The organism is Microlunatus ginsengisoli, from assembly GCF_039537205.1.
In the GTDB taxonomy this organism is placed as follows: Bacteria; Actinomycetota; Actinomycetes; order Propionibacteriales; family Propionibacteriaceae; genus Microlunatus; species Microlunatus ginsengisoli.
In genome coordinates, this window is record NZ_BAABAB010000029.1 from 1 (window position 1) to 54,693 (window position 54,693).

At 71.0% G+C, this 54,693-nt stretch carries 50 protein-coding genes, 1 tRNA gene, 1 other RNA gene and 1 pseudogene; 32 read left to right on the forward strand and 21 right to left on the reverse strand.

Annotated elements, in window-relative coordinates:
- Positions 1 to 381: 381 nt before the first annotated feature.
- Entirely contained in the window at positions 382 to 969 is a 588-nt protein-coding gene (locus ABD747_RS19015) for a DUF6197 family protein (protein ID WP_344807523.1), read from the reverse strand.
- Positions 970 to 1,074: 105 nt separating this feature from the next.
- Here ABD747_RS19015 and ppk2 point away from each other — a divergent pair, with 105 nt between their 5' ends.
- From ppk2 to ABD747_RS19035, 4 genes are all read left to right on the forward strand, one after another.
- Positions 1,075 to 1,914 (forward strand): polyphosphate kinase 2, encoded by an 840-nt coding sequence (ppk2, locus tag ABD747_RS19020; protein ID WP_344807525.1) that lies wholly within the window; start codon positions 1,075 to 1,077, stop codon positions 1,912 to 1,914.
- A 158-nt stretch (positions 1,915 to 2,072) separates the two neighbouring features.
- Complete coding sequence (locus ABD747_RS19025) at positions 2,073 to 4,454, forward strand: phosphoketolase family protein (protein ID WP_344807527.1); 2,382 nt, start codon at positions 2,073 to 2,075, stop codon at positions 4,452 to 4,454.
- 52 nt (positions 4,455 to 4,506) lie between these two features.
- Entirely contained in the window at positions 4,507 to 4,926 is a 420-nt protein-coding gene (locus tag ABD747_RS19030) for a pyridoxamine 5'-phosphate oxidase family protein (protein WP_344807529.1), read from the forward strand.
- A gap of 13 nt (positions 4,927 to 4,939) precedes the next feature.
- The gene (locus ABD747_RS19035; protein WP_344807681.1) at positions 4,940 to 5,608 is read left to right on the forward strand and encodes a response regulator transcription factor; all 669 of its coding nucleotides are present in this window, start codon (positions 4,940 to 4,942) and stop codon (positions 5,606 to 5,608) included.
- 9 nt (positions 5,609 to 5,617) lie between these two features.
- Here the strand turns inward: ABD747_RS19035 and ABD747_RS19040 are convergent, their stop codons facing one another.
- Complete coding sequence (locus ABD747_RS19040; RefSeq protein WP_344807531.1) at positions 5,618 to 6,613, reverse strand: DUF2510 domain-containing protein; 996 nt, start codon at positions 6,611 to 6,613, stop codon at positions 5,618 to 5,620.
- A gap of 244 nt (positions 6,614 to 6,857) precedes the next feature.
- On the opposite strand from ABD747_RS19040, the gene ABD747_RS19045 reads away from it, so the two are divergent.
- The 5 genes from ABD747_RS19045 (at position 6,858) to ABD747_RS19065 (ending at position 11,468) form a co-directional block, all read left to right on the forward strand.
- Positions 6,858 to 7,406 carry a hypothetical protein gene (locus ABD747_RS19045; protein WP_344807533.1) on the forward strand — a complete coding sequence of 183 codons (549 nt, stop codon included), beginning with the start codon at positions 6,858 to 6,860 and terminating at the stop codon, positions 7,404 to 7,406.
- Between the two features lie 5 nt (positions 7,407 to 7,411).
- Positions 7,412 to 8,359 (forward strand): universal stress protein, encoded by a 948-nt coding sequence (locus ABD747_RS19050; RefSeq protein ID WP_344807683.1) that lies wholly within the window; start codon positions 7,412 to 7,414, stop codon positions 8,357 to 8,359.
- A gap of 25 nt (positions 8,360 to 8,384) precedes the next feature.
- Complete coding sequence (locus tag ABD747_RS19055; protein WP_344807535.1) at positions 8,385 to 10,046, forward strand: GAF domain-containing protein; 1,662 nt, start codon at positions 8,385 to 8,387, stop codon at positions 10,044 to 10,046.
- Positions 10,047 to 10,476: 430 nt separating this feature from the next.
- Positions 10,477 to 10,923, forward strand: a complete 447-nt coding sequence (locus ABD747_RS19060; RefSeq protein WP_344807537.1) for a pyridoxamine 5'-phosphate oxidase family protein — start codon at positions 10,477 to 10,479, stop codon at positions 10,921 to 10,923.
- A gap of 14 nt (positions 10,924 to 10,937) precedes the next feature.
- The gene (locus ABD747_RS19065) at positions 10,938 to 11,468 is read left to right on the forward strand and encodes a flavodoxin domain-containing protein (protein WP_344807539.1); all 531 of its coding nucleotides are present in this window, start codon (positions 10,938 to 10,940) and stop codon (positions 11,466 to 11,468) included.
- A gap of 6 nt (positions 11,469 to 11,474) precedes the next feature.
- Here the strand turns inward: ABD747_RS19065 and ABD747_RS19070 are convergent, their stop codons facing one another.
- Positions 11,475 to 11,651: a YegP family protein gene (locus tag ABD747_RS19070; protein ID WP_344807541.1), complete on the reverse strand. Its 177-nt coding sequence runs from the start codon at positions 11,649 to 11,651 to the stop codon at positions 11,475 to 11,477.
- A gap of 102 nt (positions 11,652 to 11,753) precedes the next feature.
- On the reverse strand, positions 11,754 to 13,034 hold the full coding sequence (locus tag ABD747_RS19075; RefSeq protein WP_344807685.1) for an aspartate kinase: 1,281 nt from the start codon (positions 13,032 to 13,034) through the stop codon (positions 11,754 to 11,756).
- Between the two features lie 192 nt (positions 13,035 to 13,226).
- On the opposite strand from ABD747_RS19075, the gene ABD747_RS19080 reads away from it, so the two are divergent.
- The gene (locus tag ABD747_RS19080; protein WP_344807543.1) at positions 13,227 to 13,733 is read left to right on the forward strand and encodes a DUF1707 SHOCT-like domain-containing protein; all 507 of its coding nucleotides are present in this window, start codon (positions 13,227 to 13,229) and stop codon (positions 13,731 to 13,733) included.
- 36 nt (positions 13,734 to 13,769) lie between these two features.
- A complete protein-coding gene (locus ABD747_RS19085; protein WP_344807545.1) occupies positions 13,770 to 14,771 on the forward strand; it encodes a Gfo/Idh/MocA family protein in 1,002 nt (333 codons plus the stop codon).
- A 179-nt stretch (positions 14,772 to 14,950) separates the two neighbouring features.
- Here ABD747_RS19085 and recR read toward each other — a convergent pair whose 3' ends face one another.
- The 3 genes and pseudogenes from recR to ABD747_RS19100 all read right to left on the reverse strand — a co-directional run bounded on the left by recR (position 14,951) and on the right by ABD747_RS19100 (position 18,595).
- Positions 14,951 to 15,550: a recombination mediator RecR gene (gene recR, locus ABD747_RS19090; protein WP_344807547.1), complete on the reverse strand. Its 600-nt coding sequence runs from the start codon at positions 15,548 to 15,550 to the stop codon at positions 14,951 to 14,953.
- A 16-nt stretch (positions 15,551 to 15,566) separates the two neighbouring features.
- Positions 15,567 to 15,902: a YbaB/EbfC family nucleoid-associated protein gene (locus tag ABD747_RS19095; RefSeq protein WP_344807550.1), complete on the reverse strand. Its 336-nt coding sequence runs from the start codon at positions 15,900 to 15,902 to the stop codon at positions 15,567 to 15,569.
- Positions 15,903 to 15,971: 69 nt separating this feature from the next.
- Positions 15,972 to 18,595: pseudogene (locus ABD747_RS19100) on the reverse strand (DNA polymerase III subunit gamma and tau).
- On the opposite strand from ABD747_RS19100, the gene ABD747_RS19105 reads away from it, so the two are divergent.
- Positions 18,503 to 19,357 carry a DUF72 domain-containing protein gene (locus ABD747_RS19105; protein WP_344807554.1) on the forward strand — a complete coding sequence of 285 codons (855 nt, stop codon included), beginning with the start codon at positions 18,503 to 18,505 and terminating at the stop codon, positions 19,355 to 19,357. The pseudogene ABD747_RS19100 and the gene ABD747_RS19105 sit on opposite strands and share 93 nt — an antisense overlap.
- Here ABD747_RS19105 and ffs read toward each other — a convergent pair.
- Positions 19,355 to 19,451, reverse strand: an RNA gene (gene ffs, locus ABD747_RS19110) — signal recognition particle sRNA small type. The genes ABD747_RS19105 and ffs overlap by 3 nt on opposite strands.
- A 115-nt stretch (positions 19,452 to 19,566) precedes the next feature.
- Positions 19,567 to 19,845, reverse strand: a complete 279-nt coding sequence (locus tag ABD747_RS19115; RefSeq protein ID WP_344807556.1) for an isoamylase early set domain-containing protein — start codon at positions 19,843 to 19,845, stop codon at positions 19,567 to 19,569.
- A gap of 648 nt (positions 19,846 to 20,493) precedes the next feature.
- Between ABD747_RS19115 and ABD747_RS19120 the strand changes: the two genes are divergently transcribed.
- Positions 20,494 to 20,581: transfer RNA gene (locus tag ABD747_RS19120), tRNA-Ser, on the forward strand.
- A gap of 43 nt (positions 20,582 to 20,624) precedes the next feature.
- On the opposite strand, the gene ABD747_RS19125 is transcribed toward ABD747_RS19120, so the two are convergent.
- The 3 genes from ABD747_RS19125 to ABD747_RS19135 are packed head-to-tail and all read right to left on the reverse strand — an operon-like array spanning position 20,625 to position 23,411.
- Positions 20,625 to 21,326: a response regulator transcription factor gene (locus ABD747_RS19125; protein WP_344807558.1), complete on the reverse strand. Its 702-nt coding sequence runs from the start codon at positions 21,324 to 21,326 to the stop codon at positions 20,625 to 20,627.
- Complete coding sequence (locus ABD747_RS19130; RefSeq protein WP_344807560.1) at positions 21,289 to 22,413, reverse strand: sensor histidine kinase; 1,125 nt, start codon at positions 22,411 to 22,413, stop codon at positions 21,289 to 21,291. The genes ABD747_RS19125 and ABD747_RS19130 overlap by 38 nt, the downstream gene beginning before the upstream one ends.
- Positions 22,414 to 22,424: 11 nt before the next feature.
- Positions 22,425 to 23,411 (reverse strand): UbiA family prenyltransferase, encoded by a 987-nt coding sequence (locus tag ABD747_RS19135; RefSeq protein WP_344807562.1) that lies wholly within the window; start codon positions 23,409 to 23,411, stop codon positions 22,425 to 22,427.
- Between the two features lie 231 nt (positions 23,412 to 23,642).
- On the opposite strand from ABD747_RS19135, the gene ABD747_RS19140 reads away from it, so the two are divergent.
- The 9 genes from ABD747_RS19140 (at position 23,643) to ABD747_RS19180 (ending at position 30,983) form a co-directional block, all read left to right on the forward strand.
- Positions 23,643 to 23,873, forward strand: a complete 231-nt coding sequence (locus ABD747_RS19140; RefSeq protein WP_344807564.1) for a DUF5988 family protein — start codon at positions 23,643 to 23,645, stop codon at positions 23,871 to 23,873.
- Positions 23,874 to 23,898: 25 nt separating this feature from the next.
- Entirely contained in the window at positions 23,899 to 24,624 is a 726-nt protein-coding gene (locus ABD747_RS19145) for a 4'-phosphopantetheinyl transferase family protein (RefSeq protein ID WP_344807566.1), read from the forward strand.
- Between the two features lie 133 nt (positions 24,625 to 24,757).
- Entirely contained in the window at positions 24,758 to 25,525 is a 768-nt protein-coding gene (locus ABD747_RS19150; protein ID WP_344807569.1) for an AfsR/SARP family transcriptional regulator, read from the forward strand.
- 46 nt (positions 25,526 to 25,571) lie between these two features.
- Positions 25,572 to 26,228, forward strand: a complete 657-nt coding sequence (locus tag ABD747_RS19155) for a TcmI family type II polyketide cyclase (RefSeq protein ID WP_344807571.1) — start codon at positions 25,572 to 25,574, stop codon at positions 26,226 to 26,228.
- Between the two features lie 45 nt (positions 26,229 to 26,273).
- Complete coding sequence (locus tag ABD747_RS19160; RefSeq protein ID WP_344807573.1) at positions 26,274 to 27,089, forward strand: class I SAM-dependent methyltransferase; 816 nt, start codon at positions 26,274 to 26,276, stop codon at positions 27,087 to 27,089.
- Complete coding sequence (locus ABD747_RS19165; protein WP_344807575.1) at positions 27,086 to 28,309, forward strand: cytochrome P450; 1,224 nt, start codon at positions 27,086 to 27,088, stop codon at positions 28,307 to 28,309. Before ABD747_RS19160 ends, ABD747_RS19165 begins: the two co-directional genes overlap by 4 nt.
- A 123-nt stretch (positions 28,310 to 28,432) precedes the next feature.
- Positions 28,433 to 29,734, forward strand: coding sequence for a beta-ketoacyl-[acyl-carrier-protein] synthase family protein (locus ABD747_RS19170; RefSeq protein ID WP_344807577.1), 1,302 nt, complete (start codon positions 28,433 to 28,435; stop codon positions 29,732 to 29,734).
- A complete protein-coding gene (locus ABD747_RS19175) occupies positions 29,731 to 30,534 on the forward strand; it encodes a beta-ketoacyl synthase N-terminal-like domain-containing protein (RefSeq protein WP_344807579.1) in 804 nt (267 codons plus the stop codon). Before ABD747_RS19170 ends, ABD747_RS19175 begins: the two co-directional genes overlap by 4 nt.
- The gene (locus ABD747_RS19180; protein WP_344807581.1) at positions 30,483 to 30,983 is read left to right on the forward strand and encodes a beta-ketoacyl-[acyl-carrier-protein] synthase family protein; all 501 of its coding nucleotides are present in this window, start codon (positions 30,483 to 30,485) and stop codon (positions 30,981 to 30,983) included. Before ABD747_RS19175 ends, ABD747_RS19180 begins: the two co-directional genes overlap by 52 nt.
- Positions 30,984 to 31,037: 54 nt before the next feature.
- Here ABD747_RS19180 and ABD747_RS19185 read toward each other — a convergent pair whose 3' ends face one another.
- A complete protein-coding gene (locus ABD747_RS19185; RefSeq protein WP_344807583.1) occupies positions 31,038 to 32,156 on the reverse strand; it encodes a nucleotide disphospho-sugar-binding domain-containing protein in 1,119 nt (372 codons plus the stop codon).
- Between the two features lie 89 nt (positions 32,157 to 32,245).
- On the opposite strand from ABD747_RS19185, the gene ABD747_RS19190 reads away from it, so the two are divergent.
- A complete protein-coding gene (locus tag ABD747_RS19190; RefSeq protein WP_344807586.1) occupies positions 32,246 to 32,986 on the forward strand; it encodes a TetR/AcrR family transcriptional regulator in 741 nt (246 codons plus the stop codon).
- 9 nt (positions 32,987 to 32,995) lie between these two features.
- On the opposite strand, the gene ABD747_RS19195 is transcribed toward ABD747_RS19190, so the two are convergent.
- Positions 32,996 to 33,943, reverse strand: a complete 948-nt coding sequence (locus ABD747_RS19195) for an aromatase/cyclase (protein WP_344807588.1) — start codon at positions 33,941 to 33,943, stop codon at positions 32,996 to 32,998.
- A gap of 180 nt (positions 33,944 to 34,123) precedes the next feature.
- Between ABD747_RS19195 and fabG the strand changes: the two genes are divergently transcribed.
- A complete protein-coding gene (fabG, locus tag ABD747_RS19200) occupies positions 34,124 to 34,900 on the forward strand; it encodes a 3-oxoacyl-ACP reductase FabG (RefSeq protein ID WP_344807590.1) in 777 nt (258 codons plus the stop codon).
- Between the two features lie 126 nt (positions 34,901 to 35,026).
- Here fabG and ABD747_RS19205 read toward each other — a convergent pair whose 3' ends face one another.
- Positions 35,027 to 36,031 carry a ketoacyl-ACP synthase III family protein gene (locus ABD747_RS19205; RefSeq protein ID WP_344807592.1) on the reverse strand — a complete coding sequence of 335 codons (1,005 nt, stop codon included), beginning with the start codon at positions 36,029 to 36,031 and terminating at the stop codon, positions 35,027 to 35,029.
- Positions 36,032 to 36,223: 192 nt separating this feature from the next.
- Between ABD747_RS19205 and ABD747_RS19210 the strand changes: the two genes are divergently transcribed.
- The 3 genes from ABD747_RS19210 (at position 36,224) to ABD747_RS19220 (ending at position 42,757) form a co-directional block, all read left to right on the forward strand.
- Positions 36,224 to 37,222: an acyltransferase domain-containing protein gene (locus ABD747_RS19210; RefSeq protein ID WP_344807594.1), complete on the forward strand. Its 999-nt coding sequence runs from the start codon at positions 36,224 to 36,226 to the stop codon at positions 37,220 to 37,222.
- Between the two features lie 19 nt (positions 37,223 to 37,241).
- Positions 37,242 to 42,395, forward strand: a complete 5,154-nt coding sequence (locus tag ABD747_RS19215; RefSeq protein ID WP_344807596.1) for an acyltransferase domain-containing protein — start codon at positions 37,242 to 37,244, stop codon at positions 42,393 to 42,395.
- 104 nt (positions 42,396 to 42,499) lie between these two features.
- Entirely contained in the window at positions 42,500 to 42,757 is a 258-nt protein-coding gene (locus tag ABD747_RS19220; RefSeq protein WP_344807598.1) for an acyl carrier protein, read from the forward strand.
- A gap of 48 nt (positions 42,758 to 42,805) precedes the next feature.
- On the opposite strand, the gene ABD747_RS19225 is transcribed toward ABD747_RS19220, so the two are convergent.
- Positions 42,806 to 43,408 carry a MerR family transcriptional regulator gene (locus tag ABD747_RS19225; RefSeq protein WP_344807601.1) on the reverse strand — a complete coding sequence of 201 codons (603 nt, stop codon included), beginning with the start codon at positions 43,406 to 43,408 and terminating at the stop codon, positions 42,806 to 42,808.
- 125 nt (positions 43,409 to 43,533) lie between these two features.
- Positions 43,534 to 44,226, reverse strand: a complete 693-nt coding sequence (locus ABD747_RS19230) for a TetR/AcrR family transcriptional regulator (RefSeq protein ID WP_344807603.1) — start codon at positions 44,224 to 44,226, stop codon at positions 43,534 to 43,536.
- Positions 44,227 to 44,328: 102 nt separating this feature from the next.
- Between ABD747_RS19230 and ABD747_RS19235 the strand changes: the two genes are divergently transcribed.
- Positions 44,329 to 45,873 carry an MFS transporter gene (locus ABD747_RS19235; protein ID WP_344807605.1) on the forward strand — a complete coding sequence of 515 codons (1,545 nt, stop codon included), beginning with the start codon at positions 44,329 to 44,331 and terminating at the stop codon, positions 45,871 to 45,873.
- A 13-nt stretch (positions 45,874 to 45,886) separates the two neighbouring features.
- Here ABD747_RS19235 and ABD747_RS19240 read toward each other — a convergent pair whose 3' ends face one another.
- Both ABD747_RS19240 and ABD747_RS19245 read right to left on the reverse strand, forming a co-directional pair.
- Positions 45,887 to 46,681: an Fpg/Nei family DNA glycosylase gene (locus tag ABD747_RS19240; protein WP_344807607.1), complete on the reverse strand. Its 795-nt coding sequence runs from the start codon at positions 46,679 to 46,681 to the stop codon at positions 45,887 to 45,889.
- A gap of 50 nt (positions 46,682 to 46,731) precedes the next feature.
- Positions 46,732 to 47,664, reverse strand: a complete 933-nt coding sequence (locus ABD747_RS19245; protein ID WP_344807610.1) for a DNA-3-methyladenine glycosylase family protein — start codon at positions 47,662 to 47,664, stop codon at positions 46,732 to 46,734.
- Positions 47,665 to 47,737: 73 nt separating this feature from the next.
- Between ABD747_RS19245 and ABD747_RS19250 the strand changes: the two genes are divergently transcribed.
- The 3 genes from ABD747_RS19250 (at position 47,738) to ABD747_RS19260 (ending at position 49,495) form a co-directional block, all read left to right on the forward strand.
- On the forward strand, positions 47,738 to 48,364 hold the full coding sequence (locus ABD747_RS19250; RefSeq protein ID WP_344807612.1) for a SanA/YdcF family protein: 627 nt from the start codon (positions 47,738 to 47,740) through the stop codon (positions 48,362 to 48,364).
- A 157-nt stretch (positions 48,365 to 48,521) separates the two neighbouring features.
- Positions 48,522 to 49,106, forward strand: a complete 585-nt coding sequence (locus ABD747_RS19255) for a hypothetical protein (protein ID WP_344807614.1) — start codon at positions 48,522 to 48,524, stop codon at positions 49,104 to 49,106.
- A 92-nt stretch (positions 49,107 to 49,198) separates the two neighbouring features.
- Positions 49,199 to 49,495, forward strand: coding sequence for a putative quinol monooxygenase (locus tag ABD747_RS19260; protein ID WP_344807616.1), 297 nt, complete (start codon positions 49,199 to 49,201; stop codon positions 49,493 to 49,495).
- 98 nt (positions 49,496 to 49,593) lie between these two features.
- Here ABD747_RS19260 and pgi read toward each other — a convergent pair whose 3' ends face one another.
- Both pgi and ABD747_RS19270 read right to left on the reverse strand, forming a co-directional pair.
- Positions 49,594 to 51,270 carry a glucose-6-phosphate isomerase gene (gene pgi, locus ABD747_RS19265; RefSeq protein WP_344807618.1) on the reverse strand — a complete coding sequence of 559 codons (1,677 nt, stop codon included), beginning with the start codon at positions 51,268 to 51,270 and terminating at the stop codon, positions 49,594 to 49,596.
- Between the two features lie 89 nt (positions 51,271 to 51,359).
- A complete protein-coding gene (locus ABD747_RS19270; protein ID WP_344807620.1) occupies positions 51,360 to 52,685 on the reverse strand; it encodes an LssY C-terminal domain-containing protein in 1,326 nt (441 codons plus the stop codon).
- Between the two features lie 143 nt (positions 52,686 to 52,828).
- Between ABD747_RS19270 and ABD747_RS19275 the strand changes: the two genes are divergently transcribed.
- The gene (locus ABD747_RS19275) at positions 52,829 to 54,349 is read left to right on the forward strand and encodes a deoxyguanosinetriphosphate triphosphohydrolase family protein (RefSeq protein ID WP_344807622.1); all 1,521 of its coding nucleotides are present in this window, start codon (positions 52,829 to 52,831) and stop codon (positions 54,347 to 54,349) included.
- The last annotated feature ends 344 nt before the right edge of the window (positions 54,350 to 54,693 follow it).

A 54,693-nucleotide genomic window follows, 5' to 3' on the forward strand; every position in this document is an offset into this window, starting at 1 on the left:
GGGCGGGGTGCGGAGTGCCGCCTCGCCGGGTGGGCGGGGTGCGGAGTGCCGCGTCGCCGGGTGGGCGGGGTGCGGAGTGCCGCGCCGACAGCTGGGCGGGGTGCGGAGTGGGTCTCGGGCGGAAGGGCGAGGCCCACGGAGCGGGCACACTCCAATCCTCACTCGCGAAATGCGTCGTTGCGGCGGGACCCAGCCGGCCGGCAATCACGATCTCCCGCGGGTCGCCGGGGTCCCACGCGCCGACGCCTTGGCCGCGCTGACGGACGAAGGGCGCGCCTCCGTGTGACGAGGGCGCGCCCCCGTACGACAAGGGTGTGCCGACGTACGGAAGGGTGACGGTACGAAAGGCGTGCCGACGTACGAAGCGTGCGCTGAGGCGGATCAGCTGCAGGCGGCGATCATCGTGCGGGCGATGGCCCGGTCGACCACGTCGATGACGTCCTCCACGCGGCGTCCGGGCTCGTCGTTCCACCCGGTGACCACCCGCAGATGGTCTCGCCGCTGCTCGTGCGGATAGATCCGTCCCGGCGGGAACGACCCGTGGCCCAGCCGCTCGTGCACCGCCTCGTGCAGCTCGTCGACGCAGTGCCAGGCGTCCTCGATCGAGGCCGCCGTGTCGGGGTTCTCGGCCAGCCGCAGAATCGCGCCGACCACACAGGTGGCGCCCACCTGCGCGCCGGAGGAGACCAGGTCGAACGCCTCCGCGGTGCTCACCGGCCGGGTCCGCCCGCCGCCCGCATCGACGGCGAACCAGGCCCCACCCGTCCAGCCGCCCCCGATCAGCGCCGCCCGGGTCTGCTCCAACAGATCGCGGGTCCGATCCAGTCGGCGCAGCCGGTCCTGCTCGGGCGTGAGCCCGGGCGAGGGGATGTGGTCGGGTGCGTGCGGCGGCCACAGCGTGGTACGGGCACGATCGAGCAGGACCCGCCACGCGGGACCGGCCTGGCGCTGCGACGTCGAGTCGGCCATCGACAACTCCCGGGGAGTGCGGCGTTCACCGCCAGCATGCGTCGCCGAAACGTCCGGCGCAAGAGGCCCCTCCCACCGGCCGCCCGGGTCCGGTAGCGTCTCGACATGAGCAAGCACTCCGGTCATCACAAGCCGCACAAGATCGCCAACGATGTCTACGAGGCCGAGCTGTTCCGGATGCAGGCGGAGCTGGTGAAGGTCCAGGAGTGGACCCGGACCACCGGCGCCCGGATCGTGGTCGTCTTCGAGGGCCGGGATGCCGCCGGCAAGGGCGGCACGATCAAGCGGATCAGCGAGTACCTGAGCCCGCGCGTCGCCCGGATCGCCGCGCTCCCCGTGCCCACCGAGCGGGAGAAGGGCGAGTGGTACTACCAGCGCTACATCGCTCACCTGCCGGCCAAGGGCGAGATGGTGCTCTTCGACCGATCGTGGTACAACCGCGCCGGGGTGGAGAAGGTGATGGGTTATTGCACCCCGGTCGAATACACCCGCTTCCTGCGGCAGACGCCCATCTTCGAGCAGATGCTGATCGACGACGGGATCCTGCTCCGGAAGTACTGGTTCTCGGTCTCCGACAACGAGCAGCTGAAGCGTTTCCGATCCCGGCTGAGCGACCCGGTCCGGCGCTGGAAGCTCAGCCCGACCGACCTGGAGTCGATCCACCGCTGGGAGGACTACTCCCGGGCCAAGGACGAGATGATGGTGCACACCGACACCCCCGCCAGTCCGTGGTTCGTGGTCGAGTCCGACGTGAAGAAGCACGCCAGGCTGAACATGATCGCCCACCTGCTGTCGACGATCCCCTACACCGACGTCCCGATGGCCGAGGTCAAGCTGCCCAAGCGGCTGGAGTCCACCACCAACTACCGCCGCCCGCCGCGGGAGCTGACGACCTACGTACCCGACCATGTGGCGGAGCTGATGGGCGACGCCGAGGGCAACTGATCTTGGGGTAGTTCGGGTCGCCCGCGGCGGGACGTTCGACCCTACGGCGGCGGGCCGCGCCACGGAAGGCTGAGTTGGCGAGGCCGCCCACCGACGTTGCGGGGGGCTTTGCAAGACTGAATCAACGCCTACAGGTCCACGACCAGAAGAGGGTTTCCATGACGCTGACCGCCCCGACCAGCGCGCCCGCCATCACCGACGACGAAGTCGCTGCCATCGACGCATGGTGGCGTGCGAACAACTACCTCACCATCGGCCAGATCTATCTGCAGGACAATCCCCTGCTCCGCCGCGAGCTGACCTCCGACGACATCAAGCCGCGGCTGCTCGGCCACTGGGGCACCAGCCCGGGTCTGTCGTTCATCTACGCCCACGTGTCCCGGCTGATCCAGCACACCGGCCAGGAGACCATCTATCTGACCGGCCCCGGTCACGGTGGGCCGGCCCTGGTTGCCGCGGGCTACCTCGAGGGCACCTATACCGAGGTCTACCCGAACATCACCCAGGACGAGGCGGGCATCAAGAAGCTGTTCCGCCAGTTCTCGGCACCGGGCGGCATCCCCAGCCACGTGTCGGTCACCACGCCCGGATCGATCCACGAGGGCGGCGAGCTCGGCTACGTGCTGGTGCACGCCTTCGGCACCGTGATGGACAACCCGGACCTGCTGACGATCGCCGTGGTCGGCGACGGTGAGGCCGAGACCGGCCCGCTGGAGGGATCGTGGAAGGGCGTCTCGTTCATCAACGCCGCCCGGGACGGCGCGGTGCTGCCGATCCTGCACCTGAACGGCTACAAGATCGCCGGCCCGACCGTGCTCGGCCGCAAGGACCCGGCGCTGACCCGGTCCCTGCTGGAGGGCCACGGCTACGACGTGATCGAGGTCGAGGGTGACGACGTGCCCGGCATGCATCATCGCTTCTCCGAGGCGCTGCTGGAGGCATACGGCAAGATCAAGGAGATCCAGCGCGCGGCCCGCGGCGACGGCGGCGGAGGCGACGAGCCGAAGTGGCCGATGATCATCCTCCGCACGCCGAAGGGCTGGACCGGACCCGAGGAGATCGACGGGGTCAAGGTCACCGGGAGCTGGCACTCCCACCAGGTCCCGCTGTCGGGAGTCAAGGGCAACCCAGAGCACCTGGCCGTGCTGCAGACCTGGCTGAAGTCGTACCGGCCGGAGGAGCTGTTCGACGCCAGCGGCGCACCGGTCGAGCTGGTCACCAGGGCCAATCCCCGCGGTGACCAGCGGCTCAGCGCCAGCCCGCACGCCAACGGCGGGCTGCTGACCGAAGACCTGGACATTCCCGACTTCCGCGACTACGCGGTCGAGCTGACCAATCCGGGTACGGCGGTGGAGTCGGTCCGCCGGCTGGGCGAGCTGACCGCGGAGCTCTATCGGCGCAACCCGCACAGCTTCCGGCTGTTCTGCCCCGACGAGACCAACAGCAACCGGCTCGGAGCGGTGTTCGAGGTGTCCGACCGCGCGTTCATGGAGCGGCTGATCCCGGCGGACACGAAGATCTCCCACGAGGGCCGGGTGATGGAGGTGCTGTCGGAGCACAACTGCCACGGCTGGCTCGAGGGCTACACCCTGACCGGGCGGCACGGCATGTTCGCGACGTACGAGTCGTTCGCGATGGTCAGCGCCTCGCAGACCATCCAGCACAGCAAGTGGCTGGAGGAGGCCAACCACCTGCCCTGGCGGGCAAAGGTGCCGAGCCTGAACATCCTGCTCACCTCGACCTGCTGGCGCAACGACCACAACGGCTTCTCCCACCAGGGCCCCGGGCTGATCCAGAACGTGATCACCCAGCGGGCCGAGGTGTCCCGGGTCTACCTCCCGCCGGACGCCAATACCCTGCTCTCGGTGGCGGACCACTGCTTCCGCTCCCGCTCGTACGTGAACCTGATCGTGATCGACAAGCAGCCGCAGCAGCAGTGGCTGACCATGGACGAGGCGATCAAGCACTGCACGGCGGGAGCCGGGATCTGGACCTGGGCCGGCAACGACGACTTCGTCACCGATCCCGACATCGTGCTGGCCAGCGCCGGCGACGTGGTCACGATGGAGACCGTCGCCGCGGCCCAGATCCTGAAGGAGAAGCTGCCGGGACTGAAGGTCCGGGTGGTCAACGTGGTCGACTTGATGACGTTGCCCCGGCCGCAGGACCACCCGCACGGCATCTCCGACACGTTCTTCCGCGAGCTGTTCACCGATCACGTCGACGTGGTCTTCTCCTTCCACGGCTTCCCCGGCGCGGTGCACCAGCTCGTGCACGGCCGGCCGGACGCGGACCGCTTCCACGTTCGGGGCTTCATCGAGGAGGGCACGACCACGACGCCGTTCGACATGGTGGTGAAGAACAAGGCGTCGCGATATCACCTGGTGATGGACGCGATCAACAACGCCAAGCGGACCCCGGTCGGCGCCTCGGAGTTGAAGGCGTGGTGCCAAGAGCAGCTGGCCAAGCACGAGTCGTACGTGGTGGAGCACCTGCAGGACATGCCCCAGGTGCGGGATTGGACCTGGCAGCGCGGCTGAGGCCCGGAAGGATGTGACGCGGACAGATGTGGGGCGGAGGGAAGGTTCGACGATGACAGAGACAGGTTCGAGACAGCCGAGCTTCGGGCCGCTGTCGGCACAGGAGTGCCGCAGCCGGCTCGAAGCGGGGTCGATCGGTCGGGTGGCCTGGAACACGGTCGAGGGGCCGCAGGTCCTGCCGGTGACCTACACCGTGCACAACGACGCCGTGGTGTTCCGGACCGCCGCGTACGGGCCCCTCGCCGACCTCCGCCACGTCCGCCGGGTGGCCTTCGAGATCGATGCCTTCGACCCGGAGACCCGCACCGGCTGGAGCGTCCTGGTCAGCGGTCAGTCCCGGGCCGCCGCGAAGGCGGACGAGCTGGTCGAGCTGTGGAGCAAGGCCGACCCGGTGCCGTGGGCACCGGGCACCCGCAACCTGTTCATCGAGATCAGCCTCGATCAGCTGAGCGGGCGAGCGATCGGATCGTGACCAGGTGAGCAGCATGGCCGTCGACCGGCCGGAGGGTACGGCCGGACCGCGCAAGGTCCGGCTGTTCCTGCTGGACGACCACGAGATCGTCCGCCGCGGTCTGCGCGACCTGTTCGAGGCGGAGGACGATCTCGAGGTCGTCGGCGACGTCGGCTCGGCCCAGGAGGCGATCAGGATCACGCCGGCGCTGCGGCCGGACGTCGCGATCCTCGACGCTCGGCTGCCGGACGGCAGCGGGATCGACGTCTGTCGAGCGATCCGCTCCAAGAACCCGGAAATCCGGGCGATCATCCTCACCTCCTACGACGACGACGAGGCGCTGTTCGCCGCGATCATGGCTGGTGCGTCGGGGTACGTCCTGAAGCAGGTGCGCAGCTCGGACCTGGTCGACACCGTCCGGCGGGTGGCGGCCGGTCAGTCCCTGCTGGACCCGGCCGTCACGGCCCGGGTGCTGGAACGGCTGCGTTCACCCGAGCCCGAGGTCGACGAGCTCGCGTCGCTGACCGAGCGCGAGCGCGAGATCCTCTCCCTCATCGCCGAGGGACTGACCAACCGGCAGATCGGCCAGCGGCTCTATCTGGCCGAGAAGACGGTGAAGAACTACGTCTCCTCCCTGCTCGCCAAGCTCGGGCTGGAGCGGCGGACCCAGGCGGCGGTGCTCGCGTCCAAGCTGCTCCGCTGACGGCTGGGGTTACAGCGGACCGACCGCCCGGACGCCGGCATCGGCGACCTGCTCGGTCCAGGACGTACCGTCCCAGAAGCGATGGTCGTGCCGACCGGTGGGGTCGGTGAACCAGGCCGGCGACGCGTTCACCGCCGGCGGTGGCGGCGGCACGAACGACGCGGGAATGGGTGACTCGGCCAGCACCACCGGCGCAATAGTTGGCTCCGCAGCGATCGTCGTGGACCTGGCCGCGATGTCGTCGAGAAAGGTCGAGAGCGCGCGACTCGCACTCCGGAACCGGAAGACCCGCCAGAAGCCCAGCCCGACGTAGGCGAACGGCACGACGATGAACCAGACCGCCGCCATCTTCGGAAAGCCGCCGATGGCCAACAGCAGCGCACCCAGCCACATGCAGATCAGGTAGCCGATCACGCCGAGCCCGGTCGCCATTCGCCAGAGTCGCACCCCCGGGAATGCGTTCTCACCCGTCGTGTGGTTCCGGAACATGACGTAGCCGCCCTTGCTGCGACCAGGTCGAATCGCCCAGGCCGCGGACACCAGCTGGCCGCCGCCGACCGCGAGGTTCACGCCACGTACGGCGACATTGTGCTGGGTTCCATCGGCTCCGAGCAGGGTGACGTTGTCCTGGATCGTGGTCTGCTGGCTGGTGGACAGCTGATGGGACCAGAGGTCACCGGTGACCGGATTCTGGCTCACGCTGCTGGATGCCTGGAACGACGTGATCGAGGTCTTCGACGCGTCACCGACCCGACCGGTATAGGTATGCAGGTCGTAATGCTTCGCGGCGGCCACCATCTTCGGCGGGTTCCCATACGTCCGCATCGGCCAGAGCACCCTGACGAAACCACTGGCGCCGAAGAAGAAGGTGAGCAGAAGGCCCAGCACCGCCGGTGTCCGCGGATCCGGCCCACGATCGTAGATCACGGCGGCCACCGTCAGCCAGACGACGAAGCCGATCAGCCACGGTCGCGCGCTGAGCACGAATCCCCACAACGCGCGCATATCGGTCAGCCCCCTCGAGTCCGTTCCGCGCGGCCCCGAGCCAAGAGCTTGCCGCAGCTATCCAGTCCGCCGCAGGGAAAACGCGAAACTGGGCAGTCGGGACGTTGGTCCTGCCGGGTCGGTGCCCTTTCACCCTGATCCTCAGCGACCGCTCAGAGAAGGATGAAGGTGTCGGCAAACCGCCGGCCACCGGATCCGCCCCCAGTGCGGCGACCGGCGAGGCACCCAAAAGGGGATCTCAGACATGTCAGCCACAACCCGACCGGTGGAAACGGTCACCAGCTCCGCGCCCGAGTCGCGCGCCATCACCCCGTTCGCCGCCAAGGCGCTCGCCGTCTTGCGCATCGCGTACGGCTTCATCTTCTTGTGGGCCTTCTTCGACAAGGTCTTCGGCCTCGGCTTCTCGACGAAGCCTGAAGCGGCGTGGATCCACGGCGGCAGCCCGACGTACGGCTTCCTGGCCAAGGGATCGTCCGGCCCGTTCGCCGGCTTCTACCACAGCATCGCCGGCCAGAGCTGGACCAACGTGTTGTTCATGCTCGGCCTGCTCGCCATCGGCACCGCGCTCGTGCTCGGCATCGGGCTGCGGATCGCCGCGGTCGCCGGCGCGATCATGTACGTGATGATGTGGAGCGTCGCGCTGCTGCCCACCACCAACCCGATCATCGACGACCACATCCTCGGTGCGATCACCCTGGTCGTGCTCGCGGCGACCTCCGCGGGGCTCACCTGGGGTCTGTCGAAGCAGTGGCGCTCGGTGTCCTTCGTGGCGAACAACCACTGGCTCTGGTGACCACGATGACCGGTCCGGCCGCGGTCGCGAACACCGCCATCCAGGCCCCCAGCCTGGTCGTGCCCGGCAGCATCCTGGTCGGGGTCGACGGCAGCAACGACGGTCTCCGGGCGGTGGACTACGCCGCAGCCGAGGCGGCTGTGAGGAAGGTGCCCTTGCACATCGTGACGGCGCTTCCTCCGGCCACCGCGACCGCGTTCGGACTGGCCCTTCCACTTCTCCTCCCTTCCACCGCTGCGGCGGCCGCCGAACAGGCGACCGCCGCCGCGGCACGCCGGGCGATGGCGAGCGGACTGCGGCCGGAGCAGGTGACCACCGCTGTCGTCCTCGGCTACCCCGGTGACGTGCTCGCCGAGATGTCGAAGGGCGCCACCGCGGTAGTGATCGGGCGGCGCGGGCTGTCCGGGTTGGAGCGCGTGTTCGCCGGCTCGACCTCGGTCAGCGTGGGCGCCAAGGCGCACTGCCCGGTGATCGTGGTGCCGCACGGCTGGCACCCCCCTGTCGCCGGTGGTCGCGCGATCGGCGTCGGGATCGACGGCTCGTCGGAGTCGGTGCCGGCGCTGGCGGCGGCGTACGCGGAGGCGGCGGCGCGGTCGGTCGACCTGCGCGTGGTGTACGCCTATCAGCCGCACCTGGACAGCTTCGCCGGGGTCGCCGACTTCGAGCAGACGCTGACCGACTGGCTGGCCCAGGCCGAGCTGCGGGTGGCCGAGACCATCGCCGGCTGGCAGCAGGACTATCCCGACGTGGTGGTCCAGCGACACTTCGTCCGTGCCCATCCGGTCCGGGTACTGGTCGAGGAGTCGCACGACCTGGACCTGCTGTTCGTCGGCACCAACGGGTCGTCGGCGATGTCCGGGCTCGTGCTCGGCACGGTGGCCCGGGCGGTCGTCGCGGGCTCGGTCTGCCCGGTAGCGTTGGTCCGCAAGGGACCCGAGACCGGCAGCTACTGAGACGTCGCGAACGGAGGGCAGATCGGTGGCCGACCAGGAGGTCGACGCGTCCAGCGGCGCCGATCCGCTGCTGGAGGCCGTGATCGCCCTCGCCAGCCATCTCGAGCTCGCTGAGGTTCTGGACCTGATCGTGCGTTCGGCCTGCCGGCTGACCGGCGCCCGCTACGGCGCCCTGGGCGTGCTCGGACGACCCGACGACGATCCGGGCGACGCCGGCCTCGCCGGATTCCACCACCGGGGGATCGACGACGCGACCCAGGCCGCGATCGGGCACCTGCCGCACGGTCGTGGCGTGCTCGGTGTGCTGATCACCGATCCCCGCCCGCTCCGGCTGCCCGAGATCGCCGAGCACCCGGCATCGGTCGGTTTCCCCGACGACCATCCCGCGATGCACCGGTTCCTCGGTGTGCCGGTCCGGGTCCGGGAGACCGTCTTCGGCAACCTCTACCTGTGCGACAAGGCCGACGGCTCGGTCTTCACCGCCTCCGACGAACAGCTGGTGATCGCCCTGGCTGCCGCCGCCGGCGCGGCCATCGAGAACGCCCGCCTGTTCGCCGAGACCCATACCCGGCAGCGCTGGTTGGCCGCCGCAGCGCGGTCCTCGTCGGGGTTGGCTGCCGACCCGGCCCGCGGGCCCGAACTGGTCGCCGAGGACGCCCGGGAGGCCGGCGGCGGCGCTGAGGTCTGGCTCTCGCTGCCGGCACCGGACGGCGACGACGACCAGCGGCTGGTCGGCGGCGGCGACCAACATAGGTTCTTGATCAACGGGGTCGCCGGCGGTCCGTCGACCCGGGCCCGGCTGCACTCCACGGTCGAGGTCGAGGCCGACGACGAGGGTCAGTTGCACCTCGTCGGGCCGGGTGAGATCGGGCCGGGTGAGATCGGCTCGGAGGAGATCGTGCGGGCCGAGCCGGTGGTGATCGGGTTCCGGGTGCGCGGCCGACTGACCGGGGTGCTGATCATGCGGGTCGACCCGGGCTGGTCCGACGCGGAGCTCGACGCCGCGACCGCGTTCGCCGATCATGTCGCGCTGGCGAGCGACCATGCCCGCAACGAGCACAACCGCAAGCAGCTGGCCGTCTTCACCGACCGGGACCGGATCGCGCGCGACCTGCACGACCAGGTGATCCAGCGGATCTTCGCGGCCGGCCTGGGGCTGCAGAGCACTCTGCGCCGGGTCTCCGACGACGACATCCGGCAGCGGCTGACCCGGCTGGTCGACGACCTGGACGCGACGATCGTGCAGATCCGCTCGACCATCTTCTCGCTGCAGCACGACGAAGCAGACGACAACCGCCACCTGCGCGACGACGTGGTCGCGATCGTCGCCGACGCCGCCCGGGTGCTGGGTTTCGAGCCGAAGCTCACCCTGGTCGGCCCGATCGACACCGCCGTTCCGGCCGGCATGGTCGAGGACGTGCTCGCGACGCTACGGGAGTCGCTGTCCAACGTGGTCCGCCATGCACGCGCCGCCAGCGTCGAGGTGCTGGTGGCGGTGGACGACAAGGCGCGCACCCTCACCATCCAGGTGGACGACGACGGCGTCGGCATCCCGGTGAACGCGCCGCCCGGATCGGGCCTGCGCAACACCGCCGCCCGGGCCCGGGCGGCCGGCGGGCACGTCAGCGTGGTCCGCCGTACGACCGTCGGCACGACCTTCGGCTGGATCGTCCCCCTACCGGTCTGAGGCACCCCCGCGCGGCCCGAGCCGCCGGTTGCCCCCCGGGCCCCCGGGCCCCGGGCCCCCGCACCGGAAACTGTGCAGGTATGGCAGTTCGGAACGTTTCAGAACTGCAGGTTGTGGCCACGTTCCGACCGGCAGGGGCATGGTGCTCGTGGGCCCCGCCGGGGTCGGGAGTCCGCACCGGCGGGTCGCCACCATCGCGCGGTGCCCGGATCGGCCGGCGACCGTTGCTCCCTCGTCCGGCACCCTGCCCCCGGCTCCCGCTCGGCATGATCATCTCCGCTCGACGAGGGAGCAACCGTCGTCCGCATCGGGCTCCTCGATCGGGACGAAGGTCCCGGCGGGCCGACGGCCGGAGGCCCCTCGTCCGGTCGGCGGTGACGCTGACAGACTTGGACCCAACAGAGATCGGACGTCGAGAGAGGGCACCATCATGAGCACGGCCGAGGCGTTCTGGTCAGTGGCGGGAACGGCGAGCGGGCGCCTGGTCGAGATGACCCGGGACGAATCCCTGCAAGCGCTGCAGTCCAAGAGCGTCGGCCGGCTGGCCTACAGCACCGACGACGGGCCGCGGATCATCCCGATCAACTACATCCTCACCGAGGACGGGATCATCTTCCGGACCGTGCCGGATGGCGAGGTCGCCCGGTTCGCGCTCGACTCGACCTGCGCGTTCGAGATCGACGAGATCGACGAGTTCTTCGAAGCCGGCTGGAGCGTGCTTGCGGTCGGTGTCGCCCAGCTGCTGACCGAGGCCGACTTCCAGCGCCTGCGCTATGGCAAGATCCCCGAGCCGTGGGCCGACGGCCCCCGGATCCTGTTCGTGAAGCTGCCGCTGATGCGGCTCAGCGGCCGCCAGCTGTTACCCAGCGGACGCTGAGCGGTCGCACCATCGTGTCCGGCCGCCGGGTCTTGGTCGCGTACGCCACGAAGATGGGCTCGACCGCGGAAATCGCGGACGCCATCGCCGACCAGCTCCGCAGCCACGAGCTCGAGGTGGTGGTGTTGCCGTTCTCCGCGGCGCCGGACCCGAGCGGGTTCGACGCCTTTGTCGGCGGGAGCGCGATCTATGCCACCCGCTGGCAACGCTCGGCCCGGCGCTATCTGCGCGACCACCGCGAGACGCTGGCGGCCAGGCCGTGCTGGCTGTTCGAGAGCGGCCCGACCGGCGATCTGTCCGAGCGTCGGCACGAGAGCCCGGCGGGCGTGATCCGGCTGGCGGGCGAGATCGGCAGTCCGCAGATCAAGGTGTTCGGCGGCAACCTCGATGCCGCCCGGGCCACCAGCGCGATCGCCAAGTGGGTCGCCAACAGTGACCTGGCCGGGGACTACCGCAACTGGACCGACATCCGCGACTGGGCCGACGGGGTCGCCCGCTCGCTGATCGGCGGCGTGCCAGACTCGGTGGCCGGTTCCGAGGGCTGACCGGCCTCAGGCCTCGACGGTCTCGGCCTCGGCCGCGGCCTTCTTCACCGACTCGATGCTGTTCAGCGCGGTCGCCTTGCTGTTGAAGCCCTCACCGGGTGTCGCGATGACCTGCCCGTTGCTGTGCCGCAGCCGCCAGCGATACTCGCCCGCCTTGTCCTGGAAGACCTCGAACTTCGCCATCTGCCACCGTCCTCGTCGACCGACCTGTCAGCGCTCACGCTAGCGCCGGGCCGGCCGTGCCCGTCGAACGCCCCCGGCCTCCTTGGTCAGGACCGCGGCGGGCTATCGACCCGTGCCGGCATAGACCACGGCCGCCTCGGTCGCGTCCAGGCCGAACGCGGTATGCGCCGCGGCGACCGCCCGGTCCACGTCGTCCTGGTCCACCACGACCGAGATCCGGATCTCGGAGGTGGAGATCATCTCGATGTTGACGCCGGCCGCGGCGAGCGCGGAGAAGAACTTCGCCGTCACGCCGGGGTGCGACCGCATCCCGACCCCGACCACGGAGACCTTCCCGATCTGGTCGTCGTACAGCACGTCGCTGAAGCCGACGTCGGCCTTCAACTCGTTCAGGGTCTCCATCGCCGCCTGGCCGTCGGCCTTGGGCAGGGTGAAGGAGATGTCGGTCCGGCCGGTCGCGACCGCCGACACGTTCTGCACGATCATGTCGATGTTGATCTCGGTCGACGCCACGGCCTCGAAGATCCGGGCGGCCTCGCCGATCTGGTCGGGCACGCCCACGATCGTGATCTTGGCCTCGCCGCGATCATGCGCGACCCCGGAGATGATCGCCTGTTCCATCTCGGTTCCCTTCTCCAGCTCTTGCACCCAGGTCCCGTCCTTGTCGGAGAACGAGGACCGGACATGGACGGGGACGTTCTCGCGGCGGGCGTACTCCACGCACCGCAGATGCAGGATCTTGGCGCCGCAGGCGGCCATCTCCAGCATTTCCTCGTACGAGATCTGCGGGATCCTGCGTGCGCTCGGCACGATCCGCGGGTCGGCGGTGTAGACGCCGTCTACGTCGGTGTAGATCTCGCAGTAGTCGGCACCGAGGCTCGCGGCCAGCGCGACGGCGGTGGTGTCGGAGGCGCCGCGGCCGAGCGTAGTGACATCCTTCGTGTCCTGCGCGACGCCCTGGAAGCCGGCCACGATCACGATGTCGCCCTTGTCCAGGGCGCTGGTGATCCGGCCCGGGGTGATGTCGATGATCCGGGCGTTGCCGTGGGTGCCGGTGGTGATGATCCCGGCCTGCGAGCCGGTCAGCGAGCGGGCCCGCAGGCCCAGGTCGTGGATGGCCATGGCCAGCAACGCTGCGCTCATCCGCTCGCCCGCGGTGAGCAGCATGTCGAGCTCGCGCGGCGCCGGTAGCGGCGACACCTGCAGGGCCAGATCCATCAGCTCGTCGGTGGTGTCGCCCATCGCCGAGATGACGACGACGACGTCCTTGCCCTCCTGCTTGGTGGCGATGATCCGGCGGGCCACCCGCTTGATGCTTTCCGCATCGGCGACCGAGGAGCCGCCGTACTTCTGCACCACCCGACTTGAGGACGCCTCCGGCATCACCCGACTGGACGACGCCTCCGGCATCTCGCGGCCCACGACGTACTCCTCCTGGCTCCTGGCTACGCCGGTCGAGGTGTCCGATCGGCCGCCCCAACTGTAGTGCGCACACGTCCGTGCGCCGACCATCGTCCACCGGCTCGACCCGGCGCTGCGGCCGGTCCGAACCGCCCGGGTGAAATACTCGATCCTGTGAGCGATTCTCCCGATCCGGTGCCGCAGCGCATCGGCGACGCCGAACGCGACCAGGCGGCGACGTACCTTCGCGAGGCGCTGGCGCAGGGCCGGTTGGAGCAGACGGAGTTCGACGAGCGGGTCGATGCGGCCCTGCGGGCGAAGACCCAGGCCGATCTGGATCCGCTGTTCCGCGACCTGCCGGGACCCAGACCCGGTCAGGGCCTCGCGCCGGCCGCCGGGTTCACCGCCCCGCCCTGGCAGCAGGCTGCGCCGGTGAGCGACGACGCGGTCGCCGTGCCTGGCAGCGCTGGCACCGATGTGGCCAAGACCAACCCGAGCAAGCTGCTGGACACCATCGCCTGGGTGATCTGGCCGGTGACGCTGCTGGTCCTGTTCGCTACCCACTGGAACGCCTGGTGGTTGATCTTCATCCCGATCATCGTCTCCTCCTACGCCGGCAAGCAGCATCACGACCGCGACCAGCAGCGCGCCCGGGACCGGGACCGGCACCGCGGACACTGAGGCGACGCCGCCGCACGCGTCACTAGGCTGACCCGGGTGAGCATCGAACGCGACATCCGTTGGGGCATCGTCGGGCCGGGACGGATCGCGGCGAAGGTGGTCGAGGATTTCGCGGTGACCCCGAACGCGGTGGTGCTCGGCTGCGCATCCCGCTCGGCCGAGCGGTCTGCCGCGTTCGCCGAGCGGCACGGGCTGGAGCGGGCTTACGGGTCCTACCGGGAGATCATCGCCGACGCCGACATCGACGTGCTCTATCTCGCCACTCCCCATCCGCAGCACCACGCGATCGCCATGGCGGCGATCGAGGCCGGCAAGGCGCTGCTGATCGAGAAGACCTTCACCGCCACCGTGCCCGGCGCCGAGGCGATCGCCGATGCCGCCCGGGCGCGGGGTGTGTTCGTGATGGAGGCGATGTGGACGCGGTTCCAGCCGGCCATCGTCGCCGCCCGTGACCTGATCGCCGACGGAGCGATCGGCGAGGTCCGGCAGGTCCAGGCCGACCTCGGGGTGGACCGCCCGTACGACCCGAGCGACCGGCTGTTCGACCCCGCCCAGGGCGGTGGCGCGATGCTGGACCTCGGGGTGTACGTCGTCTCGCTCGCTCAGCACTTCCTCGGCGACCCGACGACCGTGGCGGTCAGCGGCTCGCTGGCGCCGACCGGGGTCGACGCGGAGGCCGGGCTGTTGCTGGGCTACGACGACGGCCGGGCCGCATCGCTGCTGATCTCGCTGCGCGGCGCGACCCCCGGCGCCGCCCGGATCCACGGCACCCGCGGCTGGATCGACATCCCGCCGCGCTTTCACCACCCGAACCGGATCGTGCTGACGCGGTTTGGGGCCACACCGGAGGAGATCGTCCGACCGCCGGTGGGGAGCGGCTACGCCCACGAGCTGATCGAGGTGACCGAGTGCCTGCGCGCCGGCCGCACCGAGAGCGCGGTGATGCCGCTGCGCGACACCGTCGCCGTCCAGCGAGTGCTCAACTCCGCCTGCGAGCAGCTGGGTGTCTTCCACGCCGAGGACGCCGCCGCGATCTGAGGTCAGCCGCCCGACCTGGGGGTCCGGAACGGGCCCATCCGCCCTGGCGCGCGGGTGACGCCCGCGACCAGCTCCGGTTCGCAGGCCCGGTCCTGTGACGCACCTTCCCGGAGGGAGGGCTGCCGGCAGCCGAGCAGAGCCGCGGGGCGCATGTGCGCGGCGGCGATCCGGGACTGACGCTAGGCGTCGACGTACCGGCGGCCCTCGAAGGCACGACCGAGCGTGACCTCGTCGGCGTACTCCAGGTCGCCGCCGACCGGCAGCCCGCTGGCCAGCCGGCTGACCTTCACCCCCATCGGGATCAGCAGCCGGCTGAGATAGGTCGCGGTCGCCTCCCCTTCGAGGTTCGGATCGGTGGCGATGATGACCTCCTGGACGGTGCCGTCGGCAAGGCGCTGGCACAGCTCGCGGATCCGCAGCTCGTTCGGGCCGATCCCGTCGATCGGGCTGATCGCACCGCCGAGCACGTGATAGCGCCCGCGGAACTCGCGGGTCCGTTCGACCGCGACGACGTCCTTGGCCTCCTCCACCACGCAGATCACGGTGGGATCGCGGCGCGCGTCACGGCAGATCCGGCACTGCTCGTCCTCGGCGACGTTGAAGCAGATGTCGCAGAAGCGGACCTTCTCCTTCACCAGCCGAAGCACGTCGGCCAGCCGGCGGATGTCGTCCGGGTCGGCGGCGAGAATGTGGAACGCGATCCGCTGTGCACTCTTCGGGCCGATACCGGGCAGCTGGCCCAGCTCGTCGATCAGGTCCTGGACCGGTCCCTCGTACATTCCGACCTCTCGACCGTCAGAAGGGCAGCGAGCCGCCGCCGGCACCGCCGCCGAGACCACCGGCGAGCGGGCCGAGCTTGCTCGCAGCGATCGCCTGAGCCTTGTGGTTCGCGTCCCGGACGGCGGCCAGCACGAGGTCGGCCAGCGTCTCGGTGTCGTCCGGATCGACGGCCGCCGGCTGGATCACCAGGCCGACCAGTTCACCGGAGCCGGTGACCGTGGCCGTGACCAGACCGCCCCCGGCGGTGCCGTCGTATCGGCTGTTGGCCATCTCCTCCTGAGCCTGCAGCAGCTGCTCCTGCATCGCCTGGGCCTGGGCAAGCAGGGCCGACATGTCACCTTCGGGGAACATCGCGAATCCTCATTCCTGCGTACGTCCTGAGCGAGTCGGGACGCGACGCCCCGACCTGTCCCGCACAGCCTATGTGCCGTGTTCCTCCTCGGCGATGATCTGAGCGCCGAGCTGGCGGGCCAGCAGCTCGGTGTGCGACTCGTTCGACTCGTCCAGCACCTCGTCGTCGCGATCGGCGGCGGAGTCGCGATCGTCGCCGCCCTCGGTCCGCGGACCGTGGCGAGTAGGCCGGATCGACTGCCGGGCCTGTTCGAGCACCGGTGCCGCCCGGGCCGCGTCGGGCGGCGGCCCGTCCCGATCCTCCGGCGGTGGACCGTCCTCGTCCGGCGGTACGTCGTCGTCGGAGGGTCGCGCGACTGCCTCCGGCCTCGATGGACGCGACGACGCGGGCGGCCCTGATCGCGGCGTCCCGTACTGACCGGAGGGCGGCCCGGACTCCGACGGCCCGGACTCCGACGGCCCGGACTCCGACCGACCCGACTCCGACCGACCCGACTCCGACTGAACGGACGAAGGCGCACCGGGCGACGCAGAGCCGGGCGGTCCGGGGCGGGACGCAGCGGGCGGATCGGCTGCACGACCGGGCCCACGAGCCGGTGCGGAAGCCCGCCCGCCGGCGCTCGGGTCGACCATGGTGGTCACCCGCAAGTCGACGCCGAGCACGGTGATCAGCGCCTCGCGCAGGACGTCCTCGTTGCCCGACTTGGCGAAGCTGTCACGAGCGCCGACGTTGGGCATCGCCAGCAGCAGGTTGCCGTCGGCGACGTCCGCGACATGCGCGTTCTGGCTGATCAGGATCCAGGTGAACCGCCGCCGGCCCTTCACCTCCTCCAGCACCTCCGGCCACAGCCGGCGTACGTCCGTCACCGAGAGAGCGGGCCGGCCCTGGGCAGGTGGTGACTGGACCGGTGGGGATTGGGCCGGTGGGGCCTGTGCGGGTGATGCCTGGGCGGCTGGCGACTGGGCCGGGGCGCTCGGGACCCGGCTCGAACGGTCGGACTCGGCAGGACCGCCCGATGTTCTCGGCGGAGGCGCGGAACCTCCCGCTGGACGTCCCGGCCGGGCGGGCTCCGGCCAGTCGTCTGCCGGCGCCTCCGCCGAGGGTTGCGACTGCTGCGGCGGGTGATCGCGTGAGACCGAGGGCTCGGCCGCGGTCCGATCCGGCGCGGTCCGATCCGGGGCAGTCCGATCCGGGGCGGGCCCGCTCGGTGCGGCACCGCTCGGGGCGACGGCGTTCATCCCGATCCGGCGCTCCAACCGGTCCAGCCGGGCGTGGATGCCGCGGTCGTCCACATCGGCCCCGGGCAGCATGATCCGGGCGCACATCAGCTCCAGGTGCAGCCGCGGGGCGGTCGTACCGCGCATCTCGGTGAGCCCGGACGCGATCACCTCCGCCGCCCGGGTCAACTCGCCCGGGCCGAGCGTCGCGGCCTGCGAGCTCAGTCGCTCGGCCTGGTCGCCGCTGACCTCGACCAGCCCCGAGCTGAGCGCGTCCGGCACGGCCACCACGACCATCAGGTCGCGCAGCCGGCGGAGCAGATCCTCGGCGAACCGGCGCGGATCCTGCCCGACCTCGATCACCTTGTCGACGCAGCCGAACACACCGCCGGCGTCCCCGGCCGCGAACGCGTCGACGAACTCGTCCAGCAACGAGTCCGGGGTGTAGCCGAGCAGGGCGGCGGCATGCGCATAGCTGACTCCGGAGTCGTCTGCGCCACCGAGCAGCTGGTCCAGCACCGACAGCGAGTCCCGGACCGAACCCTGACCCGCCCGGACCACCAGGGGCAGCACCGCCGGCTCGACCGCGATCCCCTCGGCCTGGCACAGCTTCGCGAGGTAGCCACCGAGCACCCGGGGCGGCACCAGCCGGAACGGGTAGTGATGGGTCCGCGAGCGGATCGTGCCGATGACCTTCTCGGGCTCGGTGGTGGCGAAGATGAACTTGACGTGCGGAGGCGGCTCCTCGACGAGCTTGAGCAAGGCGTTGAAGCCGGCGGTGGTGACCATGTGCGCCTCGTCGACGACATAGATCTTGTAGCGGCTGCTGACCGGCGCGAAGAACGCCCGTTCGCGCAGGTCACGCGCGTCGTCGACGCCGCCGTGACTTGCCGCGTCGATCTCGATCACGTCGATGCTGCCCGGTCCGCCGCGGGCGAGGTCGCGGCACGACTGGCACTCTCCGCAGGGCTCCGCTCGCGGACCGCGCTCGCAGTTGAGGCAGCGGGCCAGGATCCGGGCCGAGGTCGTCTTGCCGCAGCCGCGCGGGCCGGAGAACAGATAGGCGTGGTTGACCCGGTTGTTGGTCAGCGCACGCTGGAGCGGCTCGGTGACATGCTCCTGACCGATGACGTCGGCGAAGGTGTCGGGCCGGTAGCGCCGATAGAGCGCGAGCGGAGCGGCCGGCACGTCTGCGGATCGAGCGGTCGACGTGCCCGGCGGCGTCTGCGCGGCGCCCTTGAATAGCGTCGCGTCCTGGCTGAACTCGGGCAGGTCGAAGCCATCCTCGTCGGTCTCCGCCGTGCCGTCTCCCACCCGAGAAACCCTATGCCCTGCGTCTGACACTCCCGGCCGGCAGCCGAGGTCGGCCTAGGATCGCCCCGATGATCCGGATCGGCATCTCGGGCTGGACGTACCCGCCGTGGCGTGGGCGCTTCTATCCGCCCAAGCTCGCACACCGCCGGGAACTGGCCTATGCGGCCGGGACCTTCAACTCGATCGAGGTGAACGGGACGTTCTACGGGCTGCAGCGGCCCGGTGCGTTTGCCTCCTGGGCGGAGCAGACCCCTGACGATTTCGTCTTCGCGGTCAAGGGCAGCCGCTTCATCACCCACCTGAAGAAGCTGACCGACGTACGCACGCCGCTGGCCAACTTCTTCGCCTCCGGGGTGCTGGCGCTGGATCGCAAGCTCGGCCCGCTGCTGTGGCAGTTGCCACCGAACCTCGGCTTCGACTCCGCCCGGTTGTCGGACTTCTTCGACCAGCTGCCGCGCAGCCTCGGCGCGGCCGCGTCGCTGGCTCGCGAGCACGACCAGCGCATTCCGGCCGATCGCGAGCTGGTGAACGCCGTCCATCCGCGGCACCGGCTTCGGCACGCGCTGGAGGTGCGGCACGACAGCTTCCGGACGCCGGAACTGATCTCGGTGCTGCGCGAGCACCGGATCGCGCTGGTGCTCGCCGACAACCCCGGGAACTGGCCGGTGATGGACGAGACCACGACCAGCTTCCGGTATGTCCGCCTGCACGGCGACACCGAGCTGTACGCCAGCGGGTACTCCGATGAGGCGCTGGACTCCTGGGCCGCGCGGATCCGGGCGTGGTCCGAGGCCGGACAGGACGTCTACGTCTACTGCGACAACGACACGAAGGTGCGGGCGCCGTACGACGCGATGGGGCTGATGGGCCGCCTGGGCATCAGGCCCACCCCGTCGCCCGAGAACGGCGAAGCCGGAAGATAGAACGGTCCCTCGCGCACCCGAAAGAGCTCACTTACCCTTGCTGCCTTCCGGCCCTGGGGGGGTTGGGCGAGTTATCGCCGCGCGAGGGACCGCCGACCAGCGTACAGGATCGGCGATGGCCGGCCCGACGCACTGATTCCGTCCCGCCAGACGCCGGCCTTGCCCCGGCACACGCCGGGGCAGGCGCCGATCGAGGGACGAAATCAGGGTCAGGCCTTGACCAGCGACCCCTCCGGAGTGATCGCGTCGGCGTCGGGATCGTCGAACCAGACGCCACCCTCGCCGAGGTAGCGGAACGCGACCGTCTCCCCGGCCGGCACGGCCACGCTGACGCTGCGGGTGCCGTTGCTGCGCTTGACCAGCTTGTGCGCGCCCGGCTTCCAGTCGTTGAACGTCCCGACCGCCGACACCGGGCCGGTGTGGACGTCGTCGGGGATGACGAACTGGATCTTGGTCCGAGTGCCGTCGGTGGTGATACGCAGGGCCATGGTTCTGCCGCTTTCGTGATCGTCGGTCGGTGGTGTCGGACCCGTCCGGGGAAGTCGCCGGGGACCGTGTGGAGAGGCTACGGTCGAGCCCCGGCGAGCCCGCGGAGCGACGCGCCCCTGTGAGGAACCTGACACGGCGCCGTAACCCTCCCCGCCGCTGCCTGCCGTGCCGAGCACAGCTGAGAGCTCGATCCCGCGCTGCGATGCGATCCCGCGGTTCGATCACGGTGGGGTGGATCCGCACGGATACAGATTCCGGCCGCGGCGGGAATCTCGGGCGCTCTTGGCCCGACAGCGGGCCGACTTTCCGGCCGCGGTCGGATTCTCGGGGGCCGTGTGCCCGACAGCGGTCCCACTTTCCGGCCGCGGTCGGATTCTCGGGCGCCGTGTGCCCGACAGCGGGCCGACTTTCCCGCCGCGGCGGGAAAGTCGGGTGCCCGGCCTGGTGGTGAGTCCGATTCCTGCCCGGCTCGGCTGGCGTGGATCGGCCGGTCCCGTGACGCCGATCGACCCCGGAACACGCCCAGAGCGCCCTAGCAAACGCTTTCTCCGCAAACTGAGGTCGATCGGCGACAGCCAGCCCGTACCGCGCCGTCGCTGCCGGAAGTCGATTCGCCCCTGCTTCGGGTTGCCGGTAAGGTTCCGCGCGGAGGATTCGCCTAGAGGCCTATGGCGCTCGCTTGGAAAGCGGGTTGGGTTCACGCCCTCGCGGGTTCGAATCCCGCATCCTCCGCCATTCTGAGCAAGGCAGAGCCGAACCGTCGCGCGGAGAAGGGCGGTCAGTGGCCCGCTGGGCCCGGGGCAGCGATCAGCCCGGCGGCGACGGCCCGGTTGACGGCGTCGATCCGCGACACCGCCTCGAGCTTCGCGAAGACGTTGCGCAGGTGCCGTTTGACCGTGGCCTCGCTCATCCCGGTACGGGTGGCGATCTGGGCGTTGCTGAAGGCCTGAGCGGCCAGTTCCAGCACCTCGCACTCTCGGCTGGTCAGCGGCGTCGCGGACGAGTCGGGTGCCGGGTCGCCGGCGACTAGCAGCGCGAGGCTGTCCCGCGAGATCGATAGTACGCACCGCTCCGGACTGGCCGCCGCGGTCCGGATCGTCGCCACCAGCTCGTGCCGGCTCGCGCTCTTCAGCAGATAGGCGCTGATACCGGCGCGGACCAGCTCGCGGATCTGCTTGGCCTCGTCCAACATGGTGAGGATGACGACCCGGGTGTCGGGGGAAAGCGCCTTCGCCCGGCCGACGGTGTCGGTGACGTAGCCGCCGGGGATGTCGACGTCGAGCAGGAGCACATCCGGCTTCTTGTCGCCGACGAGCCGGACGGCCGCGGCGGCGTCGCCCGCCTCGCCCACGACCGTCACATCGGCGTGCGCGTTGAGGATGTCGCGGATGCCCTCGCGGAACAGGTCGTGGTCGTCCACCAGCCCGACCCTGATCGCGTGACTAGGCATTGCTCCGGTGCCCTCCGCGCTTGTCGACATCGGCCTCCGCGTCGGCGAGTCGAGGCAGGTACACGACCAGTTCGACCCGGGTGCCGACGCCGGGCCTGCTCTGCACCCGAACCGACCCGGAGATGAGCGCGGCGCGCTCGCGCATCGACTGCAGTCCGAGGCCGTCGCCGCCCGGCTGCTCGGTCGCGAAGCCGGAGCCGTCGTCCTCGACCACGGCGCGCAGCTCGCGCGGGGCGATGTCGATCCGGACCAGCAGATGGGCTGCACCGGAGTGCACGATGGCGTTCCGCATCGCCTCGCGGACGATCAGGTACGTCTCCTCGCGGACGATCCCGACGAGCCAGCTGTCCTGGCCGTATACCTCGACCGCGGTCGTGATGTCGGAGTCCAGCGACCGGCCGTAGGCCGTCAGAGCCTCGCCCAACGCCGCCGTCGGGGTGCCGGCGTGCAGCCCGACCGCCAGGTTCCGCGTGGTCTCGATGGTGCCGCTGATCAGCGAGTTCGCCGCACTCAGCCGCTGCTGGGTCTGTGCAAGGTCCTCGGTTACCGCGAGTTCGGCGAGCTCGAGCTGGCGAAAGCCGGCGTTCAGTCCGTAGCTGACCCGGTCGTGCAGCTCGCGAGCGATCCGCCGCCGCTCGTGCTCGTTGGCCAGCCGGACCTCGTCGAGCAGCAGGCTGGCGTACGCCGCGCATGCCTCCCCCAGGCGCCGGAACAGCACCTCGGACAGGATCGTCCCGAGCTCGGTGATCGACTCCGGTCCGAGGCCGAGCTCGGTGCCGCACTCGCCCCCGGCGGTCAGCACGGTGCGGAACAGGCGGTCCGCGGCGACCAGCGACTCGATCGGATGCACCCGGTCGGTGGCCCGGGAGACCCCGATCTGCGAGGAGAGGGCCAGGCCCGGCACGTCCGGGCTGGCGTCTCGGGCCGCCAGCCCGGCGCACACCTCGTGCAGGATGGATCGGGCCTGGTCGACGAGCTGTGCGGTCGCGGCGGGGCTGTGCACCAAGACGCTGTCGACGTCGTCCAACCGGCTCAGATAGTCCGCCAAGACCTCCTCGGTGCGGGCGAGCAGCCGTTCCGCCAACGCACGGGTCGGCGGTCGGGGTGACGGATCCATGGGCGGCCCTCCTAGGCAGCCAGTATCGCGGCTACCCCGGTCGACAGCAGAACCGTTCCGTGCGCGCCCAGTTGCGTGGCCATGAAGATGCGGTACGGCCGCCGACGGCTGTGCCGATCGGTGCCGGGAGCGGGCCGCACGGCCGCGACGCCCAGCACCGCGGCCCCGACCAGCAACCCGCTCGCCGCCGGCAGCAGCGCCGCGAGGTCATGGGTCGTGAGCACGGATCCACCAGCGAGCCCCAGACAGGTGGCCACGAAGGCCACGCCGAGCAGGACGGCCAGTACGGCGATGCCGATCCGCACCCGCCGTTCACCCAACCGGATGGCCAGGCTGCGCCGACCAGCCGCCGCGTCGCCGGCGATGTCGGGCAGGTCCTTGGTGGTGGTGCCGACCGCACCCATCCACAGCGACATGAAGCTCGCGAGCACGATCACCGCGGCCGACGGCCCAGCGGCGCCGTCGGCCGCCGCACCGGCGTAGTAGGTCACGACCCCGCCCAGGCCGGCCACCAGGAACGAGGTTCCGGGATAACGCTTGAGCCGAAAGGGCTGACCCGAGTAGAGGTAACCGAGGACGAGCATCGCGGCGACCGGGCCGAGCACGGCCGGGTTGAGAGCGGCTCCGGCCAGCGCCACCAGCCCGAACCCGTACGCCATGGCGCGGGCCACGTCTGCCGGCAGCTCTCCGGTGGAGATCGGGCGGCCGGTGACGTTGATGGTGTCCTCCACGACGTCGGTCGCGCCGTTGAACAGGTAGACGAAGACGACCGCGCACTCCCAGATACCCGCCGTGCCCAGCACGTGACCCACTCGGGCGAACGTGCACGGACCCGAGAGGGCAGCGCCGCTGAGGAGCCGGAGCAGGAAGACGACTTGGACCACCGGCCGCGCCTCGCGCAGAGCGAGCGCGATGTCGCGGAGCGGCCCGTGCGCGACCGGCCGAGCCGGCGGCGGGCCCCAACCGGGGCGAATCAACGTGAAAGACGGCGTGGTCATGGAGAACTCCTTGAGTTCAACGAACGACGATGTCCGTGATTTCGCGTTGGGCCCATCCTGACGGGGTCGCCGGGCCAGGGTCAACGATATATTCGACTCCGCGCCGATGAGCCGAGAATTCATCCGGCGGAGGAGTCTCCGACGCTTTTCGAGCGGTTCTCGACAGGAATTGGCGATGGTGTTGTCCCGGCATTCCACATCGAGACAAAACTGGAGGTTGACGTGGAGACGATGACATCATCCGCCGCCGTGCGCGAGGACGCGGTGGAGGCGTATCTGGCCGGCGGTCCGACGGACTTCCCGGTGGCGCTGCGGCGTACGCACGTTCCGCGCAGTGCGCACAAGGTCAAGGTCGAGCACCGCGGTGGCCGCGAGCAGTTCGAGTGCATGGATCGCGCTGTGCGCGACGAACGCGGTGCACTGGTCTACACCTGGTTCCAGCGCACCCCGATCGCCGAGTGACGCATCTCGACCCCTGCAACCAACCATGTTCAGCGATCTGCTTCCGGCCTGCGTGTACTCGGTGGAGACGGCGGCGGACCGGGACCTCTCGCTGCTGCCGGCGGAGGCCGCGTACGTGGCCCGGGCGGTGCCGAAACGGTATCGGGAGTTCGTCTCCGTGCGTGCCTGCGCAACCGATGCGCTCGCCCGGCTGGGACTCTCACGTGCGCCTTTGGTGCCCGGCCCGGCCGGCGCGCCGCGGTGGCCGCCCGGCGTGATCGGCAGCATGACGCATTGCCCGGGCTTCCGGGCGGCAGCGGTCGGGTGGCAGCACCGGATGCTCACCCTCGGCATCGACGCCGAGCCGAACGCACCGCTGCCGCCCGGTGTGCTGTCGAACGTGGCCCGACCGGAGGAAGCGGCGGCGCTGACCGGGCTGCCGGCCGTTGGCGTGGCCTGGGACCGGCTGCTGTTCAGCGCCAAGGAGTCGATCTACAAGGCCTGGTATCCGCTCATGCACTCGCCGCTCGGCTTTGCCGACGCGGTGGTGACCTTCGGACTCGACGGCAGCTTCACCGCAACGCTGGATGCGCGCGCCCCGGACTGTCTGGCTGTCCTGACCGGGCGCTGGGGCTGCGAATCCGGACTTGTCGCGACCACGGTCGCGGTCGATGCGCGACAGCGGGTATCGAAAGGCGTAGCCGACGATGAGCCATTCGATATCCCGGACGCGCCCGACGATACCAATGGTGATCCTGCCGATATCGGATGAACGATCCGGAATGGCCATTCGATGAGCCCAAAGAAAGACCATCGAACCGGTGCAAATGAGTTCGGTCATTTCTAAGGTCGAAATGCGATCGGGGCCGTCGAGGCGCCGCGACACCGAAGCGGAGGGGAACACCATGGCCTACCTCAAGATCCTCGACCGGGTGGAGATCTTGCCGACCGAGGACGCGCCCGTCGAGCTCGCCATCACGCCGAGTCCGCCGAAGGTGCGACAGGTGCTGGCGCTGCTGGTGCTGCGGGCGAACCACGTCGTCTCGGCCGAGACCATCGTCGCGGAGCTGTGGGACGACAGCCCGCCCCGCAGCGCGCTGACCACGGTGCAGACCTACATCTATCACCTGCGCAAGTTCTTCGACGCCGAGCAGATCCCGGGGCTCGGACCCGAGCGTCTGCAGACCCGGCTGCCCGGGTACGTCCTCCGCTGCGCTCTGGACCAGCTCGACGCCCAGCGGTTCCTGCGCCTCGCCGCCGACGCCCGGCGGCTGCACGCCGCCGGCCAGTACGAGGCCGCCATCGTCGCCGCCGACGCCGCGCTCCAGCTGACCGAGGGCGAGACGTTGGCGAACGTCCGTCGCGGGCGGCTGCTCGACGCGCACGCCACCCACCTGGAGGAAGAGCGGCTGAGCGCCGTCGAGGTGCGGATCGAGGCCGCGTTCGCGCTGGGCCGGCACCGCGCACACATCTCGGAGTTGCGGGCGCTGGTCGCGATGCACCCCATGCACGAATGGATGCACGCCCGGCTGATCGAGGCGCTGATCCACGCCGACCGGCGAAGCGACGCGCTGGCGGCCTACCAGCACCTGCGCCGGGTGCTCGACGTCGAGCTTGGGCTGCGTCCCTCGGCCGCCACCCAGCAGTTGCAGCAGCAGGCGCTCGCGGCCTGACCCGACCCGAGTGCCGACCAGCCCATCACAACGATCAGGAGGAACCATGTTCACCACCGTCACCGTCGGCCGCTTCGACGAGGCCGACGCAGCGCAGGTCAGCAAGATCTTGCAGGGCTTCGACGAGACCAGCGCACCGACGCTGCCGCAGCTGCGGCGCCGGCAGTTCTTCTCCTACTGCGGCCTGTGGGTCCACGTTCAGGACTTCGCGGCAACTCCGACACCCGCGGTGGTCGCCGCGCTGGCCCCGTTGACCGTGGAGCTCAGCGCCTACCTCCGCCCGTACGTCGCCGAAGACCCGGCCGCGACCGAGCCGCTCGACGACCAGCTGGCAACCAGGTTCTACCTCTGGCCGGGCGACCAGCTGCCCGACGTCGAGAGTGTTCACAGCGGGGTGATCGTGAACGCCGTCGCCCCCGAGGACGAGCCTGAGGTGGCCCGGATCTTCGCCGAGTTCGACGCCACCGGCTACCAACACAAGATGGGGACGCTGCGCCGGCAGGTGCTGTCCTATCGCGGGATCTATCTCCACCTCCAGGACTTCGCGAACCCCGACAGCAAGGAGGTCATCGGCGACACCTGGAAACAGTCCGACCCGATCTTCCTGCAGATCGTCGCGGACCTGACCCCGATCGTGCCGCCGTATGACCCGGCCGGCGGTCAGCTGGCCACCCGCACCTACCACTGGGCCGCCACGAGCTGAGCCCGATCCGACCACCCCGTCCCATCGTCAGGGAGAGAGATCGCCGTGTACCGCGTAGAAGTTCAGCAGCAGACCCACTTCGACAACGACTCCACCGACGCCCCGGAGCAGCTGCGACTGCTGTCGGAGATCCTCGGCGGGCACAGCGCCGCGGTGCTGTCCGGCCTCGGCATCGGAGCCGGCGCCCGGTGCTGGGACATCGGGTCGGGCGACGGCTCGGTCGCCCGCTGGCTGGCCGACCAGGTCGGACCCACCGGATCGGTGCTCGCCACCGATCTCAAGCCCGAGCATGTCCCGGTCCATCCACAGATCGAGGCCCGTCGCCACGACCTGCTGGCCGATTCGTGGCCGGCCGGCCGTTTCGACCTGATCCACGCCCGGCTGGTGCTGATGCATCTGCCGCGGGCCGCCGACCTGGCGCTGCGGCTGGTCGAGCAACTCGCGCCCGGAGGGGTGCTCGTGCTGACCGACTGGTTCTGCGACTGTGCCGTCGGCCCCGTCGCCTCGCCGGTGGACGCGTACACCTCGTCGATCTGGTGGCGCTACCACGATGCCGTGCACGATCTCGGCGCGCTGGCGGGCATGGATCTCGGCTGGGCGGCGCAGACCGCTGACGTGCTGCGCGCCGCTGGCCACGACGACGTGACCGTGCTGCACGACCAGGCCTGCGGGCGCGGCGGCACCCCGAGCGCGCTGCTGGCCAGGCTGCACTCCACGATGCTGGAGGACCATCTGATCCGCGCCGGGCTGGAGCCCGGGGACCTGGCCGCGATCCGAGCCAACCTCCTCGACCCGGGCTTCGAGATGGCGACGTACCACACCTTCACCACCGTGCTCCGCGCTCCTCAGCAGGCGTCGTGACCGCGGTCGGGCCCACGGCCGACCCGCTGACCTTCCCCATCAGGCGTACGTGCCCGGCCGCGCTGCCGGAGGCGTACGAGCGGGAGCGGCCGAAGGGCATCAGCACCGTCCGGCTGCCGACCGGCCAGACGGCCTGGATCGTGCTCAGCCAGGCGTACGCCCGCGCGGTGCTGGCCGACTCGCGGTTCAGCGCGGACAAGCTGCGGCCGGACTTCCCGAAGCTCTCGGCGAAGGGCCTGGACAAGCTGAAGTACTTCGCGCCGTTCATCGTCAACCTGGACGGCCGCGACCACATCGACGTCCGCAGGTCGCTCACCGCGGAGTTCTCCGGCGGGCGGGTGGCGCAGCTGCGACCGCGGCTGGAAGCGGTGACCGAACGGCTGGTCACCGAGATCGGGCGGGACCCGGGTCGGCCGATCGACCTGGTGGCGAGGCTGGCCTACCCGGCGGCCTGGGCCTTCCAGGAGGTGCTGCTCGGCCTCCCCGTGGCCGAGCTCAGCCGGATCCGCCGGCACACCGAGGACCTGCTGATCAGGACCACCAGCGAAGCCGAGGAGATCGAGGCCGCTCGGGTGCTGCACGAGCATCTGGCCGGCGTACTGCGGGCCAAGGAGGACGACCTCGGCGACGACCTGGTGAGCCGGCAGATCCTGCGGCACCGGGCCGAGAAGGGCCGGGTCGACCACTTCGAGCTGGCGAGCCTGGTCCAACTCCTCACCGTCGGCGGGCACAACTCTGTCGCCACGATGGTCTCGCTGGGCGTGCTCGCCCTGCTGACCCACCGCGACCAGCTCGCCGTGCTGCTCGCCGAGCCCGACCGGTGGCCGATCGCGGTCGAGGAGCTGCTGCGCTTCTATTCCGTCAACGACGCCACTCCGTTGCGGCTGGCCACGGCAGACGTGCAGCTCGGCGACACGGTGATCAGGGCCGGCGACGGGGTGGCCATCCCCTTGCTGCCGCCCAACCGCGACCCGGCCGTTTGCCCCGACCCCAACGCACTCGACCTGCTCCGCGCCCGTAGCCCCCGCCATATCGCGTTCGGCCACGGCGCCCACCGCTGCCTGGGCTACAGCCTCGCGCCGGTGGAGCTGGAGGTCGTCTACCGGGAGCTGTTCGCTCAGCTGCCCGGCCTCCGGCTCGCGGTCGCCGAAGACGAGCTGTCCTTCCGCTATCACTCCCCGCAGGCCTTCGGGCCCGTCGAGCTGCCCGTCAGCTGGTGAGCTGCCCGTCAGCTGCTGACCGGCCGGCCCTCGAGCCGCCGGCTCGACCCGGCCTCGAGGAGCCTTCGAACCACTCCGCCCAGCCTGGGTGGAACCACCCCAGCGAACGAGAGGGTCCACGACATGTCGCACAGCAGCTCCGGCGCTCCCGGCGGCGCTAGCCCGGCCCGGCGGGTCGCCATCACCGGGATCGGCGTTCGCGCCCCGGGCGGCGCCACCACCAAGGACTTCTGGGAGCTGATCGCCTCCGGCACCACCGCCACCCGGACCATCAGCCAGTTCGACGCCGCCGGCTTCCGTTCGCGGATCGCCGCCGAGTGCGACTTCGACCCGGTGGCGGAGGGTCTGAGCACCCAGGAGATCCGCCGGATGGACCGGGTCGCGCAGCTGGCCGTCGCGGCCACCCGGGAGGCATTGGCCGACGGCCGGATCGAGGGTGAGTTCGACCCGGAGCGCACCGGGGTGAGCATCGGCAGCGCGATCGGCAGCACGATCAGCCTCGATCGCGAATACCAGGTGCTGAGCAACGACGGCCGGCAGTGGCTGGTCGATCACCGCTACGCCTCGCCCCACCTGTGGAGCTATCTGGTGCCGACCTCGCTGGCCGCCGAGGTCGCCTGGGTGGCCGGCGCCGAGGGTCCGGCGGCCGTCGTCTCCACCGGCTGCACATCGGGCATCGAGTCGGTCGCGCACGCCGCCCAGCTGATCCGCGAGGGGTCGGCCGACGTCATGCTGGCCGGCGCCACCGACGCCCCGATCACGCCGATCACCGTGGCCTGCTTCGACGCGATCAAGGCGACCACCCCGCGCAACGACGACCCCGAGCACGCCTCGCGCCCGTTCGACGCCACCCGCAACGGGTTCGTCCTCGGCGAGGGCAGTGCCATGCTCGTCCTGGAGGAGCTCGGACACGCCCGGGCCCGCGGCGCGCATGTCTACGCCGAGCTCGCCGGCTTCGGGGTACGCGCGAATGCCTACCACATGACCGGATTGCGTTCCGACGCTCCGGAGATGGCTGCCGCGATCGATGTCGCGCTGGCGATGGCACACCGCTTACCTGCCGACGTCGGCTACGTCAACGCACACGGATCGGGCACCAAGCAGAACGACATCCACGAGACGAACGCGTTCAAGTGCACCCTCGGCGACCATGCCTACGAGGTGCCGGTGAGCTCGATCAAGTCCATGGTCGGTCACTCGTTGGGCGCGATCGGCGCGATCGAGATTGCGGCCTGTGCGCTGGCGCTCGAACACGGAGTCGTTCCGCCGACGGCCAACCTGCACGAACCCGACCCCGTCTGCGACCTCGACTACGTGCCGCTGGTCGCGCGCCGGACCCCGTCGCTGGAGACAGTGCTGACCGTCGGCAGCGGATTCGGCGGGTTCCAGAGCGCCATGGTGCTCACGAAGGGAGACATCCGATGACACTGCTCGTCGAGCAGGGCGCCCGAACGGGCGAGCGGCCGGAGTCCGGACGCGCGGTCGTGACCGGAATCGGCATCACCGCGCCGAACGGCGTGGGCGTGGACGACTACTGGTCGGCCTGCCTCCGCGGAGCGAGCGGGATCGGGCGGTTGACCCGCTTCGACCCGTCGTCCTACCCGGTGCAGCTTGCCGGCGAGGTCGCGCCGTACGACCCGGCCGACTTCCTGCCGGGTCGGCTGGTGCCGCAGACCGACCAGACGACGCGGCTCGCGCTGCGGGCGGTCGAGCAGGCGCTCACCGATGCCGCCGTCGACCTGGCCGGAATCCCGCCCGAGGAGATCGGCATCGTCACCGGCAACTCGGTCGGCGGGCTGGAGTTCAGCCAGTACGAGCTCGAGCACCTGTGGAGCCTGGGCAGCAAGCATGTCAGCGCCTATCTGTCGTTCGCCTGGTTCTATGCGGTCAACAGCGGCCAGCTGTCGATCCGGCACGGTCTGCACGGGCCGGGCGGGGTGCTCACCGGGCACGCCGCCGGGCTGGACGCGGTGGCACACGCTCGTCGCTACGTCCGGGACGGGCGGCCGCTGGTCGTCTCCGGGGCGGTGGACAGCTCGCTGTGCCCCCTCGGCTGGGTGATCGAGCTGTCCACCGGTCGGCTCAGCCGGCAGCCGGACCCCGCCCGGGCCTATCTCCCCTTCGACGTCGATGCCTCCGGCTATCTCCCCGGCGAGGGGGGAGCCATCGTGGTGTGGAGGACGCCGGAGCCCTCGCGGAGCGGGGCGGGACCGGCTACGGCGTGATCAGCGGCTACGGCTCGACCTTCGACCCGCGACCGGGATCGGACCGCGAACCCGGCCTCCGGCGCGCGATCGCGATCGCGCTGCGAGACGCCGAGCTGGCGCCCGAGGACATCGATGTCGTCTTCGCCGACGCCGCCGGCATTCCCGAGCTCGACCGCGCCGAGGCCGCGGCGCTGACCGCCATCTTCGGACCGTTCGGCGTGCCGGTGACGGCGCCCAAGACCATGACCGGCCGGCTGCACTCCGGCGGCCCGGCGCTCGACGTCGCCACCGCCCTGCTCACCATTCGGCACGCGACGATCCCGCCGACGATCAACGTGACCGCTCCGGTCGCCGGCGACGGTCTGGATCTGGTGCTCGACGCGCCGCGGGCGAAGCAGTGCCGGCACGCCCTGATCATCGCGCGAGGCGACGGCCTGAACTCGGCCCTGGTCGTCAGCGCCGTCTGAGCCAGGCCGTCAGCACGTCGCAGGCACCCGGTCCCGCCGGCATCCCCGAGGCTCTCAGCACAGGGCCGGGGTGGCGGCGAGGGCCGCCAACCCGGAAACGACCTCGGCCGGCCGCGGCAGGGCTGCGATCTCGCCGCGCACCTCCTCGGCGGCCGTTCGTACGCCTGCCGAGCCGGCCACCTCGCGGACGAGGTCCGCATCGAGGTCGTCCGGGTCCGCCATGATGCCGGCGCCACGGCGGTGCACCGCGCCGGCATTGATGAAGCGGTCCGAGCCCGTCGGCAGCACGAGCTGAGGTGTCCCGGTCGCGAGCGCGGTCAGCGTGGTTCCGGCCCCGCCGTGGTGCACCAGCGCGGAGCAGGACGGGAGCAGCGCGTGCAGCGGGGCCCAGCCGGCCGGCCGCACGTTGGCCGGCAGCGGGCCGAGCCCGGCGAGGTCGAGACTCCCGACGGCGAGCACGATCTCCGCGTCGAGCCGGGGGGCCAGATCGACCACCCGGCGCAGCGGATCGACGCCCTGGAACTGTCCGGCCACCGTGCCGAGGGTGACGGCGATCCTCGGCCGATCGGCCGGCGCGGCAAGCCAGCCCGGCAGCGGCCCGGCGCCGTTGTAGGGCACGAAGCCGACGGCCCAGCCGTCGACGCGGTCCACCATGCTCGGCGGCGCTACGTCGATGCCGACGGTCCGCGCCGGCAGCGGTCCCAGCTGGGCGCTGAGGATCTCCGCGACGCCGGCCGACCGGCCGAAACCGAAGCCGTGGGTGACGACCGGCACGTCCAGGGCGGCGCCGGCGACATAGCCCGCCCCCTGCAACTGCGACTGGACGATCAGATCGGGATGCCACCGCGTCGCCAGCGCCAGCGTGCCGTCGACGAGCTTGGTCGACAGCAGAGCGAACTGGCCGGCCATCTCGCGCAGCTCGGTGATCCGGCGGCGGAGCATCTTCGCCGCAGCCTCCGGCCGATCGCAGCGTTGCCGGGCGATCGTCGCGTTCCAGTCGAACCCCGGCTCGACCACGTCGACAGCGGTCAGACCGGCCTGCTCGACCAGCTCGAGCGCCCCGCCGCCGGTGCCGATCACTACCTGGTGGCCCGCAGCTCGAAACGCCCGCGCCAGTGGAACCATCGGGAACAGGTGGCCGGCGCCCGGGGTGGCGACGAACAGAACACGCATGGGGAGCTCCTCCGTTGCGGATCAAAGTGAGTACGCCGTACGCAACTAATGTAGTTACCGGGTACGCCGTACGCAAGTAGGCTGTCGCCGTGATCTCCGCCTCGGATCCCGGTCCCGTGATCTGGCTCCGCCCGACCAAGCCGGCCCGCGGTCCGGTGCCGGGCTACAGCCGGGAGCGGATCGCCGAGGTCGCCATCGCGATTGCCGACGCCGAGGGGATCGAGGCGGTCTCGATGCGCCGGATCGCGGCCGAGCTCGGCACCGGCGCGATGACGCTCTATCGATACCTGCCGGCCAAGGAGGACCTGTACGCGGTCATGATCGACCAGGCCTTCGGCCTGGAGCCGCAGGACGCGAGCGGCGACGTACGGGCGGACCTCGACACGCTGGCCCGGCGCTACCGGTCGACGCTGCTGCGCCACCCCTGGCTCGCCGGGATGGCGGCGGGCCGACCGATCATGGGGCCCAATCTGCTGCGCGGCAACGAGCGCGACCTAGCGCTGCTCGACGGCCACGACCTGCCGATCGAGGAGATGCTCGGGGTGCTCAACCTGATCCGGCACTGGGTCGGCGGGGAGGTGCAGGACGAACTGGCCGACCGCGAAGCCGCCCGCCGATCCGGTCTGGACCGCGACGCCTGGCAGGCGCGGATGGCGCCCTACATGCGCAGCTTGATCGAGACCGGTGAGTTCCCCTATCTCGAGCGGATGATCTACGAGGCCGTCGGGACCGGCCACGACGAGCGTTTCGCGCACGGATTGTCCATCCTGCTGGACGGGATCGAAGCGAGGTTCGCCGCGATCGCGCCGAGCCGGCGGACCGCGGACTAGAGCGCGGCCTCAGGCGCGCTGCTCCGCATAGGCCTTCGCGTGGGCGAGCGTGACCGCGCTGTTGCCCTTGATCGAGCGCTCGACGAAGTCACGGGTGGACGCCCAGGTGTCACCCGCGGCCGGCACGAAGCCGAGCGCGCGCTCGCTGAGCAGCACGCGGTGCCGGGAGCGGACCAGCACGTCGTCGCCGGCCGGCTCGACGGTCCACTCGCCGGCGTGCGCGTCGATCATCTCCGGCGTCAGGGTCTGCTTGTAGACGATCCGCTCGGCCGGGAAGCACACCCTGGCCGACACCGTGAGATGCCGCGAGCCGTCCTTGGCCAGGCTCCACATGCTCATCAGCTGCAGCGCCCCGTCGTCCTCCTCGCGCAGGTCCAGCTCGGCGACGTGCGGCAGCCGGTCCGGCCAGGCGCCGCAGTCGTGCAGGAACTCGTAGACGTGCTCGGCGCTCCCGCGGACCCGGACGACATCGTCGAAGGCAAGTTCGCGCTCCCCGATGGTGTCCCAGGACTCAGCCAGCTTCTTGATGTTGCCCATCTCGGCCAGGCTGTTCTCGTCGGTGGCCCTGGTGATCCAGGCGATGTTGGCGGGATCGTCGTCGACGGCCTCGAAGTCGTGGATCAGCACGAGCCTGACCGCGGCGTCGCCGCGCGGCTCGATCAGCCACTTGCCCAGCATCGACTTCACCGGCGGAACCGAGAACTCACGGTGGAAGGAGATGCAGCGCTGATCGGCATCGAGAGTACGGATCGAGGACCAGGCGCGGACCACCCCGGCGCCGGTGGCCCACAGCTGTAGCCGCTCGGTCCATTCGTCGAGCTCGGTACGCAGCACGTGCACGGTCGGCGGGAAGTAGACCGGCCAGTGGGTCGCGTCGGCGATGATCTCGTAGACCACCGCGGCGGGTGCGGCGATCTGGATGTCATGGACGGTGCGGTGCTCTACGGCGGTGGACACTGCTCACCTCTCCTTCGCGGCGCGCCCGGTCGGCGGCCTCGGGGCCAGCGTGGGCGAGCCCGCTCGATTCCTGGTCGAGCGCCGGTCGGGAGGGAGGTCGTCCGCGGTTCGACCGAGTCTCGAGCGCCGGCTGCCATCGTGATCGAAACGACACCGCCCGAAGACGGAAGGACGACCCGGATGAGCGAGATCAGGACGGCGCTGGTCACCGGAGGGACGAGCGGGATCGGCTTCGCCGTTGCCCGGACCCTGGCGCAGGACGGTACGCGGGTCTTCCTCTGCGCCCGCAGCGCCGAGGATGTGACGACCGCGGTGGAGAAGCTGCAGGCCGACGGCCTGGACGTCGACGGAACCACCTGCGACGTACGGCAGACCCAGCAGGTCGAGGACCTCGTGGCGGCCGCCGTCGCTCGGTTCGGACCGCTTACCGTGCTGGTCAACAACGCCGGCCGCCCCGGCGGCGGACCGACCGCCCAGCTGACCGACGAGCAGTGGGAAGAGGTGATCGACACCAATCTGAACAGCGTCTTCCGGGTCACCCGGGCGGTGCTCGCCCGCGGCGGGATCACCGGTCCGAACGGCCGGATCATCAACATCGCCTCGACCGCGGGCAAGCAGGGAGTGCTGCTCGCCGCACCGTACAGCGCGTCCAAGCACGGCGTGGTCGGATTCACCAAGGCCCTCGGGCTGGAACTGGCGAAGACCGGCATCACCGTCAACGCCGTCTGCCCCGGATACGTCGAGACGCCGATGGCCGAGCGGGTCAGGGCCGGATACGCCGGCGCCTGGCAGACCACCGAGGCCGAGGTGCTCGACCGTTTCAACGCCAAGATCCCCCTGGGCCGTTACTCGACCGCCGAGGAGGTCGCCGGGTTGGTCGGCTACCTCGCTACCCCGACCGCCGCCTCCATCACCGCCCAGGCACTCAACGTGTGCGGCGGTTTGGGCAACTTCTGATCGACCCTGACGCTCCCGGTTCCGGGGCCGCACCGACCCTGACCCAGCCGTGCCCGCCGCAGCGGGCACGGCTGGTGGTCTGTCCTGCACGTGGCGGCGGGTGACCTCACCGGCCGGCCGGTGAGGTCAGAGCACCTCCAGCACCGCTGTGGTCCAGGTGAAACCGGCCCCGATCCCGGCGAGCAGCACCAGCTGGCCCGGGAACAGGCCCTCCTCGCCGAGCAGATGGGCGAGACCGCCGAGCTGGTCTCCGGCGCCGAGGTGCCCGACCCGCCGCCCCCAGTCCCAGGTGGTCCGCTCCGGATCGATCTCGAACGGAGCGAAGAAGTGGGCCTTCATCCGCGTCCGCCCCATGTTGGGCAGCACGTACCAGTCGATGTCGGCGAACTTCACGTCGGCCTCCAGCGCGGCGCGCTCGAAGCACTCGCGCTGCCCGGCCTCGATTCGCGCCAGCAGCCGCTCCAGACCCAGCTCGGCGACCAGGACGGCCGTGTTGCCGCCGATGTCGATCGGCGCGCCGGCGCCGAGCGGCGCCGCACTGAACGGCTTGTCGCCCCGCCCGCCCTGCTCCAGGCCCGGATCGGCGACCGTGACCAGGCTGCGGACCCGGGCGAAGCCGCCCCGATTGGAGAGCACCACGGCTGTCCCGGCGTCACCGCAGATCGTGCTCGGGTCGGTCGTCCAACGATCGAAACCCGGTTCGCAGAAGCGGTCGGCGGTGGTGATCAGCGCCGCCGTCTTGTCGTGGTCCGCCCGCAGGTACGCGGCGGCCAGCTCGAAGGCCGCCATCCCGCCGTTGGACATCTGCCGTACCTCGATTGCGAGGCAGGTGTTGCCGACCGCGAACCGCTGGATGTACGACGCCGGGGACCACATGTCGTGGCCCTGGTGGTAGGCGCAGGCGTGCAGGATCAGGTCGACGTCGCTGCCCGCGTACCGGGTCTGACGGAGCGCCTCCCGCGCGGCGAGCACCGCCATCTCCGGCGCGGACTCACCGGTCGACACGCAGACCGAGACCATCGAGGTGTTGCGGGCGAGCGCGCCCGTGCACCGGCCGGCCGCTTCGGCCTGTGCCAGCGTGACCGGTTCGGGCAGCCAGCTGGCGGCCGCGGCGACGTACAGATCGTTCATTCCCCTGCCTTCCTCCGTCCGAGTTCTGCCGCGAGCCTGCGCCCGAGCGGTCGAGCCTGGATCGAGGACCGGCCGAGCAGCGCTGCTCGGCCCGGCCGGCGGGCCGGCTCGAGCGGACCTCGACCCGCGCGCGAGCCGGACCGCCTAGACCTGGATGGAACGCTGCTCCAGCATCGAGCGAAGGGGAACCCGATGGCCAGCAACCGACCGGTCGCACTGCTCCTGCCGGGCCAGGGAGCGCAGTATCCGCGGATGGCCGCCGGCCTCTACGGCGATGAGCCCACGTTCACCGCCGTCATGGACCAGGCGTTCGACCTGCTCGGCGCCGAGCTCCGGGCCGACTGGCTGACCAGCACGCCGTCGGAGCACTTCGACGACGTCACCCGCGCGCAGCCCCTGCTCTATGCCGTCGGCTACGGCCTCGGCCGGCTGGTGCTGAGCTGGGGTATCGAGCCGGTCGCGCTGCTCGGGCACAGCGTCGGCGAACTGGTCGCGGCGACGCTCTGCGGTGTGCTCACTTTCGAGGACGGGTTGCGGCTGATGGCCGACCGGGTCGAGCAATACGCAGCCACCCCGCCGGGCGGGATGCTGGCCGTGGCAGCCTCGGTCGAGGAACTCACCCCGTTCCTGGGCGGGGGCCTCGCGGTCGCGGCGGTGAACGCACCACGGCAGACGCTGGTGGCGGGGACCGCGGAGGAACTGGCCGAGCTCCGCCGCAGCTTGAGCGAAGCCGGCATCACGTCCCTCCCGACGCGGGCCAAGCAGGGCTTCCATTCCCCGGTGGTCGCGGGGGCGGCGGCCGGCACGCTCGGCGCCTGGCGCACCACCTCGCTGGCACCGGCGACCCGGCGCATCTATTCCTCACACCTCGCCAGCGTGCTGGGCGAGAAGCTCGCCACCGACCCGGAGTTCTGGGCGTGGCAGCCGACCATGACGGTGCTGTTCTGGCCGAGCCTCGACCTGTTGCTGCGCCAGGAGCGCGAGGTGCTGCTGCTCGAGGTCGGCCCCGGCCAGGGGCTGACCGCCATCGCCCGGAGGCACCCTGCCGTGGCGCACGGCGCGAGCGACGCGCGGGCCCTGCTGCCGGCCCGGCACAGCACCGACCAGGCCGATCGCGACAGCGTGGCCGACGTTCGCGCCTGGCTCGCCGCCGACGGCCACGTGCTCCGACCCGGCGCGGTCGCGGCCTGAGCGCGAGAGGAGTCCAGCGATGCCGATCACGACCACCCAGCAGACCGACCTCGTCGCCTGGTTGCGCACCGAGAGTGCGCGGCTGCTCGCCGCCGACCCGGCCGACCTCGACGAGACCAGCAGGTTCGTCGACCTCGGCCTGGACTCGATCCGGATCACGGCGCTGGCCGCCGGGCTGTCGGACCGGCTGGGCAGCACGATCTCGCCGGCGCTGCTGTGGGCCCACCCCACGATCCGTGGCCTGGTGGCGCACCTGGCGCACCCCGACGACGCCGTGGAGCCCGCGCTGCCGGCCCGCCCGGTCCGGCACAGCGCCGAACCGGTGGCCGTCGTCGGCCTGGCCTGCCGGTTCCCCGGAGCCGAGACGCTGGAGGCGTTCTGGTCGCTGCTGAGGTCCGGCACCGACGCCGTCCGGCCGGTGCCGGCGGACCGCTGGACGCCCGATCCCCGACTGCTGGGTGGTCGGGTGCCGACCCAGGCCGGCTTCATCGACCAGCCGGTCGACGCGTTCGACCCGCTGTTCTTCGGCATCTCACCCCGGGAGGCCGCCCAGATCGATCCGCAGCAGCGGCTGTTTCTCGAGGTGGCCTGGGAGGCACTGGAGTCGGCCGGACTGGCCAACGCGACGATCCGGGGAAGCCGAACAGGGGTGTTCGCCGGGGCGATCTGGCACGACTACGCCGATCTGCACGCCGGCGACCTGGATCGGCTGTCGACCCACACCGCCACCGGACAGGCCCTGAACATGGTGGCGAACCGACTGTCGTACGCACTAGGGCTCTGCGGGCCGAGCATCACCCTCGACACCGCCTGCTCCTCCTCGCTGCTGGCGGTGCACCTGGCCTGCCAAAGCATTGCCACCGGCGAGTGCGAGACCGCGCTGGCCGGCGGGGTGAACCTGCTGCTCAGCGAGCAGACGATGGCCGCGCTGGCCCGCTTCGGCGGCCTGGCCCCGGACGGCAGGTGCAAGGCGTTCGACGCTTCCGGCGACGGCTTCGGCCGCGGCGAGGGCTGCGGCGTGGTCGTCCTCAAGAGCCTGTCCCGCGCGCTCGCCGACGGCGACCAGATCTGGGCCGTGGTCAAGGGTTCTGCGGTCAACAACGACGGCCCGAGCAACGGGCTCACCGCGCCGAACCCGGTTGCCCAGCAGGACGTCCTGCGTCGTGCGTACGAGCGGGCGAGGGTATCGCCGGCAGACGTGCACTACGTCGAGACACACGGCACCGGAACGGCGTTGGGCGACCCGATCGAGGCAAGCGCCCTCGGCGCCGTCCTGGGTGCGGGCCGCTCCGACCGCGAACCGCTGCTGATCGGCTCGGTCAAGACGAACCTCGGTCATCTCGAGGCCGCCGCCGGCATCGCCGGCTTCATCAAGACCGTGCTCGCGCTGCGGCACGGACGGGTCCCGGCCAACCTGCACTTCACCACCCCGAACCCGCACATCGACTTCGACGCGCTGCGGGTCCGGGTGCCCAGCCGGCACGCCCCCTGGCCGGCGAGCCGCCGGCTGGCCGGGGTGAGCTCGTTCGGCTGGGGCGGCACGAACGTTCACGTCGTGCTCGGCGGCTGGTCCGAGCCCGCCCCGCTGCCCCGGCTGGTCGCCGCGGCGTCGCCGGCCACGCCGAGCGGGAAGCTCGCGTTCGTCTGCTCGCCGCACGGTCACCAGTGGACGGGAATGGGCCGCTCGATGCTGCGCACCGAACCGGTCTTCCGGGCCATCGTCGAGCGCTGCGACCGGGCGCTCGCACCGCTGACCGGCTGGTCCCTGCTGGCCGAGCTGCATGCCGAGGAGGACCCGGCCCGGGCCGCAGACGTCTCGGTCGTCCAACCCCTGCTGTTCAGCGTCCAAGTGGCCCTGGCCGGTTGGCTGGAGTCCCGCGGCGTTCGTCCTGACGCGGTGGTCGGGCACAGTCTCGGCGAGATCGCGGCGGCCGTCATCGCCGGCATGCTGCCGCTGGAGGAGGCCGCCCGGCTGGTCCACCACTACAGCCGCCACCAGCGTCGGATCGCCGCCGACGACCAGGGGATGGCCGTCGCGGAACTGTCCGCGGCCGAGATCGGTGAGCTGTGCGCACCGGGCGGCCCGTACGCCGGTCTCAGCGTGGCAGCGCACAACGGGCCGCGATCGACAGCGGTAGCCGGTGACGTACCCACCCTGCGGCGGCTGCTCGCCGGCCTCAAGGATCGGGGCGTCCTCTGCGCGCTGATCAAGGTGAACGTCGCCGCCCACAGCGCGGCCATCGACCGGGTGGGAGCCGACCTGATCACCGACATCGGCGAGCTCGCGACAACCCCGGGCCGCATTCCGATGTTCTCCACCCTGACCGGGCGCCCGATCGAGACCGGACAGCTCGACGGGTCCTACTTCGCCGCCGGGCTGCGTTCGACCGTGCTGCTGGCCGAGGCCACCGCGGCGATGCTGGCGGACGGGTGCGACACCGTGGTCGAGCTCAGCGCGCACCCGGTGCTGCAGTCCGCGCTCGAGCAGAGCGCGGCCACGGCCGGGATCACCGCGACCGTCCTCGGCACCATGGCCCGCGGGGATGACGACCGGCTCGGGGTCTGGAGCGCGCTGCGGGAACTGGGCCGCCGCGGCCACGTCCGCACCGAGCCCGCCCCGCCGGCGACTCCTGAGCTCGTCACCGTATGCGCCGCGTCGGCCACCGCCCTGGCGTCCGCAGCCCGGCAGCTCGCCGCCGCCCTGGAGACGCGCCCGATCCCCGTCGCGGACCTCGCTGCCGCGACCGCGCGCCGCGACCAGCGGCCGTACCGGCTCGCGGCCGTCGCGGAATCGAGCGGCGAGCTCACCACGGCGCTCCGCGAGTTCGCCGACGGCGCGCCCGCGGGTGGCTTCCACTCCTCCGCCGGGCCGGCCCGCCGGCCCCGGGTGGCCTTCGTCTTTCCCGGTCAGGGCTCGCAATGGCTCGGCATGGGCCGTGACCTGCTGGAACAGGAGCCCGCGTTCGCCGCCGCCGTCCGCGCCTGCGACGCGGCCGCCTCGTCCTATGTCGACTTCTCCATCCTGCGCGAGCTGACGGCCGAGGAGACCCGATCACAGTTGGATCGGATCGATGTCGTGCAGCCGACACTGTTCGCGGTCGAGTACGCCCTGGCGTGCCTGTGGGAGTCGTGGGGAGTTCGGCCGGACGCGGTGGTCGGGCACAGCATGGGCGAGGTCGCGGCCGCCGCGTACGCCGGTGCGTTGAGCCTCGACGACGCCGCCCGGATCATCTGCGAGCGCAGCCGGCTGATGCGCCGGCAGAGCGGGCGCGGCGCGATGCTGCTGGTCGAGCTGTCGGCACCCGAGGCCGCGGAGGCCCTCGGCGCACGGACCGACGCGTCGGTCGCCGTCTGCAACAGCGCGCGGTCCACCGTGCTGTCCGGCGACTGCGGCGTCTTGGCGCAGGTCGCCCAGGAGCTGGCCGCCCGAGACGTGTTCTGCCGCTGGGTCAAGGTCGACGTCGCGTCCCACAGCCCGCAGATGGCTGAGCTGCGTGACGACCTGGTGCGCCTGCTGGCCACGGTCCGCGGATGGGCACCGCGCATCCCGATGCACTCGACCGTGACCGGTGGGCGCTGCACCGGGCCGGACCTGGACGCCGCGTACTGGTTCGCCAATCTGCGCTCGCCGGTGCTCTTCGCCGACCAGATCGAGCACCTGATCGCCGACGGCTGCACCGCGTTCGTCGAGCAGAGTCCGCACCCGATCCTGCTGCCCGCCGTGCAGCAGGTCGCCGCTGCCGCCGGTGCCACCGGCGTCGCCGCGTTGCCGTCGCTGCGCCGCGGCGAGCCTGCGCGCGCGGTGCTGCTCGGCTCCGTGGCCGAGCTCTACGTCCGCGGCACGCCGGTCGATCGGGAGCGGGTCTCCACTCCGGGTCGGCGCACGGCCATCCGGCCGCTACCGAGCTACCCGTGGCAGCGCGAGCGGCTGGGCGAGGACGTCGTCGGGCCGACCCCACGCGCGCAACGGCGAGAACTGCTCGGCGAGGGCATCGAGTCGGCGCTGCAGCCGGGTACGCACCTGTGGCGGGTCGATCTCGATCGGCGCACCGCCGAGATCGCCGACCACGTGATCGGCGGCGAGGCGATCGTTCCGGCCGCGCTGTGGGCCGACCTGGCACTCCGCGCCGCCCGGCAGGTCTTCACCGGTCGTCCACCGAGCGGCTTCGTGCTCGAGCGATTGCGCTTCCGGGCACCGCTGGCGGTCGCCGAGCAGACCCAGGCCGCCCAGCTGGTCCTGATCCGAGACGAGTCCCACGCCCGGCTGCGGATCTTCGACGGCGAGCGGACCTGCGTCGCCGAGGGCGAGGTATCCGTGCTGCCGGCCCAGCCAGAAGCACCCGGCCAGTCCGATCTGGCCGCCATCCAGGTCCGGCTGGCCGAGGCCGATCCTGGTGCGGAGTTGTACGCCGACCTGGCCGGCCGCGGGTTCGCATACGGTCCCGGATACCGCCGGATCGGCCGGATTCATCGCGGCACCGACGATGTGGTCGCCGAACTCGATGCGCCGCTGGGCGGCCTGGACCACCTGTTGCACCCGGGCCTGCTGGACGGCGCCCTGCAGACCGCCCTGGTGGCGGCGCTGCCGTTCGCCGGTGCCGATCGGCGCGTACTGGTCACCGCCGGCGTCGAGCGGCTCGTCGCGTACGCCGGTCTGAACGGCCGCTGCCTGGTGCGGTCCAGCGCCCGGCGTGCCGGACCGGGCTACCGGGCCGACGTGGCGATCTTCTCCGCGACCGGAACCCTGCTGGCTGAAGCCATCGGAGTCACCCTTCTCCGATCGGCCGCGACTGCTGCCCCCGCGCCCGCACCGGCGCGCGAGGGAGCGGTCGAACGCAGTGAGTCGCGGGCCCCTGAGGCGATCCCTCCCGGGGCCCGCGACTCGCTATTGCAGATCCCGGACCGAAGGCTCCGGCGGCGGGCCCTGGAGCAGGCGACGGCCGAGTGTGTGGCGGCCGTGGCCAGGACCTCGGTGGCCCGGATCGACCCGGACATGACACTGAACGGGCTCGGCATCGACTCGCTGATGACCATGGAGTTGCGGAACCGGCTGGAGCAGACCTTCGGGGTGAAGTTGTCCCCGACCGTCATCCTCGCCCACCCCACGGTCCGCGAGCTCGTCCCCCAGGTCGCCCAGCGCGCGGGGATCCTGCTCGACGCCGAGCGCTGCTGACGCGCCGTCGTCGACCCGGCTCGAGCCGGACTCGACCGGGTCACGACCGCCGGCTGGCAGCGTGGACCGCACAAGCCCACACCAGATCTGAAGGAGTGACGACGATGGCGGAGTTCGGAAAGGACCAGCTGGTCGAGGCGATGCGGGCGGCGGCCGGCGAGGACGAGTCGACCGACCTGGCGAGCACGGTATTCGAGGCGAGCTTTGCCGACCTCGGCTACGACTCCCTCGCCGTGCTCGAGATCGCGAGCCGGATCGAGCGGGAGTACGGCATCGACCTGCCCGAGGACACCATGGCCGGGGTGGAGACCCCGGCCGAGCTGGTCGACCTGGTCAACGGCCAGCTGCGCGCGGTCGCCTGAGCCGGGAGCCGCTCGCTCCTCGCGAGCGGCTCCCACCGCAGCGAGGTGTTAGGACGGCTGCTCCGGGGCGGGCAGCGGGAGCTGCCGGAGGCGCTCGCGCAGCTCGTCGCGTTCGTGCTGGCTGAGCTCGTCGTACCGGCGCGAGCGCTCGGCACCCATCGTGGTGAGCTCGGCGTCGTCGAGCCCGCCCGCGTATGCCCGCCGGCTCTCGATGAGCTTGCCGACCTGCTCGGGGGTCAGTGGCTGGATCATGGTCATGGTCTCCTCTACTAGGTGCAGGAACTGCTCGGTCGATGGTTCGGCGGACGACTCCAGTGCGGCCAGCACGCCGAGCAGCCTTGCCCGCAGCGCGCTGGACTGCCGGATCCGCTCCTCGACCACGGCCAGCTGGTGGCGAACCAGCTCGCCGGCGTCCTGGTCGGGTTCGGCGTCCAGCACCTGACCGATCTCCTCCAGCGACAGCCCGAAGCTGCGCAGGACGATGATGCGATGCAGGCGTACGACGTCGGAGCTGTCGTAGCACCGGTGCCCGCCCGGCGTCCGCGACGACGGGCGTAGCAGGCCGAGCTGGTCGTAATGGTGCAACGTCCGCACCGTGATCCCGGTGTCCCGGGCCAGCTCGCCGATCCTGCGCGGCGTCTCGTCGGCCATCGACTCCTCGTTCCTTGTGTGACCTCGACGCTACAAGCTGACGCAGCGTCAGGTTCAAGTCCTCTTTCGAACGACTTCTTCGGGCCCGCGAGGACGGACCCACGGACGGCATCCGGCGCAATCCGTCAGGCTCGCCCGCCGGCCCGACCGATCCCGACCAGCAGCAGGTCCAATCCCGCTGTGAACTGCTCGCGGTCGTCGTGTTCGCGGACCGTGCCGGCAACCCGGCGGACGAAGGCGAACTCCTGCTCGTCCAGCTCCTCCCAGCGGGCGACCGCCGCGGCCAGGTAGTCCTCGCGGTCGGTGTCGCCGACCACCCGGCTGAGGGCCCGGGCCATCTGGGTGCCGACCCCGACCACGTAGTTGAGCACGGCGCTCGCGGCATAGAACTGCTGGTCGGCGGGCAGACCCGCCTCGGTGACCAACCGCCCGAACCGGTCCAGCAGCCGGAGCGTGTTCTGCTGCCCGGGGTTGCTGGTCAGGTGCGGCCCGGCCCACGGGTGCCGGTCCAGCTCGTCGAACACGGCCAGCGCCAGTCCGCGGAGCACGGCCATCGGCTCCTCGCCCGGCTGCTCGGGGACCGCGTCGAGCGCGTTGGCGACCACCCGGTCGCAGGCCAGGTTGATCAGGTCGGCCTTGTCCTGGACGTACCAGTAGACCCCGCCGGGCCCGGTGCCCAGACCCTCGGTCAGCCGCCGGAAGGTGAGCCCGCGCTCGCCGTGCTCGTCGAGGATCGCGACGGCCTCGGTCAGCACGACGTCGAGGGACAGCGTGTTGCGGCGGCGTTCCGACCTGGCAGGGCTGGGCTGAATGGACATGCCGAACATCTTGCCACGGTCTAGAACGACGTTCTATATTGGAGCAGTGTTCCAGTATGGAGCATCGTTCCATTCGATCGGCGTGACCCTCAGGAGGTTCCGATGAGCACCACGCACACTCCCACCGCACCTGCCTCCGCCGGAGCGACGTCGCTCCGCGCGGTGTGGCCGGCACTCCTCGGGTTGTCCCTGGTCTTTCTCGTCGAGATGCTGGACAACACGGTGCTCAACGTCGCGCTGCCGACGATTGCCCGCGACCTCCACGCCGACCCCTCGGACCTGCAGTGGATCACCGGCATCTATCCGATGGTCTTCGGCGGACTGATGCTGGTCTTCGGCTCTCTGGCTGACCGCTTCGGTCGCCGCCGGGTGATGCTGATCGGGCTGGCGATGTTCGGGTTGGCAAGTCTCAGCGTGGCGGTGGTCAGCACGCCGGGTGAGCTCATCGCGGTCCGGGCGGCGATCGGTGTCTCCGCCGCGATGACCGCGCCCGGCGCGATGGCGATGACGTTCCGCCTCTTCACCGACGACGATCTGCGGGTCCGCGCCTCGACGCTCATCTCGACTGTCGGGATGGCAGGATTCGCCGTCGGGCCGGTGCTCAGCGGGCTGGTCCTCGGCCTGGTCAGCTGGCGCTACCTGCTGCTGGTGAACGTGCCGATCGCCGTCGTCGCCTTCCTCGCCGTTCGACTCGGCATCCCGGCCGACGATCCCGCCGGCCTGCACCGGGAGCGCATCGACCTGCCCGGGGCACTGCTCGGGACGGCTGCGGTGATGCTCGCCATCTGGGCGCCGACACTGGGTGTGCAGAACGGCTGGACGAACTGGACCACGCTGACCACGGCCGCGCTGGCCGTCGCCTGCGTGATCGCCTTCGTCGTCGTCGAACGCACGGTCGCCCATCCCATGCTCGACCTCGCGCTGGTGCGCCGCGCGCCGGTTGCCTCCGGGCTGCTCAACCAGGTCGCGCTGGCCATCGCGCTCGGTGCCATCGGCTTCACCGTCACCTTGCACCTGCAGCTCGCGTGGGGTTGGACGCCGTTCCAGGCCGCCCTCGGCGGTCTGCCGCAGGTCATCACCATGCTGGCCATCGCGCCGGTCGTCTCGAAGTTCGTGAAGAAGCTCGGCCTGCGCCGGGCCGGACTCGTGGCCGGCGGGGTCGTGGTGACGGCCGTGCTGAGCTATGCGCTGCTGGGCCGCTTCGGATACGGGTGGATCGCCCTCTACATGGTGCTGGCCGCCGCGAGCCTGCGGGTCATCATGATCTGCGCGACGATCAGCGTGATGAAGGGCCTGCCCCCGAACCGCACCTCGATCGCCGCGGCCCTCAGCGACACCAGCCAGGAGATCGGCAGCGGCGTCGGCGTCGCGATCGGCGGCACCGTCTTCGCCGCGCTCGTCGCCGCACCGATCACCGGCGCGGCGTGGACACCGGAGGTGATCGCCGACTTCGAGGACGCGGTCACCATCTCCGGAGTGATCGTGGCCGTGATCGCGTCAGCGCTGCTGATCTGGGGCGCGGTTCTGACCCGGGGCGTCACCTTCGGGCCGCCGCCCAAGCCGGCAGCGCCCGAGGATGCACCGGAGCCGGCCGCGGGCGCCGCCCCCGCATCGGCCCAGCAGCCCGCCGGCGCCGGCAGCCGCTGACCCGACCGTCCGCTCACGGCCTCCGGTCGGGCTGGCAGCGCGAACACCAGTAGCTGCGCCGCTCCTGACCGGTCGGGCCGAACTCCTCGGTGCTGATCGGGGTGCCGCAACGGCGGCAGGGCTGGTTGCCGCGCTCGAAGACGTACGCCCGGCGGCCGGGTCGGGTGTCGCCGGTCGAGGTCTGGGCGACCTGCCACCGGTTGGCGCTCATCAGCAGCTGGGCGCGTTGGACCAGCCGGCGGAGATCGGGTACGTCGGTGACCGGCGTCCGCGGGTGGACACCCTGCAGGAACAAGATCTCGGCCCGATAGAAGGTGCCGATCCCGGCCAGGTTGCGCTGGTCGAGCAGCGCCTCGCCGACGGCGCGGGTCGGATCCGTCCCGATCCGGCGGAGTGCCTCGTCGAGATCCCAGTCGGGGCCGAGCAGGTCGGGCCCGAGGTGGCCGACGACGGTGTCCTCCTCGGCGGTGGGCAGCAGCTCCAGCACCGGCAGGCGATATCCGACGGCGACGTGATCGGCGGTGCCGAGCACCGCCCGTACCTGCCAGTCGGGTCCGCCGGACCAGGCGCGGCCCGCCTGATAGATCCGCCAGGCGCCGTCCATCCGGAAGTGACTGTGCAGGGTGAAGCCGTCCGCCAGCCGGAACAGCTGGTGCTTCCCGCGCGAGACCACCTCGCGGATCTCGACGCCGGTCAGGTCGGTCGTGGCCAGTGTCGGCACCCGGAACTCGCACCTGGCCAGCCGGCGGCCGGCCAGCACCTCGTTCAACCGGTAGCAGGAACGGAATACCACGTCACCCTCCGGCACGAAGCTCCTCCCGACCGCTGCCTCCCGCGCCGCGGACGGCGGCGCCGGGGTCAGGCTACGTCGGCGACCTCCGGACGGCTGCCGACCGCACGCAGCATCACCGTCGCCCAGGTGCGGAACGGGCGCCAAGCCTCGGCGATCTCGGCCAACTCCGCGTCGGACGGGTCGTGGTCGAGCCCGTACAGCTCCCGGATCACAGCGCGCGACCGGCTCTCCTCGGTGGACAGGACGTCGGTGAGTCCGAGCGCCCGCACCACCACCAGCGCGCTGTAGAACGGTCCGATCCCGGGCAGCTGCTGGAGATCCTCCTTCGCCTCCTCCGGTGACATCGCCCGCAGCCGCGCCACGTCCAGCCGGCCGCGGATCGTCGCCTCGGCCACGGCGTGCAGCCGCGGGACCCGGTCCTGCGGCAATCCGGGGAAGGCCTCCAGCGCCAGCAGCGTGCTCGGCGTGGGCAGCGCCGGCGTCGGCACACCGGCCAGCTCGAACGCGGCGCCGTGTGCTGCGGACAGCCGGCCGCGTAGAGCGATGCCCTGCGGCCGAGCCCGCCGCGCACTGACGATCGACCAGACCGCCGCCTCGTAGGGCGAATAGAAGAGCGCGGGCCGGAAGCCGGGCGCAACCCCCTCCAGCCGGCGCAGCACCGGATCGGCCGCGACCACCCGCTGCCACACCGCGCCGTCCGCGTCGACCGAGAGCACCCGGGCGACCTGCCGGCTGACCATCGTGAGATCGGCCTCCGCGCCGGGCCGGTCGTGCACGGTCAGCTCGAGCGTGGACCCGCGCTGCCGGACCTCGACGCCGACCTGGTCCTGGTAGCTGTCGTCGACACAGAACGCGAGTCGCATCACGCCGTCGAAGCTGCGCTCGTCGCGGTGGCCGAAGCCCATCAGCGCGACCTCGCGCAGATCGTACGGACCGCTGATCTCGATGCTGGTGGTCCGGGTGGGTCCGCTCCCCGGTGCGCTGTCCCTCGTGCTCATGCCGACGAGCATCCACCCGACCACCGACAGTCTTGCCGGTCCCGCCTATCGCCGACCCGAATAGCCTGGCCCGGTGCCGAATCCCTGGTCGCGACCGATCCGTCTACTCGCCGCTACGGCCGGGCTCGGGTTCGCCGCGCTCGCCGGATGCATCGCTTGGGTCCGCGCGCCGGCCCGCGGGCGCATCGTCGGCGAGCACAACGCGCCACGAGTCCCGCTGGCGCTGGTGCTCGGCGCCCAGGTCTATCCGAGCGGCTGGCCGTCGGCCTTCCTCCGGGCCCGGCTCGATCTCGGCAAGCGGCTGTATGACGCCGGCCGGGTGCAGCGGATCCTGGTCTCCGGCGCCTGCGACGCCCCGGAGTACGACGAGCCGAAGGCGATGCGGGCGTACCTGATCCGGGCCGGGGTCCCGGCCGCCGACATCATCGTCGACGCGCACGGCGTGGACACCTACGACTCGTGTGTCCGGGCGCGGGACGTGTTCGGACTGGACGAGGTAGTGCTGGTCTCGCAGAGCTATCACCTGCCGCGCGCGGTCGGCACCGCCCGTCGGCTGGGCCTGAGGGCGTACGGCGTCGGCGACGAGAGCGTGCGCGCGCGGCGCGAGCCGTGGATCAGCGGCTCGATCCGGGACCGGCTGGCCTGCGTCAAGGCCGTCCGCGACCTGCTCAGCCACCGACCCCCTGCCGTCGACCGCTGATCCCTCCCCGACTTTCCCCGACTCGGAAACTGTGCAGGTCCGGCAGCGACACGCCGGCCGACCCTGCAACAACGGCACAGTTTCCGGGCTCGGGGCATTCCGTGCACGTCTGCGTTGTGTAATCATGTAATTACTGACACGTTGTAAGGAGAGCGGGATGAGCTGGGATCCATCGGAGGATGAGGCCGGGCAGGGCCGGCGCGGGCATGGTCGGCGCGGCTTCGGCCGACCGGGCGGGTGGCAGAACGCCGACGTACCGCCCGCGGACGATGCCGCGGCCTGGTTCGAGGGCCGGCTGCCGAGCGAGTGGTTCACCGCGGTCGAGGTCACCGTTGACCGCGAGGAGATCACCGTGATCGGCACGCTGCCCGACGAGACCGTCGAGGAGGGGGCGCAGGCCGAGGGGCGGATCGGCCGGTTCCGGGCCGACACCCGGGCCCGCCGGATCGAGATCGCCGAAGAGGCGCAGGCGCGATACGGCCGCAAGGTGTCGTGGGGCGCGCGGCTCGGGGAGACCCGGATGCTCTTCACGCATATCTCGGTGCCGGTGATGACCCGGCTGCGCCAGCCCGAGCGGCAGGTGCTGGACACCTTGGTCGACGCCGGTGTCGCCCGGTCCCGGTCCGAGGCGCTGGCCTGGGCGGTCAAGCTGGTCGGCGAGCACACCGAGTCCTGGCTGGCCGACCTGCGCAAGGCGATGGAGGAGGTCGACAAGCTGCGGGCGGCAGGCCCGGATCTCTAGGCCCGGGAACTCCTCTGGCGGGCACCCGGTCGAGCCGGCGATCCGGCCGCGCGGGAAGGTTGGCTCAGCCGACGTCGAAAAGGAGCCGACCCGTGAGCGAATCCCCCCTGTATCTGGTGGTCACCATCTACCCGCGCCCCGAGCAGCTGGCCGAAGCCACCGCCCAGCTCCAGCAGATGGCGGCCAACGCGATGACCGAACCGGGTTGCGACTACCAGACGCTGGTCGTATCGGACGACGAGCCCGGCTGCCTGACGATGCTGGAGAAGTTCGTCAGCCGGGCCGCCTGGGACGAGCACATGGAGACCGAGCACAACAAGCGCGGCAACGAGACCCTCGAGCCGATGCTGGCCAAGCCCTCCGTCCTGCGGCTCTATACCGAGGCCTGAGGTGACCTCGACCTACCTGGCCTGACACGACCTACGTGCCCTGAGCCTGTCGAAGGGCGCACCCGGCCCTTCGACAGGCTCAGGGTCCGTTGATCGGGTCAGCGCGTCCGCTGGGAGAGGTAGTAGCGGATCAGCGACTGGGTCGAGGCATCCTGCTCGGCCAGCGCCGTCTCGTCGCCGGCGACGGCCGGTGTGACCTTCAGCGCCAGTTGCTTGCCCAGCTCGACCCCCCACTGGTCGAAGCTGTCGATTCCCCAGACGATGCCCTGGGTGAAGGTGATGTGCTCGTACAGCGCGATCAGCTGGCCGACCACCGACGGGGTCAGCGCCGGCGCCATGATCGAGGTGGTCGGCCGGTTTCCGGAGAAGACCCGGGCCGGGACGATCGGCTCGGGCGTGCCCTCGGCTCGCACCTCGTCGGCGGTCTTGCCGAACGCCAGCGCGGCGGTCTGGGCGAAGAAGTTCGCCAGGAACAGCTCGTGGACGTCCTTGTCGCCGTCGACCAGCGGCCGGGCCGGGTTGGCCACCGCGATGAAGTCGGCCGGGATCAGCTGAGTGCCCTGATGGATGAGCTGATAGAACGCGTGCTGGCCGTTGGTGCCGGGCTCCCCCCAGAACACCTCGCCGGTCTTGGTGGTCACGGGCGAGCCGTCCCAGCGCACGCTCTTGCCGTTGGACTCCATGGTCAACTGCTGCAGGTACGCCGCGAACCGGTGCAGATACTGCGCGTACGGCAGCACGGCGTGGGTGCGGGCGTCGAAGAAGTTGACGTACCAGACGTTCAGCAGTCCCATCAGCGCCGGTACGTTCTCGGCCAGCGGCGTGTTCAGGAAGTGCTCGTCGATGGCATGGAAGCCGGCCAGGAACTCGGCGAAGTTGTCGGGCCCGATCGCCACCGCGACGCTGGTCCCGATCGCGGAGTCGACCGAGTAGCGGCCGCCGACCCAGTCCCAGAAGCCGAACGCGTTCTCCGGGTCGATGCCGAACGCGGCCACCTTGTCCAGCGCGGTCGAGACGGCGACGAAGTGCTTGGCCACCGCGGCCCGGGCCGCCTCCTCGCCCTCCACGATGGCGCCGGCCGAGAGCAGCCCGCGGAGCAGCCAGTCGCGCGCCATCCGGGCGTTGGTCAGGGTCTCCAGCGTTGTGAAGGTCTTGGACGCAACGATGAACAGGGTGGTCGCCGGGTTCAGGTCGGCGGTCTTCTCGTACACGTCGGTGGGGTCGATGTTGGAGACGAACCTGACCTCGAGGCCGGGCTTGACGTACGGCTTGAGCGCCTCGTACACCATCACCGGGCCCAGGTCGGAACCGCCGATGCCGATGTTGACCACGGTCTCGATCGGCGCACCGGTCACCCCGGTCCACTCGCCGCTGCGGACCTTCTCCGCGAACGCGTACACCTTGGTGAGCACGTCGTGCACTTCGCCGACGACCTCGACGCCGTCCACCTCGAGGGTGGCGCCCCGCGGCTTGCGCAGTGCGGTGTGCAGCACGGCTCGGTTCTCGGTGACGTTGATGTGCTGGCCGGAGAACATGGCGGCCCGCCGGCCCGGCAGGTCGACCTCCTCGGCCAGCCGGACCAGCGCGGCCAGGACCCCGGTGTTGACCAGGTTCTTCGACAAATCCACGACCAGGTCGCCGGCGGCGAAGGTCAGGTCGTCGACCCGGCCGGGATCGGCCGCGAACCAGCCGCGCAGGTCCGGCTCGAACGCGGCCTTCAGCTCGGTCAGCTCGGCCCAGGCCTGGGTGGTCGTCGGGTCGACGGGATCGCTCATGATCAACTCTCTTTGCGGGTCGATGGTCCGTCCGGCAGCCTACTGAGCGTGCTCGGCGCTCTCCCGGCGAGGTGGCGCAGGGCGGCCGGCTACGGCGCCGGGGAGATGGCGGCGGTCCGGGCGGCGCTCACCCGGGCGCGGTCGGTGTAGTCCCGGGCCCGATGGCTGGACAGCGCCAGCAGGACCAGGATGCTGACGGCGACGGTGAGCAGGTTCGTCTGCAGCCCGACCCGCTCGCTGCCGTTCGCGTTGGCGACGAAGGCCGACACGATCGTCACCGAGCTGTACAGCATCAGCACCAGCCGGGCCAGTCTCGATCCTCTGAGCACGGCCAGCCCGAAGACCAGGTCCACCAGGGCGCCGATCGCGAAGACCGCGCCGATGGCGACGAACGCCCCCGGCGAGTCGGTGTCGAGGTCGCCGCCGGCCGCCTGCACCGCGGCCAGGGCGTCGGGGTAGACGCCGAGCAGCACGAACCCGGCGGCGATCACCAGGAATCCGAACGCACGGACGAACGCGACCACCGCGCCGAACACGATCTGAACGGGCCGCTTGTCGCGGCTGTCAGTGCCGCCCGACGGCACCAGGACGTCCGCGGCGGTGACCGCGCCGAGGTCCATGATCGGCAGGTCGCCGTCGGTCTGGATCAGGTCGCCGCCGCCGTTGCGGGCGTGATAGCCGGTGGAGAAGTCCTCGATCACCCGGACCGCCAGCCGCGGCTCCGCCCGGCGAACGGTGTCCAAGATGTAGTCGCGCTCGATGTCGGTGTTCGCCTCGATCTTGTGGGTCACCTGGAACGTGAACAGCGACAGTCCCACGGCGCGGTCGAACGTCCCGGCCGCCAGCCAGTCGACGCGGCCGCCGCCGGGCAGCAGCCAGCCGTCCGGGCAGCGCCAGAACCGCACGTGGTGGCGCTGGGCGGTGCTGCCACCCACCTCCTGCTGGTAGGCGAAGTCCTGCTGCCGGTCGAACAGCATCAGCGGGCTGACCGGGGCGTTCGGATAGCTCCGCCGGCGCAGCGTCGCCGCGATCATCCTCCGGGTGCTGGCGGAGTCGAGGTCGTCGGCCCGGATCCAACCGGCGGCCAGCATGGCGGCATGGATCTGGCCCTCGGACCCCATCAGCGCGAGGTTGACCGGATCCCCGAGCAGGCCGTCGCTGGTCCGGGTCCGGCCGATGAAGTAGCCGGGGACGTACAGCCGGGTGAGGATGCGGTGCAGCCGCGGCAGCACGAGGTAGGTGAACACGACCCAGAAGACGACCAGCAACAGCATCGGCCAGCCCGGACGTACGCCCTCCCGCAGCAGCAGATAGGCCAGCCAGAGCGCGGACACCCCGGCAAACGCGAACAGGACGCCGTCCAGCTTCGCGGTGAACGACCACCAGTGGCTGCGAGCCCTCGCCTTGCGCGGCATGCGCACCAGTCTGTGGCACCCGGGACAGGACGTGAACCCGAAAATCCGCCCCTCGTGCTATCCGGGACGCGAGAGCCACGCGTGGTCACGTCGGGAAACGCGCGCCGAGGGGCGGAATTTCGGGTTCGGCTAGCTTTGCCGCCATGGATCCGCGGCTGGCGAGGGCACGTCCGAGCGCCGAACGACCGTACGCCGCCGGCGAGTCGGAGTTCCGCTCCGACCTGGAGCGGATCCGGTTCGCCCAGTCGTACTCCCGGCTGGCCGAGGTCACCCAGGTGGTCACCGCGGGCGCGACGTCCGGGGTGGTCCACAACCGGTTGACCCACACCATCAAGGTGACGGCGGTGGCCCGGGCGATCGCCGTCCGGCTGCTCCGTACCGAGGACCGCGACCTGCTCCGCGGGCTCGGTGGGCTCGACCACGTCGTCGTGCAGTCGGCCGCCGGCGCGCACGACCTGGGTCACCCGCCGTTCGGGCACCTCGGCGAGCGGGCACTGGACCGGCTCGCCCGGACCCGGTTCGGGCTGGTGGACGGCTTCGAGGGGAACGCTCAGACGTTCCGGATCCTGACCGAGCTGGAGGTGCACGGCCCGAGCGACGAGGGGCTGAACCTGACGGCCGCGGTCCGCGCGGCGGTGCTGAAGTATCCGTGGGCGCGGGTGCACGTGCCCGACCCGCACCCGACCAGCTGGGAGCTCCCGCCCCGCGGCGCCGGTCACGGCCGCGAGGGCACCGGAGCGGCGAAGTTCTCCGCCTACCTGATCGACGTGCCCGAGATGCAGGACGTGCTGTCGGCGTTCCCGGACCTGCCGGCGGGCCGGCAGACGCTGGAGTGCTCGGTGATGGACCTGGCCGACGACATCGCGTACTCGTTGCACGACGTCGAGGACTTCCACCGCTCCGGCGTGCTGCAGTTCTCCCCGGTGTCCAGCGAGTTCCGGTCCTGGCTGGTGGACCGGGCTCAGTTCTCGCTGATGGACCCGCGCGACCTCACCCGCGCCGACCGCCGCCCGGGCGCCGGGCTCGAACGGCTGCGCCGGCGGCTCGCCGCACGGGACGACTGGATGTTCGACGAGGACACGTTCGCGACCGCGGTGACGACCGTCGGCGAGGAGTTCGTGGACGGCGTGCTGGCCAGCCCGTACGACGGGTCGATGGCGGCGGACCGGGCCATCTCCGGCTTCGTCTCCCGCTGGATCGACCACCTGATCTCCGCGGTCGAGGTCACGCCCGACCCGGCCGTCCGCTCCGGCTATGCCGCGATGGAGGGGCCGGCCTGGCACGAGGTGCAGGTGCTGAAGTTCGTCAACTCCTACTTCATCCTGGAACGGCCCGACCTCGCCATGTTCCAGCGTGGCCAGGAGCAGACGATCGAGCAGCTGGTGGTCGGCCTGGACGAGTGGCTGTCGGACCGCAGCGACGCGGTCCGAGCGCCGCGGCGGCTGATGGACCTGGTCAACGCGGCGATGTACGGCTATCGCCGGCTCGCCGAGGACCATCCCGACTGGCTGAACGGCAAGGTGTCGGAGGCGCAGCTGGCGCGCATGGGCCGGGGCCGCGGCATCGTCGACTTCGTCAGCAGTCTGACCGACGCCCAGGCGGTGGCCTTCGCCGCCCGGCTCGCCGGCGCCACCGGGGTGCTCTGGACCAACGGCGCCCTCTAGGCGCCTGCGCGCCGCGCTCGGAGCCGCTTCGCCGCTCCTCGGATCCCCTGTGGCTCTCCGGATCCTCTGTACGGGATCCGAGGCGGTCCAAGGGATCCGAAGTCCGGTTCGGAGCCGGGTGCTGTTCCCCGGATCCCCTGTCGCTCCCCGGATCCCCTGGTGCTCCTCGGATCCCCTGTAGCTCCTCGGATCCCCTGCACGGGATCCGAAGCGATCCACGGGATCCGAAGATCCGGTCGGCGTACGGCGGCGACGGGTGCATCCGGTCGGACCACCGCCTGAGAACCCAGAGATATGGCTGGCTCCCCCACCTCCGCGGACCGCGTCCGCAGCGTCGCGGTTCT

Excerpts from the sequence above, each read along its gene's own strand:
- ABD747_RS19105 (WP_344807554.1), top strand. The coding sequence starts at position 18,503 with ATGATCCGGATCGGCATCTCGGGCTGGACGTACCCGCCGTGGCGTGGG.
- ABD747_RS19070 (WP_344807541.1), bottom strand. The coding sequence starts at position 11,651 with ATGGCGAAGTTCGAGGTCTTCCAGGACAAGGCGGGCGAGTATCGCTGG.
- ABD747_RS19115 (WP_344807556.1), bottom strand. The coding sequence starts at position 19,845 with ATGGCCCTGCGTATCACCACCGACGGCACTCGGACCAAGATCCAGTTC.
- ABD747_RS19015 (WP_344807523.1), bottom strand. The coding sequence starts at position 969 with ATGGCCGACTCGACGTCGCAGCGCCAGGCCGGTCCCGCGTGGCGGGTC.
- ABD747_RS19140 (WP_344807564.1), top strand. The coding sequence starts at position 23,643 with ATGACATCATCCGCCGCCGTGCGCGAGGACGCGGTGGAGGCGTATCTG.
- ABD747_RS19220 (WP_344807598.1), top strand. The coding sequence starts at position 42,500 with ATGGCGGAGTTCGGAAAGGACCAGCTGGTCGAGGCGATGCGGGCGGCG.
- ABD747_RS19245 (WP_344807610.1), bottom strand. The coding sequence starts at position 47,664 with ATGAGCACGAGGGACAGCGCACCGGGGAGCGGACCCACCCGGACCACC.
- fabG (WP_344807590.1), top strand. The coding sequence starts at position 34,124 with ATGAGCGAGATCAGGACGGCGCTGGTCACCGGAGGGACGAGCGGGATC.
- recR (WP_344807547.1), bottom strand. The coding sequence starts at position 15,550 with ATGTACGAGGGACCGGTCCAGGACCTGATCGACGAGCTGGGCCAGCTG.
- ABD747_RS19025 (WP_344807527.1), top strand. The coding sequence starts at position 2,073 with ATGACGCTGACCGCCCCGACCAGCGCGCCCGCCATCACCGACGACGAA.
- ABD747_RS19210 (WP_344807594.1), top strand. The coding sequence starts at position 36,224 with ATGGCCAGCAACCGACCGGTCGCACTGCTCCTGCCGGGCCAGGGAGCG.
- ABD747_RS19275 (WP_344807622.1), top strand. The coding sequence starts at position 52,829 with ATGGATCCGCGGCTGGCGAGGGCACGTCCGAGCGCCGAACGACCGTAC.
- ABD747_RS19150 (WP_344807569.1), top strand. The coding sequence starts at position 24,758 with ATGGCCTACCTCAAGATCCTCGACCGGGTGGAGATCTTGCCGACCGAG.
- ABD747_RS19075 (WP_344807685.1), bottom strand. The coding sequence starts at position 13,034 with ATGCCGGAGGCGTCCTCAAGTCGGGTGGTGCAGAAGTACGGCGGCTCC.
- ABD747_RS19035 (WP_344807681.1), top strand. The coding sequence starts at position 4,940 with ATGGCCGTCGACCGGCCGGAGGGTACGGCCGGACCGCGCAAGGTCCGG.
- ABD747_RS19030 (WP_344807529.1), top strand. The coding sequence starts at position 4,507 with ATGACAGAGACAGGTTCGAGACAGCCGAGCTTCGGGCCGCTGTCGGCA.
- ABD747_RS19235 (WP_344807605.1), top strand. The coding sequence starts at position 44,329 with ATGAGCACCACGCACACTCCCACCGCACCTGCCTCCGCCGGAGCGACG.
- ABD747_RS19130 (WP_344807560.1), bottom strand. The coding sequence starts at position 22,413 with ATGGATCCGTCACCCCGACCGCCGACCCGTGCGTTGGCGGAACGGCTG.
- ABD747_RS19145 (WP_344807566.1), top strand. The coding sequence starts at position 23,899 with ATGTTCAGCGATCTGCTTCCGGCCTGCGTGTACTCGGTGGAGACGGCG.
- ppk2 (WP_344807525.1), top strand. The coding sequence starts at position 1,075 with ATGAGCAAGCACTCCGGTCATCACAAGCCGCACAAGATCGCCAACGAT.
- ABD747_RS19185 (WP_344807583.1), bottom strand. The coding sequence starts at position 32,156 with ATGCGTGTTCTGTTCGTCGCCACCCCGGGCGCCGGCCACCTGTTCCCG.
- ABD747_RS19230 (WP_344807603.1), bottom strand. The coding sequence starts at position 44,226 with ATGTCCATTCAGCCCAGCCCTGCCAGGTCGGAACGCCGCCGCAACACG.
- ABD747_RS19095 (WP_344807550.1), bottom strand. The coding sequence starts at position 15,902 with ATGTTCCCCGAAGGTGACATGTCGGCCCTGCTTGCCCAGGCCCAGGCG.
- ABD747_RS19170 (WP_344807577.1), top strand. The coding sequence starts at position 28,433 with ATGTCGCACAGCAGCTCCGGCGCTCCCGGCGGCGCTAGCCCGGCCCGG.
- ABD747_RS19205 (WP_344807592.1), bottom strand. The coding sequence starts at position 36,031 with ATGAACGATCTGTACGTCGCCGCGGCCGCCAGCTGGCTGCCCGAACCG.
- ABD747_RS19175 (WP_344807579.1), top strand. The coding sequence starts at position 29,731 with ATGACACTGCTCGTCGAGCAGGGCGCCCGAACGGGCGAGCGGCCGGAG.
- ABD747_RS19045 (WP_344807533.1), top strand. The coding sequence starts at position 6,858 with ATGTCAGCCACAACCCGACCGGTGGAAACGGTCACCAGCTCCGCGCCC.
- ABD747_RS19135 (WP_344807562.1), bottom strand. The coding sequence starts at position 23,411 with ATGACCACGCCGTCTTTCACGTTGATTCGCCCCGGTTGGGGCCCGCCG.
- ABD747_RS19270 (WP_344807620.1), bottom strand. The coding sequence starts at position 52,685 with ATGCCGCGCAAGGCGAGGGCTCGCAGCCACTGGTGGTCGTTCACCGCG.
- pgi (WP_344807618.1), bottom strand. The coding sequence starts at position 51,270 with ATGAGCGATCCCGTCGACCCGACGACCACCCAGGCCTGGGCCGAGCTG.
- ABD747_RS19040 (WP_344807531.1), bottom strand. The coding sequence starts at position 6,613 with ATGCGCGCGTTGTGGGGATTCGTGCTCAGCGCGCGACCGTGGCTGATC.
- ABD747_RS19215 (WP_344807596.1), top strand. The coding sequence starts at position 37,242 with ATGCCGATCACGACCACCCAGCAGACCGACCTCGTCGCCTGGTTGCGC.
- ABD747_RS19255 (WP_344807614.1), top strand. The coding sequence starts at position 48,522 with ATGAGCTGGGATCCATCGGAGGATGAGGCCGGGCAGGGCCGGCGCGGG.
- ABD747_RS19225 (WP_344807601.1), bottom strand. The coding sequence starts at position 43,408 with ATGGCCGACGAGACGCCGCGCAGGATCGGCGAGCTGGCCCGGGACACC.
- ABD747_RS19050 (WP_344807683.1), top strand. The coding sequence starts at position 7,412 with ATGACCGGTCCGGCCGCGGTCGCGAACACCGCCATCCAGGCCCCCAGC.
- ABD747_RS19060 (WP_344807537.1), top strand. The coding sequence starts at position 10,477 with ATGAGCACGGCCGAGGCGTTCTGGTCAGTGGCGGGAACGGCGAGCGGG.
- ABD747_RS19125 (WP_344807558.1), bottom strand. The coding sequence starts at position 21,326 with ATGTCGACAAGCGCGGAGGGCACCGGAGCAATGCCTAGTCACGCGATC.
- ABD747_RS19155 (WP_344807571.1), top strand. The coding sequence starts at position 25,572 with ATGTTCACCACCGTCACCGTCGGCCGCTTCGACGAGGCCGACGCAGCG.